Below are 57,401 nucleotides of genomic sequence, written 5' to 3'. Positions count from 1 at the left end.
CCTCACCGCGACCGCGCGGGGCGCGTGAGCGGCCGCCAGCGCCATTCGCTCAGCCGGATCGGAAGGTATCGGTCGAGTTCAGACGCGTCGAGCAGCGACGGAGACCCGATGGGTGAAGGGTGTTCGGCCTACCGTGGTCGGTATATACCGTCGCCGTACAGAAGGACAGATGATGACCACCTCGACAAGCCATCTCGGCGGTGTCATCGCCGCGACCTCGGAGGCGATCACTGCCGACCCCACGAACGCTCACGCGGTGTTCCGCGGCACAGCGACGTCGCACGACGCGGTCGCGAGCACCGTGCGACTCGGCAAGTACAGCGTGGGGGTCGACGAGCCCCCGGCCCTCGGTGGCGAGAACACCGCGCCGAATCCGGTCGAGTACTACCTGGCGTCCCTGCTGTCGTGCCAGGTGGTCACCTACCGGTTCTGGGCGGAGAAGCTGGGCATCACGGTCGAGGACATCTCCGCCACCGCCGAGGGTGATCTCGACGTCAACGGCTTCTTCGGTTTCGACGACGATGTCCGCGCAGGTTTCGGCGAGGTTCGTCTGGAGATCACCGTGACCGGCCCCGAGTCGCAGGAACGCTACGACGAACTCCAAGCCGCGGTGGACGCCCACTGCCCCGTTCTCGACCTCACCCGCAACGCCACGCCGGTGCACACGTCGCTGCGCGTCGGTTGAGTCGACTCGATCGCGTGACCGGCCCGCTGGTAGAACTCGCAGTGTGACCGATCACGAATTCGGGTTGCGTACCCGAGCGATTCACGCGGGTGCCCGCGTCGATCCGCACACCGGTGCCCGAGCCATCCCGATCTACCAGACCGCGAGCTACGTGTTCGCCGACGCCGACGATGCGGGCGACCTGTTCGCCCTGCAGAAGTACGGCAACATCTACAGCCGGATCGGCAACCCTACGGTCGCGGCATTCGAGGAGCGGATGGCCAGCCTCGAGGGCGGGATCGGCGCGGTCGCCACCGCCAGCGGCCTCTCGGCCGAGTTCGCGGTCTTCGCGACCCTCGCAGGCGCGGGCGACCACATCGTGGCCGCGGCCGGGCTCTACGGAGGCACCGTCACCCAGCTCGACGTGACGCTGCGCCGTTTCGGGATCGAGACGACCTTCGTCGGCGGGACCGACCCGGCCGACTACGCCGCGGCCATCACCGACCGCACGAAACTCCTCTACGCGGAGGTGATCGGCAACCCGTCGGGCGAGATCGCAGACCTCGAGGGCCTCGCCGCCGTCGCGCACGAACACGGACTGCCCCTCGTCGTCGACTCCACCATGGCCACGCCGTGGCTGTGCCGACCGATCGAACACGGGGCCGACGTGGTGGTCCACTCGGCGACGAAGTTCCTCGGTGGGCACGGCACCACCCTCGGTGGCGTGATCGTCGAATCAGGTCGATTCGACTGGGGCTCGGGTCGGTTCCCCGCCATGACCGAGCCCGTCGCCTCCTACGGTGGGCTCACCTGGTGGGGCAACTTCGGCGAGTACGGATTCCTCACCAAGGTTCGCAGCGAGCAGGTCCGCGACCTGGGTGCCAGCCTCGCCCCGACCTCGGCCTTCCAACTCATCCAGGGCATCGAGACGCTCCCGCAGCGGATGGAGGCGCACATGTCCAACGCGCACGCGGTCGCCCAGTGGCTCGACGCCGACCCCCGCGTGACCTACGTGCGCTGGGCGGGACTGCCCGACCATCCCCACGCCGAACGCGCCGCGAAGTACCTCCCGGCCGGGCCCGGTGCGGTGTTCGCCTTCGGCATCGCCGGCGGTCGCGACGCCGGGCGGGCCTTCGTCGAGAACGTGCGCCTGGCCAGTCACGTCGCGAACATCGGCGACGTGCGGACCCTCGTGATCCACCCCGGCAGCACCACGCACCGGCAGCTGACCGCCGAGCAACTCGAGGCCGCAGGCGTCCCCGACGATCTCATCCGCATCAGCGTCGGCATCGAGGACATCGAGGACATCCTCTGGGATCTCGATCAGGCGCTGGCCGCGGCCACCGCCACCGCAGAGGAGGCGAACACCGATGCCTGACACCGCCGACCACGCGACCCGTACCTGGGTGGGACCCACGGCCGCGCAACGCCGGACCATCCTCACCGAGACCCGGACGATCGCCATCGTGGGTGCCTCGAAGAACCCCGCTCGCGCGAGCTACTTCGTGAACAAGTACCTGTCGTCGACCTCGGACTACACCATCTGGTTGGTGAACCCCACGATCGACGACATCGAGGGCACCACCGTGTATCCGACTCTCGCCGATCTGCCCGCCGCCCCCGACCTCGTCGATGTGTTCCGCCGACACGATGACCTGCCCCAGGTGGCCGAGGAGGCCATCGCCGTCGGAGCGCAGACGCTGTGGCTGCAATTGGGTCTGTGGCACGAGGACGTCGCGCGCCGCGCCGAGGATGCCGGGCTGCGCGTGGTGATGGATCGCTGCATCAAGATCGAGCACGCGCGCTTCCACGGGGGTCTGCATCTCGCCGGTTTCGACACCGGCGTCATCGACTCGCGTCGTCGATCAGGTCTGTGACCGGCTGATCGGCGTCGTCCTGCCAGTATGGGGAGTGTGACCCGCAACGACGCCACCACGCCCACGACCGACGACTCGGTCGACGGTTACCTCCCCATCGCCGATCACGGTGTCATCGGCGACCTGCGCACCGCGGCTCTGGTGGGTATCGACGGCCGCATCGACTGGTTCTGCTGCCCGCGATTCGATTCCCCGAGTGTGTTCGGTGCACTTCTCGACTCGGCAAAGGGCGGGTCGTGGGATGTGTCGATGGTCGACGGACTGGTGTCGACCAAGCAGTTCTACCTGCCCGATTCGAATGTCCTCGTCACCCGCTTCATGAGCGAGGACGGTGTCGCGGAGGTACAGGACCTGATGCCCCTGGCGAAGCCGAGGGACCCCGACCACCGCACCCGGATCGTGCGTCGCATCGAATGCGTCCGCGGCCGCGTCACCATGGCCATGCGTCTCGATCCCGCATTCGATTACGGGCGAGCAGACCACACGGCATCGGCCGTCGACGACACCCACGTCACGCTCGCCGGCGGCGACCTGACGTTGCATCTCGCGTCCGACGTCCCGCTGGGGATCGACGACGGCGTCGTGACCGCTCGCGTGCAACTCGGCGTCGGTGAGGCCGCCACCTTCACTCTCGGTGTCGACGAGATCCCGGACGACGAGCGCGATTCGGAGGCCTCGGAACACATCATCCATGCGACGGTGCGGTTCTGGCAGTCATGGTTGGCGCAGTCGAACTACACGGGGCGCTGGCGCGAGATGGTGCACCGCTCGGCGCTGGCGCTCAAGTTGATGACCCACGAACCGACCGGCGCCATCGTCGCCTCGGTGACCACCGCGCTGCCCGAGGAGATCGGTGGCGAACGCAACTGGGACTACCGCTACGTCTGGATCCGCGACGCGGCGTTCTCCCTGTACGGTCTGCTGCGCCTGGGATTCAACGACGAGGCGGCGGCGTTCATGGGCTGGCTCACCCGGCGGTTCAGCGACGGTGGCGACGCCGACGGCCGTCCGCTGCGTCTGATGTACACGATCGACGGCGACACCCCACCCGACGAGAAGTCGCTCGAGCACTGGTCGGGGTACCGCGGATCGACACCGGTCAACGTCGGCAACGGCGCGACCAACCAGTTGCAGCTCGACATCTACGGCGAGCTCATCGACTCGGTGTACCTGTTCAACAAGTACGGCCCCGGCATCTCGTGGAACTCGTGGAACGAGTTGTGCGGGGTCATGTCCTGGCTCGTCGACAACTGGGATCAGTCCGACGAGAGCATCTGGGAGGTGCGCTCGGAGTCGCAGAACTTCGTGTACTCCCGCCTCATGTGCTGGGTCGCGTTCGAGCGCATGATCCGGATGAGTCGGCAGCGCGGCCTGCCCGGCGATGTCGCGACCTGGATGAAGACCCGCGACGAGATCTTCGACCAGATCATGACCAAGGGATGGAACGAGTCCCGTCAGTCGTTCACGCAGACCTTCGAATCGGATCGGCTCGACGCATCGCTGCTGCTGATCCCGGCCGTGAAGCTGCTCTCCCCCACCGACCCGCGGTTCCTGGCGACGCTCGAGGCCATCGAGGGGCAGCTCGTCAGCGATTCGCTGGTGTTCCGTTACGACGCAAGCGATCACGACGACGGGCTGAGCGGAACCGAGGGCACGTTCTCGTTGTGTTCGTTCTGGTACGTCGAGGCGTTGACCCGGGTCGGACGTCGCCCTGATGCCCGTCTGGCCATGGAGAAGATGTTCACCCACGCCAATCACCTCGGCCTCTACGCCGAGCAGGTCGGCCTCACCGGTGAGCAGCTCGGCAACTTCCCCCAGGCGTTCACCCATCTCGCGCTCATCAGTGCGGCCTACAACCTCGACCGTGAGCTCGGCGGCTGACGCGGAACTCGGCGGCTGAGACGGGGCTCGGCGGGTGACGCGCTGGCACACCGCTGTCCACGATCGGATGGGCGCCGTGCGCCTCGACCGCGAGCAGTTCAGACTGGGTGCATCATGACCGAGCAGCGATACGAGGTGCAGCAGCCTGGGTCGTCGTCGAGGCGGGCGACGTCACGTGTGCGATCCGGCGAGGTGACACCAGGTGGGGTGCCGGTGGTCGAGCGTGACTTCTTCATCGAGGAGTTCCGCGGGGTCACCATCGTGGTCGCGCTCACCGCGGTGACCGCCGCTGGTCTGACCGCGATCCGACGCACCGTCGGCGAGTTCGACTCAGGCGACACACGGTTCGTCTTCGTGGTCCCGGTCGACCGGGTGACGGCGGTCTCCGAGGCGGTCGACGGTCTGGCCGTGGATCGCTCGGAGGCATGGGACGACGAGACCATCGCGCGCCTGTGGCTCGCCATCGCGGACTCGCATCGCGTCGTGGTCGGCGCAGATGCATCCGCGGTCGCGCGCACCGCAGGATCGGTGTCCGCGAGTGTCCGGGCGTCGAAGATGGTGCTCACCGATCCCGGTGGCGGGTGGGGCACGCCGCCACGGAGCTTCGCCGACATCGACGCGCACCGGGACCGTCTCGTCGCGCACCTCGCCGGGCGTGGGCTCGACGACTTCGTACCCGCCGCACACGAGTCGCTCGCCGGCGGCGCCTACAGCGTGAACCTCTGCCGTGCGGAGGATCTCGAGTTCGAGCTGCTCACCTTCGACGGCCGTGGAACCGTGCTCACGCAAGGTCGGTACCTGCACCTGGCGTCCCTGCAGGTCGACGACTTCCCGGCGATCGAAGCCCTGGTGGAGCAGGGCGTCCGTGAGGGCGTGCTCAAGCCGCGGAGCCGAATGGACGTCGCCCGCCTGGCCGTCAGCGGGCTGGGTGCGCGGGTGCTGCGCACCGGCCACCTGGCGGGCGTCGTCGGACTCGAGGTGGACCGTTACGTAGGAACAGGATTCGGCGAGGTGTCGGGCCTGATCACCGTGGCCGAGTTCTCCGGCCTCGGCGCCGGCGGTCTGCTCGTCGACGGGTTGTCCGAGATGTGTCGCGACCGAGGTGTCACGACGCTGTTCGCGGTCACCGTCAGCACCGACGCCGCACAGTTCTTCCTCCGACGGGGTTTCGACGAGGTCGGGCGCGAGGGCGTGCCCGCAGCCAAGTGGGACGGCTACGACGCCGACCGTCTGGCACATGCGCGCTGCTTCGTGAAGGCGGTGTGAGGCGCGACCGCAACCCGGCCTGCGCCCCGCCACATGATCGGCGATGCTGTGATGGTGAACAGAAACGAGCTGACCGAACTGATCGCCACGAGCCGCATCGAGACCGGCGTGTCCTGGCAGGAACTCGCCGACGCCGTCGATCGCCCGGTCGTCTGGACGACGGCCGCCCTCCTGGGCCAGCACCCGATCCCGCGGCCCGAGGCCGAGGTGCTCCTCGAGAAGCTGGGTCTGCCGGGTGATCACGTCGCCCTGCTCGGGACGGTCCCGGTCCGCGGGACCGACCGCGACGTGGCCGTGAACGATCCCACGATCTACCGGCTGTACGAGGCGCTGGCCGTCTACGGCCCCGCGCTCAAAGAGCTCATCCACGAGAAGTTCGGCGACGGCATCATGAGCGCGATCAACTTCAGCCTCGACATCGACAAGGTGCCGCACGACTCCGGCGACCGTGTGGTGATCACCTTCGACGGCAAGTTCCTGCCCTACGACTGGGTCAGCGGCCGCTGACGAACCAGCCCACCGGCTCGGCCAACTCGTCGGCGGCGTGTGGGCCCATCGACCCGGGCGCGTACGACTGCACCGCGGGCGGGTTGTCGAGCAGTGGGGCCGCGACCTCCCACACGTGGGCGAGACCGTCGGGGCGGGTGAACAGCGAACGGTCGCCGTCGAGCACGTCGTAGAGCAACCGCGAATACGGCGACAGGCCACCGCCGTTGGTCTCGATGGAGCTCAACGGCAGCTCCATGTGCGCCACCGAGAGTTCCTCACCGGGGCCGGGCGTCTTCACGGTGAGGGTGATGTCGATCTCGCCGTCGCCGGACAGATCGAAGGTGAGCGCGGCGCCGTTCGCGGGCAGGTGGGTGACCGGTCCGTCCTCGGGTCGACGGAACACCAGCGTCACGCGCTGCGCCGAGACGCCGAGCATCTTGCCCGTCCGCAACACGAACGGGACGTCGCGCCAGCGGTCGGTGTCGACCCACATCCGGGCCGCCACGAAGGTGTCGGTGTCGGAGTCGTCGTCGATGCCCTCGACATCGTGATACCCCTCGAACTGTCCGAGCACGACCTCGTCGGTGTCGATCGGCCGGAAGGCGGCGATGACCGACTCACGGGCGCTCTGCAGGTCGTCGGCGCCGAGGCTCAGCGGCGGTTCCATCGCGACCTCGGCGGCCACCTGGAACAGGTGCGTCACCAACATGTCGAGCACCGCGCCTGTGGCGTCGTAGAACTCGGCACGATCGTCGATGTCGAGGGTCTCGGGGATGTCGATCTGGACCTGCTCGACGTGTTCCCGGTTCCACAGCCCGGCGAACATGCCGTTGGCGAACCGGATGATGTGCAGGTTCTGCGTGCTCTCCTTGCCGAGGAAGTGGTCGATCCGATAGACCTGCTTCTCGTCGAACACCTCGTGCACCGCGACGTCGAGTTCCTCGAACGACTTCTGCGACGTGCCGAACGGCTTCTCGTAGACCACCCGTGCACCCTCGTCGAGTCCGTGCTCGCCGAGCGCCTTGGTGTAGTCGGTGAACGTCGCCGGCGGCAACGCGATGTAGTGCACGAGCTGGACGTCGTCGCCACCGAAGTCGTCGTCGTTGCGGATCTCGTCGATCACGTCGGGGAGCTGTCCTGGATCGTCGACCGTGAATCCCCCACCGGCAAAACGGAGATTCTTCGCGAAAGCATCCCAGTGGTCGTCGGTCCCGTCGCCGAACTCGTTCAGGGCGTCGGCGACGTGCTGCCGGAACTCGTCGTCGGTGCGCTCGCCGCGGCCGTTGCCGATGAGCTTCCACCGCGTGGGGAGCAACTCGCGCTGGGCGAGTTCGTAGAAGGCGGGCAGCACCATCCGTTTGGCGAGATCGCCGGTGGCACCGAACAAGACGAAGACCGTGGGGGTGTCGGCCCCTGAGGTGGACTCGGGCATGGCTCCACTATGCCCCACGCGCGTCGGTGGGTGCCGAGCAGACGGAGCGAGCCGATTCAGCGACGGGTGAGGACGAACACCGGGATCACCCTGTCGGTGCGTCGTTCGTAGAGAGCGAAATTGGGCCACACGTCGAGGAGCTCGGCCCACAGCACGGGCCGGTCGTCGCCCGCCTCTCGCCACGACACCGTGATCGGGGTGCCGTCGACGACGATCTCGGCGGAATCGGCGGCGCGAAGATTGTGCACCCACGTCGGGGTCTTGGGGTTGCCGAAATACGAGCCGGCGATGAGCCATTCGTCGGCGCTGCGCGGTGCGCACAGCAGGGGGGTCGACCGCAGCACGCCACTCTTGCGGCCCGGTACCCGCAGTATGAGGTTGGGGAGCCCGGCGATGTCGAGCAGGCTGACCCGGCCGCCGGTGACCCGTTGCAGACGGCTGTCGGTCTTCTCGATCAGCGGCAGCGCCTTCGGCATCCAGGGGATCGCGCCGATGCGCACGGCGAGCGGAGTGAGCAGACCCATCTCTCTACGGTAGTCGGCCCGGACTCGCGGCCTCACCTGTTCCGGCTCACACCGTCCGGCGGGTGTGCGCGATCGGCCGGTGGGTCCGGGCGGGCTGTGCCTGGAACTCGAGGAGCAGACGCGCGACCGCGTCCGGATCCTCCACCTGGGGGAAGTGGCCGACGCCGGGGAGTATCTCGAGCCGGCTCGCCGGCATCGCCTCATGAGCGGCATGGGCGTGCGCGACAGGGATGACGGCGTCGTCGTCGCCCCAGATCAGCAGGGTGGGCATGCCCTCGTTGAGGTGCAGCTTGCCCATCGCGCTGACCGCCTGGCCGCGGTGGTCGACGACGGCGCGCAGGGTGCGCAGGAACGCCGCGCGCGTCTCCCGATCACCCAGCGACCGGTGTGCACGCCACATCTCGTTGGCACGCGGTGCGCGTAAACCGCGCTCCCCCAGCCACGAGGCCACCCGGTTGCCCGCGGAGATCACCGGCGGGGCGGCGATGACCGGCATCAGCAGTTCTGCGCCGGGGGCGGCGAGCAACCGCAGGGTCCAGCTGACGTCGGGTCCGAGGCCGCCGCTGCTGATCAACGCGAGGCGTTGGCAGTACTCGGGGTGTTGGTAGCTGAACTGCATCGCGACGCCACCGCCGAGAGACTGGCCGACGACGGTCACGCGATCGATGTCGAGTTGGTCGAGGAGGTCGCGCAGCCAGGCCGCGAAAGAGCCCAACGAGTAGTCGCCCCGGGGTTTCCCGGACGCACCGTGACCGGGCAGGTCGGGGGCCAGCACACGATGGTGTCGGGCCAACACCGGGATCACGTCACGCCAGGTGGCCGAGCTCCCGGCCATACCGTGGATGAGGAGGATGACCTCGCCCTGGCCGACGTCGCGGTACGCGGCGGGCTCACCGTTGATGGTGACGGTCGACAGGGCGGTCATGAGCTCAGGGCGGCGAGGTTGTCGACCGACCGCCGGACGTCGGATTCGATCACGCGGGCGACGAGCGACCCGACCGGGCCGCTGAGCAGGCCACCACGCAGGGTCGCGGTCAGGTCGAATCGCGAGCCGGAGTCGACCGAGTCGACGGTCATCGACAGGTCGATCTTCACCCCGCCGCGACCGGTCCCCTGCAGTCCGATGCGTTCGGGCTCGTCGTAGGTCGTGACCGTCCAGCTGATCACGTTGCGGAACCCCTTCACCTTGATGAGCGACTTGACCGACGTGCCCACCTCGATGCGCTCGGGCACCTCCGACCGCCACCCACCGAAGATCGTCAGCCACTCGTCGAAGCGCCCCAGGTCCGATGCGAGCGCCCAGGCGTCGGCCGGGGACAGGTCGGAATCGACCGTCACGGTCACACTTGCCACAGTGGGTGTCCTTCGCGTTCGGTGCGGCGACGGATCCCCGCCGCCTCGGGCTGACGCTACCGCTGAACCCGTGCCGCGGTCGCCCGACCGCCCCGACTGCCACGGCGGCGGTGTGATCTGGCGCACCGGTAAGGTGACCGGCGACGACGATCTGTGGACCGCGTCGGCCCAGCCCACGGCCGTCCGCCACAGGGCCACGATCCTCCGCATCGGTGGATCAGGGGGAACACCACGGAAGGAAGATGGCACCCATGACCGAACTGGATCCGTTCTACGAGGATGTGCAGGCGCACTACGACCTCTCCAACGACTTCTTCGACCTGTTCCTCGATCCCTCGCGGATGTACAGCTGTGCGTACTTCAAGGAGGACGACTACACCCTCGAGCAGGCGCAGTACGCCAAGATCGACCTCTCGCTGGGCAAGCTCGGCCTCGAACCGGGCATGACGCTCCTCGACGTCGGTTGCGGTTGGGGCACCACCATCAAGCGGGCCATGGAGACCTACGACGTCAACGTCATCGGTCTCACACTGAGCAAGAACCAGTACGAGCTGGTGAACGCGTCGCTGGCCGAGGCCACCCCCGAGGGACGCACCGCCGAGGTGCGCCTGCAGGGTTGGGAGGAGTTCGATCAGCCCGTCGACCGCATCGTGAGCATCGGGGCGTTCGAGCACTTCCGTGCCGAGCGTTACCCGCAGTTCTTCTCCAAGACCTACAACCTGCTGCCGTCTGACGGTCGGATGCTGCTGCACACCATCGTGGCGTTCAACCGCCACGTGATCCGCGAGAAGGGCCTGCCCATCACCCGCGAGGTGCTGCAGTTCGCCCGGTTCATCGCCAACGAGATCTTCCCGGGCGGACAGCTCCCCGAACCCCATGATGTCGAGCGTGAGTCGACCGCCGCGGGCTTCACCGTCGAGAAGATCCAGCCGCTGCAGCAGCACTACGCGCGGACCCTGGACATCTGGGCCGACGCCCTGCAGAAGCGACGCGAGGATGCGATCCGTATCGCCTCGGAGGACGTGTACAACACCTACATTCACTACCTGACCGGGTGCGCGGACTACTTCCGCAACGGCTACATCGACGTCATGCAGTTCACGCTGGCCAAGTAGCGCCTCGCCGACGATCCACCCCTCGACCCCCGGTCACGACCGGGGGTCGAGCACGTCGAGCATGCCCTGCACCGCCGACGGCCAGCCGAAGTCCTCGGCACGCCGACGCGCGCTGACCCGTCCGCCCGACGACAGCGCGAACACCGATCGCACGCCGTCGGCGAACTCCGCGGTGGTGTTGCCCGCGATGGCGCCGCAGCGGTCGGTCACCATCTCCGCGACCGCCGACGTGCGTGAGGCGACGACGGGTGTACCCGCGGCGAGCGACTCGAGCGCGGACAGACAGAACGTCTCGTGCGGCCCCGGGGCGAGGGCGACATCCGCGGCGGCGAGCAGCTCGGCGACCCGGGTCCGGTTGTCGAGGAACCCGGTGAACTCCACGGGGAGGCCGGCGGCGCGGCGGGTCAACGATGCCCGGCGCGGACCGTCACCCGCGATCACCAACCGCGCGTCGACCCCCGCGGCCACCAGCCCTGCGCAGGTGTCGATGCTGCGTTCGACGTGCTTCTCGATCGAGAGTCGTCCACAGTGCACGAGCAGACGCGAGGACCCGTCTCGCCAGGCGTCGACGGCGGGGGCGGTGCGACGCCGTGGATGGAACAGCTCCAGATCGACCCCGAGTGGGACGCGGTGGACGTTCGTCGCGCCGATCCGATCGAACTCGGCGCGGGCGAACGCTGTCGTGCACACCACCGCGTCGTATCCCGCCGCGGTGCGGGCGTTGGCGATGTCGGCCGCGGCGCGGGCCCACCGCGCGGGCATCACCTGTGCCAACAGACGGTCGAGGCGTTCGTGGCTGATCATCACCGACGCGATCCCGCGGCGGCGTGCCCACGGACCCAGCCCGCGCAGCGTCAACCGGTCGGACACCTCCAGCGCATCTGGGGCGAGCCCGACGAGCAGGTCGGTGACCCGCCGTGGATCGGCCACGCGATAACCGCCGGTGCCCGGGATACCGATGGCGGGCACCGTGATACGTGCCACACCCGACCCCAGGACCTCCTCCGATGCCGCCCGGCCAGGGACGATCACGGTCACGGAATGGCCGTGATCGGTGTAGCCGCGCCCGAGTTGATCGACGGCAGTGCGTAATCCGCCGGACCGCGGACCGTAGAAGTTCGCGACCTGCACGATGCGCATGGCCGCAGTGTCGCACCCGACACGACGACGTCGTGTTACGACGAGATGACCAGCCGCACAACATGTGCACAATTCGTCGCGCGTCTTTCGTGACGTCGCACAAACCTGGGTTGCGGTCACAGGAACGTCTCAGAGAACCTCGCTATCTTCCCGATATGGACACGATCACCGACAAGGAATCACGTTTGTCATGGGTGCTCGCGGGCCTGGCCGGCCTCGTGGGTGCCGCCGCCTTCACCCAAACCGGCGGCTACTTCGTCACATTCATGACCGGTAACGCCGAACGCGGCGCGCTCGGATACCTGCAGGGCCGTCCGTTCATGGCGACCGCCGCCATCCTGCTCACCCTGTCGTTCGTCGCCGGTGTGGTGGTGGCGTCGTTGTGCCGCAGGCATTTCTGGGTGAATCATCCGCACGGCGCGACCGTCCTCACCACCGGCGCGTTGGCGATCGCCACCGTCGTGGACCTGTACATGGCGGGATGGGATGCGCCTCAGCTGAATTTCGTCCCGATCATCTTCGTCGCCTTCGGTATCGGCGCACTCAACACCTCGTTCTGCAAGAACGGCGAGGTGTCGATCCCGCTCAGTTACGTGACCGGGACACTGGTGAAGATGGGGCAGGGTATCGAGCGCCACATCAGCGGCGGTCCGATCACCGCGTGGCTCGGGTACTTCCTGCTCTACGCCTCGTTCTTCGTCGGCGCAGTCGCCGGCGGGATCATCAGCCTCATCATCACCAACCCGCAGATGCTGCTCGTCGCCACGGTTATCAGCGCCGCGACGACCCTGTACACCTACTCCAGCGCCGACCGCAGCGGAGTCCTCGGCTGACAGTGGCGCCGAAACAGGTTGCCACTACTCGTATTTCGGGACCACCGCGTAGACGATGAGGTCGCGGGGCGCACCCTTGGCGCGAAAGCGCCGACGTCGCGTGATGTATTTGTCCGCGCGGGTCGCGTCGAGGGTGGAGCTGGTGGCGAGCACCTCTCCCCCGGCCGCGGCGTCGGCCACCCGGGCGGCGATGTTGACGTCGACGCCGAGATAGTCGTCGCCCTCTCTGCGCGGCTTGCCGGTGTGCAGCCCGGCCCGCAAGGCGGGTCGATAGCCGTCGACGGTGATCGCGCTGACCGCCACGCATGCCTCGTGGGCCGCCTCGATCGCCTCGGCGCCGTCGACGAAGACCGCCATCGTGCCGTCGCCGAGCGATTTGACCACCCGACCGTTGCGTCTCCGCACCACCTCGTCGGTCGCCGCGTTGACCTGGCGCAGCAGGGCGAGCACCTTGTCGTCGCCGGCGGCCAGCGCCCAGGTGGAGAATCCGACGAGATCGGTGAACAGGATGGTGACGAACTCGCTGGGCGCCTCGGTCGGGGCGCGCTTGGCGCCGATCGCCTGCCACAGCTGCACCGCGGTGAGGCCCAGTTCTCGCAGAGCGCTCGGCTGCTCGGCGGCAGCCTCTCCGATGAGCCGCGCTATGCGGTCACTGCGCCGCGTCGTGTTGCTCGACACCTCGAGGATCGGGAGCTCACCGGGTGCGACCTGTCGCGCGGTCCGTGCGGCCCGCACCACCGAATCGGTGCGGTTGACCCGCGATGCCCACCGTCGCGCGGCCTGAAATCCGTCCACGATCGCCCGTCCGGCGGTGCGCTTGTCTCCCGAATTCGCCATCGTTGAATGATCTTAATGCTGATCGGGTGACGCGCGGATCGACTGCGGTCGGTCGGGGTGTCGCGAGGTCACAGGTCGATGGTGCACTGGCCCGAGACGGTGCTGATGCAGGTCTGGATACGGTCGCCCTCGCGACTCTCGGTCCCGTTGCGCAGGTCGCGGGTGTAACCCCCGGTCAGCTGCACCACGCAGCTCTGACAGATCCCCATCCGGCATCCGAACGGCATCTGTACCCCCTGCCCCTCACCGGCCTCAAGCAGCGTGGTCGCACCGTCGATCTCCAGTGACTTGCCCGACCGGGTGAAGGTGACGGTGCCGCCCTCGCCGCCCTTGTCGGTGCGGGCGATGGCGAATCGCTCGACGTGCAGATTGTCGGCGAGTCCGGCTGCGCCCCAGGTGCGTTCGACGTCGTCGAGCATCGCGATCGGACCGCACGCCCACGTCACCCGCGTCTGCCAGTCGCCGACGCGATCGTTCAGCCGGTCGAGGTCGACCTTGCCCATCGTGCGTGTCAGTTGCAGGTCGAGGGTGTAGCCGACGCCGGCCGCCGCGAGATCTTCGAGCTCTCCGAGAAAGATGACGTCGTCGCGCGTCGGGGCCGAGTGCACGTGCACGATGTCGGGCGTCTCACCGCGCGACCGCAACCCGCGCAGCATCGAGATGACGGGGGTGATCCCGCTGCCCGCGGTGATGAAGAGGATCCTCGGCGGGGCCGGATACGGCAGCGTGAAGTCCCCTTTCGGGGCGGCGAGCCGGATGACCGTCCCAGGCTGGACACCGTCCACCAGGTGCGTCGACAGGAACCCGTCGGGGTTGGCCTTCACGGTGATGCTGATGCGCTTCTTGCGCGTCTCCCCGATGGAGGTCAGCGAGTACGACCGCCAATGCCACCGGCCCTCGATCTGCAGGCCTATGCCGACGTACTGGCCGGGTTGGTAGTTGTGCAAGAACCCCCACCCGGTCTCGATCTCGACGGTCGCGGTGTCGGTGGTCTCGCGTGTCACCGCCACGATCCGGCCGCGTAGCTCCCGGGCCGACCACAGTGGGTTGACCAGGTGCAGGTAGTCGTCGGGAAGCAACGGGGTCGTGGCCCGTGCGACGAGCCCGCGGAGCACGTTCACCCGTGGTGCCGCCGCCGAGACGTCGGCGGCGGGTCGTCGGCTCCACTTCAACAGATCCATGCTCATCCCTGTCCGTCTGTTCGCCCGATCACGACACGGTCCTCGTCGCCGAGACCCCGCAGGACCCTACCCGGCGTTGACGTCGACGCTCGGCCCCGTTGCGCAGGACGGCGAATCACTCGGTGGCGGTGGCCATCTGGCCGGTCGGCGAACCGGCTGCCGGCGGTGTCGTGTCGTCGTCGGCCTCGCGTCGGTTGGCGATGACGCTGCTGATGAAGGCCGCGCCGATGAACGCGACACCGACGAGGCCGGTGATGATCTCGTTGATGTGGTACTCGATCGAGATGAACAGGATCACCGACAGTGCGCCGATCGCCCAGTGCGCGCCGTGCTCCAGGTACCGGTATTCGGCGAGGGTGCCCTGGCGAACCAGGAACACGGTGATGGAGCGGACGAACATGGCGCCGATGAACCCGAGGCCCAGGGCGATGATGATCGGGTCGGCGGTGATCGCGAACGCTCCGATGACGCCGTCGAAGGAGAACGACGCGTCGAGCACCTCGAGGTAGAGGAACAGGAAGAACGCGGCCTTGCCGGTCGCCTTCACCAGTGTGGACGGCCCTCCGGCGGCCAACGACGCCTCGTTCGCCTCGTGGTCGGACTCGAGTTGCTCGGTGTGGAACAGCGAACCCAGGCCGTCGACGGCGATGTAGGTGATCATGCCCAGCACGCCGGCGATCATGATCGTCGCGCGGTGCTGATCGTCGGCGAGGAACTCCGCGACCAGTGTCAGGCTGCCGCCGGCGATGATCACCGCGAGCTGGTCGAGTTTGCCGATGGCCGCCAGCGGCCTCTCGAACCACGACAGCCACTTGGTGTCGCGCTCGGCGAGGATGAAGTTCAGGAACAGCATGAACAGGAACATCCCGCCGAACGCGGCGATCTGCGGATGAGCGTCGGTGAGGATCTTCTCGTAACTCGGGCTCCCGTCGGCGAAGTTCTCGGCACCGCCGGCAGGCGGGTTCATCGCCAGGTCGAACGCCCGGACGGGATCCAGTCCCGCCGTGACCCACACGATCACGAGCGGGAACAGGAGCCGCATACCGAAGACGGCGATGATGATGCCCACCGTGAGGAACATCTTCTGCCAGAACTCGCTCATCTTCTCGAGCACGGTCGCGTTGATGACCGCGTTGTCGAAGGAGAGCGAGACCTCGAGCACACCGAGGATGGCGCACAGCGCCACCGCTTCCCAGCTGCCGTAGATGAACGCCACCACCAGAGAGGCGATGGTCACCAGGATCGAGATCCCGAAGGTGCGGACAACCACGAGGAGAAGCCTTTCGGAGAGGACTAACGCGTCAGACGTTCACACCGTAGTCGCGTGCGATCCCGGCGAGACCCGAGGCATACCCCTGGCCGACCGCACGAAACTTCCACTCCGAGCCCGAGCGGTAGAGCTCACCGAAGACCATGGCCGTCTCGGTGGAGGCGTCCTCGGAGAGGTCGTAGCGGGCGAGCTCCTTGTTGTTGGCCTGATCGATGACGCGGATGAACGCGTTGCGGACCTGACCGAACGACTGCGAACGCGCGTCGGCGTCGTAGATCGACACGGGGAAGACGATGGCGTCGACCTCCGGCGGGACCGCCGACAGGTTGACCTTGATGACCTCGTCGTCACCCTCGCCCTCACCGGTGGTGTTGTCGCCGGTGTGCTCGATGGAACCGTCGGGCGAGGTGAGGTTGTTGAAGAAGATGAAGTGCTTGTCCGACAACACCTTCTTGTCGGTGCCGGCGGCGATCGCGCTGGCGTCGAGGTCGAAATCGGTACCGGTGGTGGAGCGGATGTCCCAGCCCAGACCCACCGACACCGCTGTGAGGTTCGGTGCCTCCTTGGTGAGAGAAACGTTGCCGCCCTTGCTCAAGCTGACGCCCATGTCAGTCCCTTTCTTTGGTGGTCACTGCTGTGGGTAACCGTACGTGAGATCCGACAAACCGTGCGAGGGATCCACGGGTGGAACGGACGGCGCGCGTGTGGCGTTCCCCGGCGGTGCTGCCGCACGGCGCGACGTGGCGAAACGGACGGCCCAGTACGATCGCGCTCGTGGTCAGTGGCTGGTTTCGACGCGCTCCGCGTGCGGGCGGCACCCCCACGCCGCGTTCGTCGGTGCCCGGAGCGCTCGACGGGCCCCGCGAGGCCATGGTCCGCGACTTCCTCGCACTCGACCAGCGGTTGTCCATCATCGCCGAAGGCGTCGACGCCGCGACCGCCCTCGCCACCGACCGCTCACTGTCCCGTGAGTTCGAGCCGGTACGTGCCTCGGTCTACGCGGCGATCGACTGGTACCTGAGGCTCAGCGGCCAGTCGACCGAACTCGCGTCCGCAGGGCCGGGCCTCGTCTCGGAGACCGAGTACCGACAGTGCTCCGAGGCCCTGCAGAGATCCATCACCGACCTCGACCGCTTCTATGACGCGCACTCCACCGCGATCGAGAACGCCCGCGCCGTGCGCGCCGCGGTGCCCGACGAGGCGGGGTCCACCGCACGGGCGTCGGATGCGGCGGTCGCCGCGGTCGAGGCCCTCGACCCGCGTCTGCAGGCGTACTCGTCGATCCGGGCGGCGCTGACAGAACACGCCCGCACCCGTGACGCCTTCGACCGCGCCCGCACAGCCGGTGATCCCTCGGCGATCCACACGGCCACGTCCGATCTGACCTCCGCGGTCGAGGAGTTGCGCGCGGCGGTGGCGGCCGCACCGGGCCGCGCCGAGGAGGTCCGGCGGGCCCTGGCGTCGGTGCGGACCCGCCGGTCGGCGGTCGCCACCCGCGCCCAGCGACTCCCCCAGGCATATTCGGCTCTTCTACGGGAGTTCTCGGCGGCCTGCTCGGAGGACCTCGTCGGTGACGACCGCCGCGGGGACGAGGCGCTCCGATCGGCCGACCACTTCGTCGACGCCGCCACCGAACTCCTCGCCACCGACCCCGACGCGGCCGCCGACCGCGTCGCCTCGGCGCGCAGCCGCCTCGCCGACGCCGAACAGTTCGTCGACGGCGTCACCGACCGCCTCGCGCTGCTGCGCGAGGTGCGGGCCGATCCACGCGCCCTCGAGGGTGAGGTCCGTTTCGCCATCCGCGACGCACAGTTGCTGGCGGTCGACCGCCGCCTCGTCCCGCGCTGGGGTTCGGTGCTCGATGCCGCCGCGGCGCGTGTCGAACGTGCGACCGCGGCGCTGGTCGGCACGCACCCCGACTACTGGGGATACGTGCAGGAGCTGACCTCGGTGGCCACGTTCGTCGCCGAGACGGTGGCGAAGATGAAGGGTGAGGCGCGCCGGTGACCGCCACCGGGCATCGCAGTGTCACCCACTTCCCGATGTTGTCGGCGTCGGAGTGCGGGCGCCTGTTCCACCGACCGCCCCGGGCGGTCGCGATCGACGGCGACGTCGACCTCGTGTCCACAGCGCTGGGTGCGACGCTGTACATCCCCGCCGTGCGCGACAACCTCGCCGACCTGATCGTGCGCGCCGGTGTCGCGGGTTCGGTGTCGATGGTGATCGATCTCGAGGACGCCGTCCGCGACGAGCAGGTGCAGTCGGGTGTCGCCGCGATCGTGTCGACGCTCGACGTGTTGTCGGCGCAACCGTCGGTGCCGATGGTCTTCGTGCGCGTGCGCCATCCCGGCCAGATCGACGAGGTGCTCGGTGCGATCGCCGCCGACACCGACACCCTCGCCGGTTTCGTCCTGCCGAAGTTCTCCGCCGATACCGGCCGGTCGTTCCTCGATCCGATCGTCTCGGCCAACGCGACCCGCCCGCACCGGTTGCGGGCCATGCCGATCATCGAGACCTCGCGGGTCCTGCACCTCGAGACCCGGTCGGCCGAACTGCACGCCATCGCCGAACTGCTCGCGGAGTACCGGCCGGTGATCCTCGCGGTCCGGATCGGTGCCACCGACCTCAGTGGCGCGTTCGGCATCCGTCGCGACCCCGACCTCACCATCTACGACGTCCATCCGGTCGCCTCGGTCATCGCGTCGATCGTCAACGTCCTCGGCCGTCGCGACGGCACGGGGTTCACCATCACCGGGCCGGTGTGGGAGTACTACAACGCGCACGAGCGGATGTTCCGACCGTTGTTGCGCAACACACCGTTCCGCGAGATCGACGCGGTGCGGTTCCGCAACCGCCTCGTCAGCAGGGACCTCGACGGCCTGCTGCGCGAACTGGTGCTCGACCGCGCCAACGGGCTGCAGGGAAAGACCGTCATCCACCCGACCCACGTCAACGTCGTGCACTCGGTCTGCGCGGTGTCGCACGAGGAGTTCGTCGACGCGCTCGCGGTGCTCAACATCGCCGAGTCCGACCTCGGCGATGTCGGTGTCGGTGGGTCGACGCGCTCGGTCACCGAGGCGGTCGACGCCGTGGGCGCCGCGGCGGCCGACGTGGGCGGGGTGTTGCCCTCGGAATACCGCAACAAGATGAATGAGCGCCGTCCGCACCGCAACTGGGCCATCCGGACCCTGACCCGCGCGACGGTGTTCGGGGTCACCCGACCCGAGGTCGGGGTCATCGAGCTGCTGACCGCGGTGGTGGACCGATGAGCGATCGGTGGGCCGAGACCCATCTCGGACTCCGCGCCCACCACGTCGACTCCTCGGCCGGTCACACCGTCGACGAACTCATCGTCCCGGGACTGCGCCGCAACCCGCGCCGTGCCCACCTGTGGGTGTCGACGGTGCTCGGCAAACACATCCCGGTCGCACCCTCGGTTGTCGTGCGCGCGGCCGAGGACCTCGCCGACCTCGCGGCGGCCGAGCTGTCGCGGCGCGAACTCGACACCGACATCACCGTGTTCGGGTTCGCCGAGACCGCGACGGGCCTCGGCCACTGTGTCGCGCACCGGTTGGCCGCGGCGGTCTACCTGCACTCCACCCGGCGGACACATCCGCAGACCCCGGTGTTCGCCACCTTCACCGAGGGCCACTCCCACGCCACCGACCACCGCATCATCCCGACCACCGATCACCTGCTGGAAGGCCCCGGCCCGCTGGCGCTCGTCGACGACGAGATCTCGACCGGTGCCACCGCTCTCGACGCGATCGCCTCCCTGCACGCACTTGTCCCGCGCCGGGTCTATGTCGTCGCGTCCCTGGTCGACATGCGCGGCGACGACGACCGGTCCCGATGCGCCGACGCCGCCCACGAACTCGGCGTCGACATCGTCTTCGTGAGCCTGGCGCGCGGGCGCGCGGAGATCCCCGCCGACCTCGTCGACCGCGTGCTGGCACTGCCCGCGCCGAGCTCTGTCCGTACGGCCGAGATGCCACCGGGTGCGGTCGACACCGTCGAGATCCCGTGGCCGCCGGCGGTGCCCGACGGAGGCAGGCATGGTTTCCTGGACGGCGACGAAACCGCGTTCGCCGATCAGGTGCGCCGCGCCACCAACGCCGTCGCCGAGCGCCTCGACGCGGACGTACCCGTGGTGATCATCGGGCACGAGGAGTTGATGTACCTGCCGTTGCGGATCGCCGCCGAGCTGGAACTGCGCGGGTGGGATGTCCGCTCGCAGACGACGACACGGTCACCGGCGCACGTGCTCGACGACCCCGGCTACCCCCTCCGCCACGGGATGGAGTTCCTGGCGCCCGAGGCGCGATGGTCGCCCGATGCGCCGCGACGCCACCTCTACAACGCCGCCGCCGACGAACCGGGGACACAGCGGGTGCTGGTGGTCGACACCCCGGCCGACACCGCGGAGCTGATGGCTCCCGACGGCCTCGTGGCGGCGCTCACCGCGACGGGCCGGGCGCTGCTCGTCGCCGTCGTCGGCGGCACCGACTTCACCGCACTCGCACAGAGCCGGAGCACCTCGTGACGACGACCCCGGACCCGTTGCGCGGACCGCACTTCGGCAGTTATGCCGCCGACGAGGTGGCGTGGTTGCTGACCGATCTGTCCGACCGCGATCTCGAGGCCGACATCATTCAGCGCGAGAAGGCCATCCAGGCCGGGACCGCGCACTACGCCGAATCCCTGCCCGTCGAGTTCCAGCCCGACGCCGCCTACCGGGACCTGTTCGCGACGGTGCTCGCCGACACCGCCGACACCCTCGCCACCGCGGTCGGGGTCGTCACCGAACTCGTCCTGTCCGAACGGGGAGAGGACATCGTGTTCGCATCGCTGGCGCGGGCGGGAACGCCGATCGGGATCCTGATGCGCCGATGGGCCCGCCACCGCCACGGCCTCGACCTGCCGCACTACGCCGTGTCGATCGTCCGCGACCGCGGGATCGATCCCGTTGCGCTGGAACACATCGCCGACCACCACGATCCGGCGTCGGTGGTCTTCGTCGACGGCTGGACGGGCAAGGGTGCGATCGCGAAGGAACTCGCCACGGCACTCGAGGTCGTCGCCGCGAGCGGCGGACCTCGCTTCGATCCCGACCTCGCGGTGCTCGCCGACCCGGGCCACTGCGTGCGGACCTTCGGTACCCGCGAGGACTTCCTCATCGCATCGGCGTGCCTGAACTCCACGGTGTCGGGACTCGTCTCGCGCACCGTGCTCAACGCCGACCTCATCGGGCCCCGGGACTATCACGGCGCCAAGTACTATGCCGACCTCGCCGAGGGTGACGTGTCGAACATGTTGCTGGACAAGGTGTCCGGACGATTCGATGCCGTCATCGCAGGAGTCGACGAGACCGTCGCAACGGTTCGCGGGGCGGATCGGACCCCGACGTGGACCGGGTGGCGGTCGGTCGCCGAGGTCGCGCAGCGCTACGGCATCAGTTCGGTCAACTTCGTCAAACCCGGTGTCGGGGAGACGACTCGAGTACTGCTGCGGCGCGTGCCCTGGCGCGTACTCGTCCGTGACCCCGACGCCCCCGAGCTACGCCACATCCTGGCCCTGGCACAGAGCAGGAGCGTCCCGGTGGAGGTCGTCGACGACCTCGCCTATGCGTGTATGGGCCTGATCAAGGAGATGCGATGACCGCCGTCGGAGCGACGGATCTGATCGCGACCGACCTCGATCGCACCCTGATCTACTCCGCGGCCGCGGCCGGTGTCGCGGCACCCGACGACCCGCTCGCGATGGCCGAGTTCCGCTGTGTTGAGCTCTATCGCGATGCGCCCCAGTCGTTCATGTCGCCGGCCGCGTGCGAACTGCTCACCGAACTCGACACCCTCGCCGTCGTGGTCCCCACCACGACCCGCAGCGTCGAACAGTTCCGCCGCGTCGAGCTACCCCTCGACCCCGCCCGTGGGCCGAGGTACGCCGTGGCGGCGAACGGTGGCGAGATCCTCCTCGACGGTGTCGCCGACCCTCGCTGGCGAGAAGAGGTGGAACGTCGGTTGCGCGCCGCGTGCGCGCCGGTGGAGGAGGTGTACCGGTACCTCGCCGCGGACTCCGACCCGGCGTGGCTGACGAACCTGCGCGTCGCCGACGGACTGTTCTGTTATGCCGTGGTGGACCTCCCGTCGATGCCTGCGGACGTGGTGTCGCGGTGGCGCGCGTGGGCCGAGCAGCGGGGGTGGAACGTCTCGCGTCAGGGACGCAAGATCTATGTGGTCCCCGACCCCCTCACCAAGGCGTCGGCCATCGAGGCCATCGGCGAGCGATACCTGGCCGAACCACCGCGACGGGTGTTCGCTACCGGTGACGGGGTGCTGGACATGTCGATGCTCGTCGCCGCCGACCGGTCGATACGGCCACGCCACGGCGAGCTGCAGGAACTCTCATGGCACCACCCGTCGTTGTCCGTTACGAGCAGTTCGGGCATTGCCGCCGCGTCGGAGATCCTCGAGACGCTGCTCGTGTGGACACGCACCGACCCGCCGTCGGCGCCGATGGTGACATCGGCCGCCCCGCACATCGACCTCGACGAACAGGACCGCAACTGATGGCAACCACGCTGAGCAAGGGACAGAACGGGCCCCTCGGGTCCACCGAGGTGGAGATCTCGGTCGATCTGGCCGCCGCGGGGGACCTGTCCGCGCTGCTCGTCACCGATGCGGGCAAGGTCCGCACCGACGCCGACTTCGTCTTCTTCAACCAGCCGTCCGGACCCGGGGTGACCCTCGTCGGTGGACCCGGGATCGGCACCCTCCGGCTCGACCTCACGGCCGTGCCCGCCGACATCAGCCAGATCCGCGCCGTGATCACCCTCGAGAACGGCACATTCGGTGCCGTCGCCGCACCCGTCGCCCACGTACGCGCCGGAGGTGCTGACGCGTTCGACTACCGGATCGACGGCCTGTCCTCGGAGTCGATCGTCATCGCACTGGAGGTGTACCGCCGCGGCGCCGACTGGAAGGTCCGCGCCGTCGGGCAGGGTTACGCGGGCGGCTTCGCCGCACTCGTCACCGACCACGGCGTGTCGGTCGACGACGCCCCGGCCGCCCCTGCAGCAGCGACACCGCCGCCGGCCGCGCCGACCCCGTCGGTGTCCTACAGCCGCCCGGCCCCCGCGACTCCCCCACCCGCGACCACTCCACCGCCCGCACCGGCTGCCGCGCCCACGGGCGCGCAGCCGTGGCCTTCCGCCTCCACCGGCGAGGTCAGCCTCAGCAAGGACCGACCGGTCAGCCTCACCAAGGGGCAGCGGGTGTCGCTGCAGAAGGACGGCGGGGTCGCCCTGACCCGGATCACCATGGGCCTGGGGTGGGATCCGATCCTCACCAAGAAGGGCCTCTTCGGCGGCGGACGATCGTCGAACATCGACCTCGACGCCTCGGCCATGATGTTCGCCGGCACGCAGCTCGCCGACCTCGCCTACTACGGGCAGCTGGTGAGCAAGGACGGCTCCGTGAAGCACCATGGCGACAACCTGACCGGCGAGGGTGACGGCGACGACGAGGTCATCGACGTCGACCTCACACGTATCCCGGCGCAGATCACCCAGATCCTGTTCATCGTGACCTCCTACCAGGGGCAGACCTTCGAGCAGGTCGACAACGCGTTCTGTCGCCTGGTGGATCAGTCGAACCGTGCCGAGCTCGCGCGCTACACCCTCGCGGGCGGGATGCCGTTCACCGGCATCGTGATGGCGAAGGTCTTCCGCGGCGACGGCGGATGGAAGCTGCAGGCGGTCGGCGAGGGCATGGCCGCGCGACACCCCGGCGAGGCCGCCAAGCAGATCGGGCGCTTCCTCTGACGAGTGCCGGTCAGCGCAGACGTTCGGCGTCGCCGGCCTGCGCCACCAGTCGACGGCACAGGTCGTCGAGTTCGGCGTGCGAGGCGCGTTCGGCGACCGCGGTCGCCACGTCCTCGGCCGCGCACCGCAGCTCGAACAGCCGGTCGACCAGTTCGGCGGCCTCGGTGCTCGACAGGATCACCGCATCGTCGGGCACCGAACTGCCGCCCACTGCGGCGCGCTGCTCGTAGGCCCGTTGGCGGCACGCGCGTTTGCAGTACTTGCGCCGACGGCCGGTCTCGGAATCGACCACCGGTCGGCCGCACCATGCACATGCATAGGGGCGCCGCCGACGCTCGGAGTCCATCAGCGCAGGGTACCGGTGGTGACACGGCAGGCCGTGCACCATTCGTCGGCGGTCGCGCGGTGTCGCGCCATGTGACCGGTATCGGAATGGCGGGTAGCATGGCGGTGTTCTGGCTCGTATCGACCGGTGCCGATCCGCGGCAGCACGGTCGGTCCCACGTCCCGGCGGCGCGCATCGACATCCGCATCCCCCGGTCGACGAGTCCACAGCAGAGAGGACGACACCATGGCAGATCGAGTACTCCGAGGTAGCCGACTGGGCGCGGTCAGTTACGAGACCGACCGCGACCACGACCTGGCCCCCCGCCGCATCGTGCAGTACCGCACCGACAACGGCGAACTGTTCGACGTCCCGTTCGCCGACGACGCCGAGATCCCGTCGAAGTGGCCGTGCAAGAACGGTATGGAGGGCACCATCCTCGAGGGCGCCGAGCCCGACGAGAAGAAGGTGAAGCCGCCGCGCACGCACTGGGACATGCTGCTGGAGCGTCGCAGCGAGGCCGAGCTCGAGGAGTTGTTGACCGAGCGGATGGACCTGCTCAAGCAGCGCCGTCGCGGCGTCACCACCTAGACCCCGGGTGGTCGCATCCGTCGGTCGGTCACGATCGGCGGATGCCGACCTTCTCGAGTCGGTGCTTCATACCCCACTCGAACACCTTGAAGAACGCCTCACCGATCACATCACCGCTCATCTTCGATTCGCCGATCTGGCGCTCGGTGAACGTGATCGGTACTTCGCTGACGGTGAAACCAGCCTGGATCGTGCGCCACGCCAGATCGATCTGGAAGCAGTAGCCGTGCGAGTCGACCGACGCGATGTCGATCTTCTCGAGCACCGCACGCCGATAGGCGCGGTACCCCGCGGTGATGTCACGCACGCGGACACCCAGCGCCAGCCGTGAATACGTGTTCGCGCCCTGCGACAGCAGCTTGCGGCGTTTCGGCCAGTTCACCAGTGCGCCGCCCGCGACATAACGCGACCCGATGACGAGGTCCGAGCCTGCGTTGATCCCGTCGAGCAGGCGATGCAGCTGCTCCGGTGCGTGGCTGCCGTCGGCGTCCATCTCGACCAGCACGGCGTAATCGGACTCGAGACCCCATCCGAACCCGGCTATGTACGCGCCGCCGAGGCCGCTCTTCTCGGCGCGGTGCATCACGTGGATCCGGTTGTCGGTGTCGGCCGACGCGAGCTCGTCGGCCAGGTCGCCGGTGCCGTCGGGACTCCCGTCGTCGACGACGAGCACATGGGCCGCCGGAAGCGACGCGTGGAGGCGGCCGATGATGAGCGGCAGGTTCTCGCGTTCGTTGTAGGTCGGGATGATGACGAGGGTTCCTGCGCCGTCGGGTCCGACGGGACGGGACATTTCCGGCACACCCGACGGATCGGGGGCTCCGGACGGGCCGTGGCCCTGCGGGGTCCGCGAATCCATGGGTCTCCTTCGACTCAGGTCTGCTCGCCGTTCGACCCCGTCGACGCCGCGCTCGTCAGCGGCTCGTCGCCCGAGGTCTCGGCGCGCACATGTTCGCCCAACTTAATACGCCGGACCAGCGCGACCAAAAACCCGATCAGTGCGAACACGACGAGCACGGCCTGTGGGATCTCCCCCGCGCGTGTCGCCAGGGTGCGGTTCACGTGCAACGGGATCGTCGAGACCAGCGTGCCCGGGGCGAAGAACTCGGTGCGTGAGGTCACATGGCCGTCGGGGGCGACGATGGCGCTGATGCCGCTGGTCGCCGCGACCGCCACCGCGCGGCCGTGCTCGACCGCCCGGATCTGCGACATCGCGAGCTGCTGATACGTCATCTGGGTGCGTCCGAACGTGGCGTTGTTGGTCGGGACGTAGAGGAACTGGGCCCCGGCGTCCACCGCCGACCGCGCAGACCGGTCGAAGGCGACCTCCCAACAGGTCGACACGCCCACCCGTACCGACCCCTCGGCACCCGTGACCGGGACGGTCAGCGCCGTGCTGCCGGTGCCGGCCCGGAAGTTGCCGGCCTTGTCGGCGTAGGAGGAGAAGTGACGGAAGAACGACCGCCACGGCAGGTACTCGCCGAACGGTTGCACGATGTGCTTGTCGTAGCGACCGATCGGGCCGTTCGCCCCGTCCCACACCAGGACGGTGTTGGTGGGCCGACCGTCGGCGTTGCCGATGAGCGTGCCCACGAGGATCGGCGCCCCGACCGCGCGGGAGGCGGCCGTGATCTCCTCGGCGGCGTCGGAGTTGTCGAGCGGATCGATGTCGGAGGCGTTCTCCGGCCACAGCACGACATCGGGTCGGGGCTGGGTCCCGGCGCGGATCGCCTCGGCCAATCGCAGTGTCTCGGCGACGTGGTTGTCGAGAACCGCGCGGCGCTGGGAGTTGAAATCGAGACCCAGCCGCGGCACGTTGCCCTGGATCGCGGCGATGGTGAGTGTCGAACCCGCCCGGTCGGCGGGGGTGTTCGCGGCGTGCACCGACGGCCACATCGCGGCGGCGGCGATCGGTCCCACCGCGAGCGCGGCGACCGCACCGACCACCCGCGTGCGGATGCGAGGTGGACGGGTGACCGCGACGATGGCCACGGCGGCGACACCGGCGCCGGTGAGCGCCACGACGAACGACAGCCCGGGCACCCCGCCCAGGGCCGCGATGGACGTCAACGGACTGTCGACCTGACCGAAGGCCGTTGCCCCCCAGGGGAAGCCGCCGAACGGGAACGACGATCGTGCCCACTCGATGGCCACCCAGCACAGGGCGAACCACAGTGGCGCGGCGCCCAATCGCATCGTGAGCGTGGCGATCGCGCCGAAGAGGGCGAGGTAGAGCGCGAGGACGATCGACAGTGCGACCCACGGCAAGGGCCCCACGTAGACGCCGATCCACGGGAGCAGCGGGAGCCAGAAGGCGGTGCCCCAGACGAATCCGCACCAGGTGCCCACCCGGATCCCCGGCCGAGCCACCGCGAGCGACGCGTACAGCAGACCCAGCGAGACGACGCCGAAGAACCAGAGGTTGCGCGGTGGGAACGACGCCCACATCGCGACCCCACCCGCTGCGGCTGTCCCAGTCCGGATCAGCAGGGCGCGGGTCATCAGCTCGGCCTGCGGTAGATGACCTCGCCCGCCCGCACCGTGCGCAGGCAGACAGGCAGATCGACGCCGGGGGTGACATCGGGCAGCGCCGGGACGCGCGACCGCGGATCGGTCGACCAGCGGGCGACGCTGTCCGAGGACCCGGCGGTGACCATCTCCCCCACCTCCCACACGGCGTAGTCGGCGGGTGCACCCGGCACGAGGGTGCCGCGATCGCGGTCGGTGTCCCCGGCGGCACGCCACCCGCCGCGGGTGCAGGCCGCGAACGCGGCGCGCGGCGAGACGGCGTTGTCGGGGTTGTGGTGGTGGACGGCGGCGCGGATCTGCTCCCAGGGGTGGATCGCGGTGACCGGCGCGTCGGAGCTGAAGGCCAGGGTGACCCCGGCGCGTGCGAGGGCGGCGAAATCGTTCAGGGTGGTGCCCCGCGGCAGTCCCAGCCGCTGTTCGTAGAGATCGCCGGGTCCGCCCCACAGGGCGTCGAAGATCGGTTGCATGCTCGCGGTGACCCCGGCGCGTGCCAGCACCTCGGCCGCGGCGGCGTCGACCATCTCGGCGTGCTCGATGCGGTGACCGCACCGCGCGACCGCCGCCGACCCCATCTCGTCGATCAGGGTGGTGAACGCGCGCACGACGCAGGCGGTGGCCCCGTCGCCGATGAGGTGGAAGCCCGCCTGCACACCGGCCTCGGTGCAGGCCCGCAGGTGGGCCAACACCGTGTCGTCGTCGAGATAGTCCACACCGTGGTTGTCGACGTCGTCGGAGTACGCGTGACACAGCCACGCCGTGTGCGATCCGATCGCGCCGTCGATGAACAGGTCGCCGGCCAGGCCGTCGGCACCGGTGGCGTGCATCAGCGCACGGGCGTCGTCGGCGGTCGCCACGGCCTGCCCCCAGAGCCGTCGTACCCCGACGGGGTGGTCGAGGTCGGCGATGGCGGCGAAGTCGTTGAGCCCGCTGATGTCGGGGCCACCGTTCTCGTGGACCATCACCACGCCGTGCGCCACCGCCTCGTCGAGCGCGCGCAGCTGGGCGCGGCGACGCTGGGTCGGCGTCAGCAGCTCGCGGGCGGCCCCGCGGACCAGGTGGTGCGCCTCGGCGGTGAGCGGTTGCTGTGGGTCGTACCCGTGGGCCTCGTCGACCCCGGCGGCGATCAGCCGCAGCGCCGAGGAGGCCACCGCGGAGTGCTCGTCGATGCGGGCGAGGTAGACGGGACGGTCACCGACGATGGCGTCGACCTCGTCGGTGGTGGGGCTGGCGTGATCGGTCCACTGCGAGTCGTCCCACCCCAGACCCCAGATCAGGTCGCCGTCGGGGGTGTCGGCCGCGTGGGCGCGGAGCATGTCGAGGCACTGCGCCCGGCTGGTGGCCTCAGAGAGATCCAGTCCGGCGAGCGACAGGCCCGTCGAGGTGAGGTGGACGTGGGAGTCCACGAACGCCGGGGCGACGAAAGCGCCCGCGAGATCGTCGATCTCGGCGTCGGGGTGCAGGGCGCGGCCGACGCGGTCGGATCCGATCCAGGAGATGACGCCGTCGGTGACGGCCATCGCGGTCGCGTCCGGAGAGAGCGGCGAATAGATGTGCCCGCCGACGAACAGTTCAGTTCCCACGGGGGACCAGTCTGCCCTGTGCGCGCGGGAGTCCCGGCGTCAGGCCGCTCAGCGGAGAGAACGCCACCCCGGGGTGGCACCGGGGGACGCGGGGTGTGTCGGGTCGACGACCTCGCCCTCGACGACGATCCCGCGGCCGGCGGCGGCGCCGTAGCGGTTCATCGCCGTGACCACGCGACGGGCGCCGAGCGCGGCCACCAGCGGTCGCGCCAGTGCGCGGACCGGTCCGAGGAGCAGCGCGATGCCGAGCACCGTGCTCACGATGCCGGGCAAGAACAGCAGGAACACCGAACCCGCCAGCAACGCGGTGTCGGCGAGCGGGCGCGCGGAGTCAGTGGAACCGTCTGCGGCGGAACGCAGTTCGGCGAACACCCGTGCGCCCTGACGACGCAGCAACGCAACGCCGACGACGACCGCGGCGAAGGTCGCGAGCAACGTCCACCAGAACCCGATCGCGTACACCAGACCGACGAACGCGCCGATCTCGACGAGCAGGTAGGTGGCGAACACGGCGAGCTTCATGGCGATCAGTCCTCGATTGATGTGGTGGAGTACCCGGTCAACGAACGAGCTGTCGATTTTTCTCCCGGATCCACATCACTGCTGGGAGTCGTCTACCCGTCGCCCTCGATGTCGCCCTCGGTCTCGAGGAAGACCTGCTGCAACTGAGCGAGCAGTTCCGGCGGCGGCTGCGACCACAGCTCCCGCCCGGCGGCCTCGAGGAGCCGTTCGGCGATCCCGTGCAGCGCCCACGGGTTCGACTCGGACATGAACTTCCGGTTGGTCTCGTCGAGGACATAGGTCTCGGTGAGTTTCTCGTACATCCAGTCCTGCACCACGCCGGTGGTCGCGTCGTAGCCGAACAGGTAGTCGACGGTGGCGGCCATCTCGAACGCGCCCTTGTAGCCGTGGCGCCGCATGGCGTCGAGCCATCGCGGGTTGATGACACGGGCCCGGAACACCCGCGCCGTCTCCTCCGCCAGTGTGCGTGTGCGCACCGACTCGGGTCGGGTGCTGTCGCCGATGTAGGCCTCGGGTGACTTCCCGGTCAGCGACCGCACGGTCGCGACCATGCCGCCGTGGTACTGGAAGTAGTCGTCGGAATCGGCGATGTCGTGTTCGCGGGTGTCGGTGTTCTTCGCCGCGACGGCGATCCGCCGGTACGCGGTGCGCATGTCGTCGGCGGCCGGGACGCCGTCGAGGCCGCGTCCGTAGGCGAAGCCGCCCCACGTCGTGTAGACCTCGGCGAGGTCGGTGTCGCTGCGCCAGTTCTTGCTGTCGACCAGCTGCAGCAGTCCGGCTCCGTACGAGCCGGGCTTGGAACCGAAGATGCGGGTGGTGGCGCGTCTCTCATCGCCGTGGTCGGCGAGATCGGCCTGCGCGTGGGCGCGGACATAGTTCGACTCGTGCGGTTCGTCGAGATCGGCCACGAGACGGACCGCATCGTCGAGCATGGCCAGCACGTGCGGGAACGCGTCACGGAAGAATCCGCTGATGCGCACGGTGACGTCGATACGGGGTCGCTTCAACTCCTCGAGGCCGATGGGTTCGAGCCGGACGACGCGTCGCGAGCCCTCGTCCCACACCGGCAGCACCCCGAGCAGGGCGAACACCTCGGCGATGTCGTCGCCGGAGGTCCGCATGGCGCTGGTCCCCCAGATCGACAGACCCACCGACTGCGGATACTCGCCGTGGTCGGTGAGGTACCGGTCGATCAGCGACTCGGCCATCAGCTGGCCGGTCTCCCACGCCAGGCGCGACGGGATCGCCTTGGGGTCGACCGAGTAGAAGTTCCGGCCGGTCGGCAGCACGTTGATGAGCCCGCGCAGCGGCGACCCGCTGGGACCCGACGGGATGAAGCCCCCGTTCAGTGCGTGCAGGACCCGGTCGACCTCGCCGTCGGTCTGGCGTAGCCGCGGGACGACCTCGGTGGCCGCGAACTCGAGGATGCGGGCCACGGTCTCCCGCTGCGCCGCGTCGTCCAGCGACGCCACCACGGAGTCCACGGCGTCCACCGACCAGTCCGTGTCGGCCATCGCCACGATGAGGTCGCGGGCACGGACCTCGATCTCGTCGACCCGTACACGCGCCTCGTCGCCGTCCTCGGACAGTCCGAGTGCCTCACGCAGTCCGGGAACGCTCCGCTCGCCACCCCACATCTGGCGTGCGCGCAGCATCGCGAGCACCATGTCGATCTCGGATTCGCCGCGGGGCGCCTCGCCGAGCACGTGCAGACCGTCGCGGATCTGGACGTCCTTGATCTCGCAGAGCCAGCCGTCGACGTGCAGCAGCATGTCGTCGAACACCTCCTCGGCCGGCCGCTCCTCGAGGCCGAGATCGGTGTGCATCTGCGCCGCGGTCATCAGCGTCCAGATCTGCTGACGGATGGCGGGCAGTTTCACCGGGTCGAGGGTGGTGATGTTGGAGTGTTCGTCGAGGAGCTGCTCGAGACGGGTGATGTCGCCGTAGCTCTCGGCGCGCGCCATCGGCGGGATGAGGTGATCGACGAGCGTCGCGTGCGCGCGGCGCTTGGCCTGGGTGCCCTCGCCGGGGTCGTTGACCAGGAACGGGTAGATCAGCGGCAGGTCGCCGAGTGCGGCGTCGGTGCCGCACGACGCCGACATGGCGAGGGTCTTGCCGGGTAGCCACTCGAGGTTGCCGTGCTTGCCGATGTGGACGATCGCGTCGGCTCCGAAACCGCCGCGATCGGCCGGCGCGGCCACCCACCGATAGGCCGCGAGGTAGTGGTGGCTCGGCGGCAGGTCGGGGTCGTGATAGATCGCGATCGGGTTCTCGCCGAACCCGCGCGGCGGCTGCACCATCAGCAGGACGTTCGCGAACCGCAGTGCGGCGATGACGATCTCACCCTCGGGATCCGAGGACCGGTCGACGTAGAGCTCGCCTGGCGGCGGTCCCCAGTGGTCGACGACCCGCGCCCGGAAGTCCTCGGGGAGGGTCGTGAACCACTCGCGGTACAGCGCCGCCGAGATGCGGACGGGATTGCGCTCCATCTTCTCGGCGGAGAGCCAGTCGGGGTCCTGTCCCCCGGCCGCGATGAGGGCGTGGATCAGCGCGTCGCCGTCGCCGGCGGCCAGGCCGGGCACCGCGTCGTCGCCATATTCGGGCCCCATGTCGTACCCGGCGGCCCGCATCGCGCGCAGCACCCCGATGGTGCTGGCCGGGGTGTCGAGGCCGACGGCGTTGCCGATGCGTGCGTGCTTGGTCGGATAGGCCGAGAGCATCAGGGCGACGCGCTTGTCGGCGGGGGCGATGTGGCGCAACCGCGCGTAGCGGGTCGCGATGCCGGCGACGCGCGCGCACCGCTCCGGGTCGGGCACGTAGGTGCTCAGTCCCTCGGCGTCGATCTCCTTGAACGAGAACGGGACGGTGATGATCCGTCCGTCGAACTCGGGCACCGCGACCTGTGTGGCGACATCGAGCGGGGTCATGCCGTCGTCGCCGTCGGCCCAGGTGGCACGACTGCTGGTCAGGCACAGGCCCTGCAGGATCGGCACGTCGAGGGCGGCGAGTTCGGCGACGTCCCAGGCCTCGTCGTCGCCGCCGGCGGTCACGCCCGCCGGTCGGGTCCCGCCTGCGGCGAGCACCGTCACGACCATGGCGTCGGCGGCGCGCAGCGTGTCGAGCAGTTCCGGTGGGGCGGCACGCAACGACGCGCAGAAGATCGGGAGCGGTCGTGCGCCGTGGGCGACGATCGCGTCGCAGAGGGCGTGGATGTAGCCGGTGTTCCCCGACAGGTGCTGCGCTCGGTAGAACAGCACCGCGACCGTCGGGCCGGTCACATCGGTGTGATGGCGTTCCAGGATCCCCCAGGTCGGGGTGGACTTCGGTGGCTCGAACCCGTGACCGGTCAACAGCACCGTGTCGGACAGGAACCAGCTCAGCTGCAGCAGGTTCTCGGGTCCGCCCTCGGCGAAGTACTGGTGGGCCTGCGAGGCCACGTTGGCGGGAACGGTCGACAGCTCCATCAGCGCTGCGTCGGGGGCCATCTCGCCGCCGAGCATCACCAGGGGTACGCCCGAGGCCAGCACCGTGGCCACCCCCGACTCCCACATCTGCCGCCCGCCGAGGATCCGCACGATGACGAGGTCGGCGGCGTCGAGCATGGCCGGGAGGTCGTCGGTGACGCTGATGCGGTTGCAGTTCGCCCAGGTGTACTCGCCGCCGGAGGATCGCGCACTGGACAGATCGGTGTCCGAGGTGGACAACAGCAGGATCACGGGTCGTGCCTCCCTTGGGGTTTCGCGCCCCGGTGGTGGTGTGGAACTCCAGGTGAGCGGATCGGGTCTGACTTCCTGCGTCGCCGCAGGTCACAGTGGCGCGACCGCACCGGTTTCCCACCGGTTTCCGCACCGCTCTGCCGGAGACGATACGGGCCCCGGCCCCTGCGGTCGTACCGTGGACGCCGTGACCACCCCGCCCGATCCCGCAGCTCGGACCCGCGCCGACGACGCCTGCCCGGGTGCACTGACGCTGCATCAGGCCGCCGACGGTCCGCTGGCGCGGGTCCGATTGCCCGGCGGTGTGCTCACCCCGGCGCAGCTCGCGGTGCTCGCCGCCGCGGCCGACGAGCTGTCGAATGGAGAACTCGAACTCACCAGCCGGGGAAACGTGCAGCTCCGGGCGGTGCGGGACCCCGACGCGCTCGCTCAGCGACTCGCCGACGCCGGGCTGCTGCCGTCGGAGACCCACGAACGGGTGCGCAACATCCTCGCTTCGCCGCTGGCCGGACGGGTCGGGTCGGGACCCGGCGTCGCGGGTATCGTCGCCGGCCTCGACGAGGGGCTGCGCGCCGACCCTGACCTCGCCGATCTCCCCGGTCGGATCCTGTTCACCGTGGACGACGGATCCGGCGACGTCACCGGGCTCGGCCCCGACATCGGTGTCCACGCTGTCGGCGACGAGTTCGCGCTCGTCCTCGCGGGCGCCGACACCGGCGTGCGGGTCGCGGCCGAGTCAACGGTCGAGACCATGTTGGCCGCGGCGCGCGCCTTCCTCCGCGAACGCGATCGTCAGTGGCGGCTCGCCGAACTGCCGAACGGTGTCACCGCCGTGCTCGAGCACACCGGTCTGACCGCCGGCACCGACCCCGTCGAACTCGCGGCTCCGGGCTCGGCGCCCGCGGGCTGGTTCGACCAGGCCGACGCCCGCGTCGCGCTGGGTGCGGTCCTGGCGCACGGGATCCTCCCCGCGCGGGTGGCCACCGTGATCGCGGCCGTGGACAAGCCCGTCATCGTCACGCCCTGGAGGTCGCTCCTGCTGGTCGACCTCACCGAGGACGAGGCCGAGGCGGTGGTGCGGGTGCTGGCGCCGATGGGACTGATCTTCGACGCCAACTCGCCGTGGGCCCAGGTCAGCTCCTGTGTGGGGGCACCCGGGTGCGCCAAGTCACACGCCGACGTCCGTACCGATCTCGAGTTCGCCGTCGACGCGGGTACGGCCGGGCGTAGCGGGCGCGAACACTGGGTCGGATGTGACCGCGCGTGCGGCAGTCCCCCGTCGGAGCACCTCCGGGTCACGGCGACGGGCGAGGGATACGACGGTCAGAGGGTCGACGGCTCGCGGCTATCGTGAGATCCGACATGTACTCCTACATCCACGACGGCGCCGAGATCTACCGGCAGTCGTTCGCGACCATCCGTGCCGAATCCGACCTCTCCGCGTTCGACGACGACACCGAGACCGTCGTCGTCCGGATGATCCATGCGTGCGGGCAGACCGACCTCACCACCGACGTCGTCGCGACCCCCGGTGTGGTCGCCGCGGCACGGACCGCGCTGCGCAGCGGTGCGCCGATCCTGTGCGACGCCACCATGGTCGCCTCGGGTGTCACCCGCCGACGCCTGCCGGTCGACAACGACGTCGTGTGCCTGCTCGGTGATCCACGGACACCGCCGCTCGCCGAAGCGCTGCACACCACCCGGACCGCGGCCGCGGTCCACCTCTGGGAGCCGATTCTCGAGGGCGCGGTGGTCGGTATCGGCAACGCCCCCACCGCGCTGTTCGCGCTGCTCGAGCAGATCGACGCGGGCGGTCCTCGTCCTGCCGCGATCGTCGGCGCCCCGGTCGGGTTCATCGGTGCCGCGGAATCCTGTGCGGCGCTGGCCGAGCGGACCGATCTCGAGTTCATCACCGTCCTCGGACGCCGCGGCGGTTCGGCGATCACCGCCGCCGCGCTCAACGCGTTGGCGAGCCCGGTCGAGTGACCCCCGAGGGGATCGACGCCGCGCCCGGCGCCGGGAAGCTGTGGGGGGTCGGCCTCGGACCCGGCGACAGCGAGCTGGTGACGGTGAAGGCCGCGCGCATCATCGCCGACGCCGACGTGGTCGCCTATCACTCTGCGCGTCATGGACGTTCGATCGCCCTGGGGGTCGCGACCCCGTACCTGCGCGAGGGGCAACTCCACGAGAAACTCGTGTACCCGGTCACCACGGGCACCACCGATCACCCCGGCGGCTACCGCGGAGCACTCGAGGAGTTCTACACCGAATCCGCGGAGCGGCTGGCCGTCCATCTGCGCGCCGGACGAACGGTTGCCCTTCTCGCCGAGGGTGATCCGCTGTTCTACAGCAGCTACATGCACATGCACAAGCGCCTCGTCGACGAGTTCGACGCCGAGATCGTCCCCGGGGTCACCTCGGTGAGTGCCAGCACCGCCGCCGTCGGGATCCCCTGGGTGGAGGCCGACGAGACCACCACCGTGCTGCCCGGGACCATGGAGCGCGACGAACTGGTGCGTCGACTGCGTGACAGCGACGCCGTCGCGATCATGAAGCTGGGCCGCACCTTCCCCACCGTCCTCGAGGCACTGGAGACCGCCGGCCTCGCCGACCGCGCCTGGTACATCGAGCGGGCCTCGACCGCCACGCAGCGCGTGGTGCCGGTGCGCGACGTCGACCCGACCTCGGTCCCGTACTTCTCGATGATCGTGGTACCCGGAGTCATCAACGGCGTCGTCAACCACCCCGGGGCCTCCCCCGCGGCCGCCGCCGACCCTGTGGGCGGCGAGGTGGTGGTGGTCGGTCTGGGCCCCGGCGCGCAACGCTGGACCACCCCCGAGGTGCTCGACGAACTCGCCTGCGCCACCGACATCGTCGGCTACAAGACCTACCTCGCCCGGATCTCACCGCGCCCCGGACAGCGGATGCACGCCAGCGACAACAAGGTGGAATCCGAACGCGCCTGCATGGCACTCGATCTCGCTGCCCGCGGCGCGCGCGTGGTGGTGGTGTCCTCGGGTGACCCCGGGGTGTTCGCGATGGCGTCGGCGGTGGTCGAGATGTCGGCGGAATCGCCGTGGACCGGTGTCCCCGTCCGCGTGGTGCCCGGGGTGACCGCGGCCAACGCGGTCGCCGCGGCGGTCGGCGCGCCCCTGGGCCACGACTACGCCGTCATCTCCCTGTCGGACCGCCTCAAGCCCTGGGACACCATCGAACGTCGCATCCGCGCCGCGGTGGCCGCCGATCTCGTGATCGCGATCTACAACCCGGGCTCGGCCAGCCGCACCTGGCAGGTCGAGGCGTTGCGCGAGATCCTGCTCGCCGAGGTCGGCGCCGAGCGGCCGGTGATCGCCGGTCGTGACGTCGGCGGACCCGAACAGGCGGTGTCGATGACCACCGTGGGAGCACTCGACCCCGCGAGTGTCGACATGCGCACCCTGCTCATCATCGGCTCGTCGACCACGCAGATCGTCGACCGGCCGGCCGGCGCTGCGGTGTTCACCTCACGCCGCTACGGCGACACCTGAGCTGCGGTCACCGCAGGGCGAGTGCCTGTCGGACCACGACGACGGCATCGCCCACCGATGCGACCCGCGTCCCGCCGACGGGCAGCGGCGGGCGGGCGATCATCACCACCTCGATCCCGAGCTCGGCTGCCGCACGCAGCTTCGCGGCGGTCAGCACGCCGCCGCTGTTCTTGGTGACGAGGGTGTCGATGCGGTTGTCGCGCATGATCTCTCGTTCGCCTACCACCAGGTAGGGGCCGCGACTGCGTATCACTTGACGTCGGGGTGGAAGCGGCCCGGTCGGCGGGTCGACCACACGGATCAGGAACCACGAGTCGTCGATGCCGGCGAAGGCGCCCACATCCTGACGGCCGGTGGTGAGGAACACGCGCCCCGCGCGTGTACTCAGATGCCGGGCCGCCGCCTCGATGTCGGCCACCGTGGTCCAGGTCTCGTCGGGGCCCGGGGTCCACGCCGGGCGTCGTAGCGAGATCAGTTTCGCGCCGGTGGCCGCCGTGGCGTCGGCCGCGTTACGCGAGATCTGCTGGGCGAAAGGATGAGTCGCGTCGACCACCGTGGTGCAATGGTGTTCGGCCAACCAACGCGTGAGACCCTGCACACCTCCGAAACCCCCGATGCGGACCTCGCCGACCGGTAGCGCCGGGTCGGTGACCCTACCGGCCAGCGAGGACACGCAGCCGATCCCCTCGGCGACCAACGCTGCCGCGAGTGCGCGCGCCTCGCCGGTCCCGCCGAGGATCAGGACCGGTGATGTCGGTGCAGGCGGATCAGTGGCCGGCATCGGCCACCTTGGTCATCCGTGTCTGCGAGTAGAGGTAGCTGTCGGGGAAGCCCGAGGCGGCGAGCACCCGTCCGACGAACACCACCGCGGTGCGCACGATCCCGGCTTCGGTGGTGCGTGCCGCGAGGTCGGCCAGCGTGCACCGGATGATCTGTTCGTCGTCGCGACTCGCGAATGCGACGACCGCACAGGGACAGTCGGAGCCGTAGTGGGCCGTGAGGTCGGCCTGGACCTGCTCGATCTGACGCGCGGCGAGGTGCAGGGCGAGGGTGACCCCCGTCGACGCCAGCTCGGCGAGCGTCTCACCGTCGGGCATGTCGGTCGACAGGGTGGAGACGCGGGTGATGAGCAGCGACTGTCCCACCCCGGGCACGGTGAGTTCGCGCCCGAGGGAAGCGGCGGCGGCAGCGAACGCCGGGACGCCGGGGACGATCACGTGATCGATGCCGACAGCGTCGAGTGCGCGGATCTGTTCGGCCACCGCCGAATACAGTGACGGGTCGCCGGAGTGCAGACGTGCGACGTCGTGGCCGGCACGGTGTGCAGTCGTGATGTGGTCGACGATGTCGGCCAACGGCATCCGCGCGGTGTCGATCAATACGGCGTCGGGTGGGCAGTGCTCGAGCATCTCGGCGGGGACCAGTGATCCGGCGTGGAGACACGTCTGACAGCGGGAGAGCACGTCGGCCCCGCGCAGGGTGATGAGATCGGCCGCGCCGGGGCCCGCGCCGATGAAGTAGACGGTCACGGTGCCTCCCGTGGTTTGACGACCGACCACTGGGTGACCGGCAGGATGGGTCGCCACGTCGTCATGGTGCCCAGTGTGGCGGCGTGGTCGATGTGCACTCGGCGCAGGTCGCCGCCGAGGCGCCGCCGCCGGTCGATCACCACTGTCTCGGATTCGAGGGTGACCGCGTTGGCGACCAGGCGTGCCCCGGGGACCATGGCGTCCCAACAGGTCTCGACCATCGCCTCGATCGTCAGGCCTCCTCCGACGAACACGGCGTCGGGCCGCGGGGCGTCGTGCAGGGCGGCCGGCGCCTCGCCCGCGATCTCCAGACGCGCGGTGACCCCGAGCCGGGCCGCGTTGTGCGCGATGCGATCTCGACGCACCGGATCGGCCTCGAACACCGTGGCCCGGCTGGTGGGTTCGGCCAGCAACCATTCGATGGACACCGATCCGGCGCCACCACCGATGTCCCACAGCATCTCGCCGACAGCGGGTCGCAGCAGCGCCAGGGTGAGCGAGCGGACGGCCGATTTCGTCAACTGCCCGTCGGAGTCGAAGTCGGCGTCGGGGCGACCGGGTGCGTTGCTGACCTTCGGGCCACGGCAGGCGACGGCCACCACGTTGAGATCGTGGCCCGGGGTCAGCTGCCAGTCGGCGGCCTCGGCGGACGCGGCGGCCTCCTCGTCGCCGCCGAGGCATTCGAGCACCGTGACGGTCGACGCGCCGAAACCGTGGTCGCGCAGCGTGGCGGCGATCGCCGCGGGGGTGTCCGCGTCGCGGCTCAACAACAGCAGTCGCACGCCGTCGCTGACGTGGGCGAGGATGGTCTCGACCGGGTCGGTGACGAGGCTGACGACGGTGGTGCGGGCGAGATCCCATCCCAGGCGCGCCGCAGCGAGCGATGCACTCGACACCGCAGGGATGACTCGGACCCGTTCGGCGCCCACGATTCCGATGATCGTGGCGCCGACTCCGTGGAACATCGGGTCACCGCTGGCAAGTACGTGCAACGGCCGCGACGGTGGGTCGGCGAGCAGGGCGCGCAGGTCGGCGAGCATGGGCGTCGACCACGCGTGGGCGCGCGCCGACAGGTCGGGCAGCAGATCGAGTTGGCGTCGCGAACCGGCGATCGTGGTGGCCCTGGTCAGTTCGTCGTGTGCGATCGGCGACAGGCCGCGCCAACCGTCGGCGCCGATCCCCACCACGATGACATCGGGTGCGGTCATCGCGGCATGCGTCGCCAGATCGGCTGCGGCAGCAGCTTCATCACGAAGAACGCCGGACGGATGGCCCACGGGATCCACACCGTTGCCCGCCCGCGGTGCAGTGCGCGAACCACGGCGTCGGCGACCTGGTCGGGTGTGCTCGACATCGGTGCGGGTTGCACACCCGAGGCCATCAAGTCCTTCGTCATCGCGCCGACGACGAACCCGGGCCGGGCCAGCAGCAGGTGTACGCCGGTGTCGTGGAGCGCGTCGGACAGCCCGGAGGCGAACCCGTCGAGCCCGGCCTTGGTGGAGCCGTAGACGTAGTTCGCGCGACGTACCCGAACGCCTGCGACCGAGGAGAAGACGATGATCGCGCCGGCATCTCGCGCGCGCATCGTCGCGGCGAGAGGGGTGAGCACACTGATCTGAGCCAGGTAATCGGTGTGGGCGATCTGTAGCGCGTGGGCGACGTCGGTCTCGGCGCGGGCCTGATCGCCCAGGATCCCGAACGCGACGATGGCCACGCCGATCGGACCGTGTCGTGCGATCACCGACTCGATGACCTCGGTGTGTGATGCGGTGTCGTCGGCGTCGAACGCGACGGTGTGCACCTCACGAGCTCCGGCTGCCAGCACCGCCGCACGCTCGGTGACGAGGTCGTCGGGGCGCCGTGCTGCGAGCACCACCACGGCACCGGTGGCGATGCGTGTCGCGACCGCGAGGCCGATCTCACTGCGGCCACCGAACAGCAGCACGACACCATCGGTGTCGGGTCGTCGACGTAGCAGGGCCATGGCGGTCATTGTCCCATCCGCCTGTCGTCGCCCGCGAACGCCGCCGACTGTGCCGAAACGTCTTACCGACCGAGCTGAGAAATGCCGCCCAGCGTGTCGTTGAGGGTTTCCGAGCTGTGAGTCACTCTGGGCGGGGTTGACGGAGGTGCTGTACGACGTCCCGGTAGAACTCCGAGACAAGAACATCAGTCGCGTGGACCACGTTTCCCCGGGCAGCTCCGCCTCGACCGCCTAGAGCGCCCGAAAGGGTGATGACGAACTTTCGCGGTGGACGTTCGTCGTCTCGTGTGAGGGCTGCGGCGTCGTCTCGCAGGCTGCTGAGTTCTACCGAACGTGGGGTCGTGGCCTGCCGCCCGGAGACATGACTTTGCACCACCGTCTTGCCTGCCGCGTCGGGAATTTGACGTAACAGGGCCTTGACTCGAGTTGCAGCTCGGGCGTTGGGCGCGGCATCGACTGTGGTCGAACAGCTGACGCGTTCCAACCGCAGGTCCATGGACACCGTGAGGGGTCCCGTCGCGCCGGGGATCCGGAGCGAACCGAAAAGAACCCCCGAATCGGTGAGCTGTTGCACTCGAGAGGTGCTGTCCACCCGGTTGCGGGGAAAGTTCGGCGTGACATCGACGCCGAGCAGACATGACAGGTCGTGACCGATGTGTCGGACGAGCTGATCGAATTGATGACAGACGTCGATTGCTGCCTTGTCTTTCGGATGGATCGTCTTGTTCTTGACACCGTCCCGAACCTGCACCCATAGCTGACCCATGTCGGTGAAACCATGCAATCCCGAACGATCGTGCTGCAGATACCGAACAAATTCCCGCAGTACCCAGCCCTGAGTGGAGTCCTCCACCCGGTGATGCATCGAGAGTTGGATTGCGACTGAACGGATCTCGTCCCAGGAGAGGTGCTGTAGCGCGATCTTTCTCAGTTTCCGCCGGTCGACAGGGACGGGAAAGTCGTCGTGGCCGCCGAGCAACTGATTGCTGATCGTGATGACCGCGTCGAAGGAGTTCGTCTTCGCCACTGCGATGTATTGCTCGACTTGTTCGACAGAGAGCGAATTGCTGGACGTCTTAGCCTCCACGAGCGCCGTCCACTCCCGCTGCCCACGGCGCACGCGAATGAGTCCGTCCGGGCGGAACTTCTCGCCACCCACGACGAACTCGGGCTCGATGTATGTGGTGACCGTCCCCGGTGGCCCGCCTGCTCGGCGGGTCAGTTCGCGACCGAATTCTTTGACGCCTCCGATTACTGCGAGCAACGCTGAAACTGCTCGCCGCTCGCGCTCAGTTCCTGAACCTATTCCCGAGACCGAGAACAGGCGCGCTTCGTCCCAATCGCCCTCGCCGGAGAGCGAGTTGCTGACCGACCAGTCCGGGAGGGTTGGAGGACGTTGAAGTCGTTTGACGCTGACGCGCGTGGGGTTCTCGTTCGCAGGTGTCTCAGGGCCCGAGGTGGGGTGAGTTACTTTCACTGCATCGTCGGGGCTTGTGATCTCGCCGACCGGTTCCGATGACGTCCCGTCGATGCCGACGCCGTATTCAGCAGCGAGCCCGGCGAGGCCGCGGGCGTAACCCTGTCCGACGGTTCGGAACTTCCACTCGTCTCCGCGCCGATAGAACTCGGCAAAAATAATCGCCCGCTCGCCGCCGTCGGGTACGACATCGAAGGTCGCGAGTCGGGAGTCGTCGTTAGCGTCTGTCAGTTCCACGCGGAGTGCGGAAGCGTCTCGAAAAGTCGCACTGATCGATTCGTCCAAGCTCGAAGCGATCACCAGACGTTCCACGTCCTCGGCCAGCCTGCTGAAATCCACGACGATCGAATCGACCCGATTTTCGGCCTCGTCCACGCGATCCAACACCTGGATCGCGCCATCCGAAGATATCGACTGGTTGTAGAAGATGAAGTCGGCATCGGAGCGAACGCGGTGATCTGGCCCTAGAGCGAGAGCGCTGACATCGGGCCCGTCGAGTTCGAGATCCCCGAATGCAGAGTGCATACGAACAATGAGGGTGCGTTGTTCCTCGGCGATCTTTGCCAAAGATATATTCTGCCCTTTGGCCATCACACGGGGTGACGAAACGGTCATGTACCGACTATTTCACGCGAACTGGTGTGCTCGACGAAACTCACCATTTTGCAGCAATCCGTGCCGCCTGCAGGGTGGTCTCAGCGGCACGGTGGGCGGCGGAGAGTATCGGCACGGTCGGCGGAGGATATTGGCACGGTGGGCGGAGAGTATTGGCACAGTCGGCGGACGGTTCGGGCGTCGGCGTCGAGGTCGCGGATAGGCTCGGTTGGTGCCCCGTACCGCAGCTGACCTCTCCCCCGCCGCCCTGGAGTTCCTCACCGATCGCCACCTGGCCAGTCTCACCACGCTGCGTGCCGACAACACCCCGCACTCGGTCGCCGTCGGCGTCACCTTCGAGCCGGAGCGTTCACTGGCTCGGGTCATCACCTTCGAGGGCAGCCAGAAGGTCCGCAACGTCGATCGGGGCGGATACGCCGCGGTGACCCATGTCGACGGGCCGCGGTGGCTCACGCTGGAGGGACCCGCGCGCATCAGCCGCGACGCCGACGACATCGCCGAGGCGGTCCGTCGTTACGCGTTGCGCTACCGGCAACCGAAGGTGAACCCGCGCCGTGTCGTCATCGAGATCGAGGTGACCCGGGTGCTCGGATCGCAGTCGCTGTTCACCGAGGAACCCACCGCGTGACGAGGAGACGCGAACTCCTCCACTCGAGCGCCGGTGTCGTCGTCGGGGTCGCGTTCGTCTACCTCGCCGCCTGCTACGTGTTCGACGCGATCGACCGGCCGTCGATCTATCGGGTGATCCTCGCCGTCGTCGCCGTGGCTCTGGCCGCCGGGACGATCCTGAACGGCTATCGGCGACTCACCGGTCGCAGTCGGCCCGCAGTCGCTCTCTCACGGGTGAATCCCGCCACGGTCCCGTTCGACGACGTGGTCGCGGCTACCGCGTCACACGACGATCGGATCGACGCGATCCGTCACCTGCGCGAGGCACATCCCGGTCTGGGTCTCAAGGATGCGAAAGACCTTGTCGACGAGGTACTGGCCCGCCCCGATCTGTGACCCGATCAGACGCGGGTCAGCCCGTGCGGTCGGGTGTTCATCGGTTCGCACCCGTCGGCGGTGACCACCACGATGTCCTCGATCCGCGCGCCCCATTCGCCGGTGAAATAGATGCCCGGCTCCACGCTGAACGCCATCCCCTGAAGCAGGGGTTCGTCGCTCCCGGCGACGATGTAGGGCTCCTCGTGCACCGACAGTCCGATGCCGTGGCCCGTGCGGTGGATGAAGTTGTCACCGAAGCCGGCCGCGACGAGGACGTCGCGTGCGGCGGCGTCGATCTCGTGCGCCGTGACGCCGGGTGCGACGGCGTCGACGGCGGCCTGCTGTGCCCGTTCGAGAACGGCGATGCGTTCGGAGACCGATGCATCGGGCTCACCGACGCAATAGGTCCGGGTCGAGTCGGAGTTGTATCCCGGCGCCACCGGACCGCCGATGTCGACCACGACGACGTCACCGTCGGCGATCACCCGGTCGGAGACCTCGTGATGGGGATCGGCGCCGTTGGGTCCCGACCCGACGATCACGAACGCCGCCTCGGTGTGACCCTCCTCGATGATCGCGGCGGTGATGTCCGCTGCGACATCGCGTTCGGTGCGACCGGCGACGAGCCACTGCGACACCCGCGCGTGCACCCGGTCGATCGCCGCGCCTGCCCGCCGTAGCGCCTCGATCTCCGCGTCGTCCTTGACCATCCGCAGCGTCCGCAGGATCGGCGTCGCGAGTCGAGGGAACGCCCGCAGTCGATCGGCGAGCGGGATGAGGTGCAGCGCGGGCACCGAGTCGGAGACCGCCACCGTCGCGTCGTCGGCGAGCCCCTGCAGGGCGAGTGCGTACGCGTCCTGCCCGTCCACCCAGTCGCGGGTCTCGATCCCCAACTCCCCCACCGCCGAGGCGCGCAACGCCGCGAGTTCGAGGCGCGGCACCACCACCCATGCCGCCCCGACAGCGGGTATCACCAGTGCGGTCAAGCGCTCGAACGTGCTGGCGCGTGAACCGGTAAGGTACTCCAGATCCGGTCCGGGGCCCACGATCACGGCGTCGACACCGACCCTTCCGGCATGTGCTGCGACACCGGCCAACCGCTCTGCATAGACGTCTGCGGGGAAACGTTCATCGGTCATGGGTTCACCGTAGGTCACCGCCCGTCGCGTCGCGGATCGCTGCACCGCGCACCCGCCGTGATCTGGCACAGTGTCGTCCATGGCTGCCCCGGTGATGCTCCTCGACGGTGCGAGTCTGTGGTTCCGCGCGTTCCACGGGCTCCCCGAGAAACTGACCGCGCCCGATGGGCGACCGGTCAACGCGGTGCGGGGATTCCTCGACATGATCGCCGTGCTCGCCACGCGCGAGTCACCGCGCCGGCTCATCGTCTGTCTCGACTACGACTGGCGTCCGCAGTTCCGGGTCGACCTCATCCCCTCGTACAAGGCGCACCGCGTCGCCGAGACGGTGCCCGCCGCGGAGGGCGAGGAGTTCGTGGAGGAGGTGCCGGACACCCTCACCCCTCAGGTCGACATGATCATGTCCGTCCTCGCCGCGGCCGGGATCGCGTCGTCGGGCGCACCGGGATGCGAGGCCGACGACGTGATCGGCACCCTGGCCGACGCCGAGACCGACGATCCCGTCGTGGTGGTCAGCGGCGACCGCGATCTGCTGCAGGTCGTCACCGACGACCCGGTCGAGGTTCGGGTCCTCTACGTCGGCCGCGGCGTCAACCGCGCCGAGAAGTTCGGTCCCGCCGAGGTGGCCGAGGTCTACTCGGTGCCACCGCGGCGTCCCGGCACGGCATACGCCGAGCTGGCGATCCTGCGCGGCGACCCGTCCGACGGGCTGCCCGGTGTGGCGGGTGTCGGTGAGAAGACGGCTGCGAAGTTGTTGGCGCAGTTCGAGACCCTCGACGGTATCGAGGAGGCGGCGCGCGCCGGCGACAAGGCGATCTCGCCGCGCATCCGCGCCTCGATCGTCGACGCGGCCGATTATCTGGTCGCGGCGCGCACGGTGGTGTTCGTCCGGACCGATGCGACCGTCGACGGCGACACCGAGGGACTTGTCCCGTCTGCGCCGGCCGACGGCGAGGCGCTCGGGGCCCTGGTCGAGGAACTGGGCATCGGATCGTCGGTCAACCGCATGGCCGAGGCCTTCGGGTGGGACGAACGCTTCTGAGGCGACGTCGCAATCCCGCCCGATCGCAGGTCAGTTCGCGCTGGGACGTCCGACCTCGTAGGTGCCGTCGTCGTCGAGGAACGTGACCGTCACCTTCTGCTGCGCACCGGCGACGGTCGCCGTGCAGGTGAAGGTGTCACCCTTTTTCACGTCGGTACCCGACGGGCAGCTGACCGCGGAGACGTCGGTAGCGCTGTAGTCCTTCTCGAGGATCGATTTCACGCCTGACTCGGCCGCCGACTGCGACAGCTGTTTGGTGAGCGCGAACCCGGGTGCGACGAACGCGGTGATCGCGAGCACCACGACGACCACGGCCACGACACCGCCGACGACGGCGATCTGGATCGGCCTGCGGTTGCGCGGCGCACGGTTCATCGAGGTGAACTGGTCGCCGTCCTGACCACCCGGGGCGGTCTGCTGGGGTGCACCGTACGGCTGCTGACCGTACTGGGGATTCCACGGCGCGGACGGGTTCTGCTGCTGGGCCTGGTTCGGGTCCGGGTAGCCCTGCGAGCCGTAACCCTGGGAGCCGTAGCCCTGACCTCCCTGGCCCTGGGCGCCGTACCCCGGACCGCCGGAAGGCGGTGCACCGTAGGGGGCGCCGGGTGGTGGACCGTAGGGACCCGCGCCGTACCCCTGCGCAGGCCCCTCATAGGGGTTCGGGGCGTACTGATTGCCGTCGGGGGCGTTCTGGCCGTAGGGGTTCGGGTTCGACGGGTAGGGCTGACCGTAGGCGGGTGGTCCCCAGGGTTGTCCGCCGGGCGCGTCGTCACCCGGTCGCTGCCCGCCGGGGTTCTGACTGCCGGGATTCTGGGGGTCGCTCATCGGTGCCCTCCGCAAGTCGATACGTGTGCGCGACGATGCTCCACCGTCGGTGCTCGGTCCGAAGATACCGCACACCCCGGTCGTCTCCGGGACCTGCGCACCCGTGCCTCGCGGGGGTCTGATCAGCCGAGTTCGACCGCTACGACACCGCGTTTGATGCAGCCGACGGCCGACTTCGCCGACCGGGCCAGGCGCCCCTCGGCACCGGCGCTCATACGGATCTGCTCGAGGAGATCGATGACCTGCCGCGACCACCGGACGAAGTCACCGGCCGGTAGTGGCCGACCACGCTCCCCCGCGACGGCCAACGCCTCGCCGAGCGATCGGCCCGACGCCCACGTGTACATCGCGGTGGCGAACCCCGCATCGGGCTCGCGGGTCACCCCGACCCCGTGGCGGTTCTCCAGGGCCGACAACGTGCGCCACTGCTTGTGGGTCGCCGAGAGCGTCTCGCGCAGTGTCGGGTTACCGGTGACCAGGTCGGGTCCGGAGTAGGTGTCGCGCCGCGACTCATAGACGACCGACGACACGACCGCGGCGAGTTCCGGTGGCGTCAACGCGTCCCACACCCCGGCGCGGATGCACTCACAGATCAGCAGGTCGCTCTCGCTGTAGACCCGGCTCAGGGTGGATCCGGACTCGGTGACCACCGTCCGCGGCGCACCCTCGGGGTCGGTGTCGGCGAGGAGGTAGCCGAGTTCGGTCAACACGGCCACGATGCGGTCGAAGGTGACGCTCAGCGTCGAGGTCCGGGTGTCGACCGACGACGTCAGATTCGAGATCTCGCGGAGCGAACGGTTACGCCGCTCGGCCAGCCGGAACAGTTCGTCGTGGCTGGACAGTTCGTGGGCCGGGTGCGCACGGAGTCGGGCGCGCAGATCGGCCAGTTCACCGTCGTCGGCGGCCGGGGACCGCTTGGTGTTGCGCCCCTTGGGCACCGACAGGCCCGTGTTGCGCAGCGACGAGGCCAGATCGCGCCGCCCACGACCCGTGCGATGGTCGACCTGCCGCGGAAGGCGCATGTTGCCGACCACCTCGGGTGGGTTGAGGAAGTCCGAGACGCCGACCCGGCCGGCCCAACCGTCCTCGCACAGGACAAGCGGCTTGGGGTCGCGGCGGTCGTTGGCCGGCTCGAGGACCACGGCCAGACCACGGTGACGGCCGCCGTGCAGGCCGATGACGTGCCCGCGCTTGAGACCGAAGAGCTCGTCGACGGTGTTGGCCTGCAGGGTCATCCGCTTGTGGAACTTCAGGTCGCGTTCGCGGGTGCGGATGTCCTCCCGCAGGGTCATGTATCCGAGGAAACCCTCGTATGCCGACGCGTCACCGACCGATTCGTCGGGTGCGAGACGGCCCGGGTCGATGCCGAGACCGCTTGCGCGGCCGACGAGTTCGGTGTCGATCTTGCGCAGGATGCCGCGTGCCTTGTCGATCTGTCGGTGCTGGCCGACCACCGAGCGATCGGTCTGGAACTGCGCGAACGATCGTTCGAGGAGATTCTTGGCGCCGTCGAGCCCGAGGCGGCCGATGAGGTTGATCGCCATGTTGTATTCGGGCGCAAAGGAACTGCGGAGCGGGAAGGTGCGCGCGCCGGCGAGACCGGCGACCCGTGTCGGGTCGAGGCCGGGCATCCACACCACCACCGCATGGCCCTCGACGTCGATGCCGCGCCGCCCGGCGCGACCGGTCAACTGGGTGAACTCGCCGGGGGTCAAATCGACATGGGACTCACCGTTGAACTTGACGAGTCGCTCGAGAACCACCGACCGGGCCGGCATGTTGATGCCCAGTGCGAGCGTCTCGGTCGCGAACACCGCTCGGACGAGTCCGCGGACGAACAGTTCCTCCACGGCGTGCCGGAACGCGGGCAGCATCCCCGCGTGATGTGCGGCCAGGCCGCGCCGCAGGCCGCTCTCCCAGCTGTCGACGCGCAGGATCTCGCGGTCCGACGGCGAGAACTCGCCGGTGTAGCGTGCGACGACCTCGGCGACCTGTTCGGCTTGCGCGGGCTCGAGCAGGTTCAGCCCGGACCGCACGCATTGTTCGAGCGCTGCCTCGCATCCCGCGCGGGAGAAGATGAACCCGATCGCCGGCAGCAGGCCGTCGCGGTCGAGGCGGGCGATGAGGTCGGGTCGGGAGATGGTGCCGGTCGGTCGCCCACGTTGCGGTCGTCCGCGCGATCCGCGACCACTGTGCGCGCGCTGGTGGTCCTCCACCATCTCGCGCTGCTTGATGTAGCGGGTCAGTTCGCCGTTGACCTGGGGGCGTTCGCCGGGGCGGATGCGTTGGTCGAACAGATCGAAGATGCGGTTGCCGACCATCATGTGCTGCCACAACGGGATCGGCCGGTGGTCGTCGACGACGACGGTGGTGTCGCCGCGCACGGTCTTGATCCAGTCGCCGAACTCCTCGGCGTTGCTCACCGTGGCCGACAGGCTCACCAGCTTCACGTCGGGGTCGAGGTGCAGGATCACCTCCTCCCACACCGCGCCGCGGAAGCGGTCGGCGAGGAAGTGCACCTCGTCCATCACGACGTGTGACAGACCGTCGAGGGCGGGTGAGTTCGCGTAGATCATGTTGCGGACGACCTCGGTGGTCATCACCACGATCGGCGCGTAGGGGTTGATCGAGCTGTCGCCGGTAAGCAGGCCGATCGAGTCGGCGCCGTGGACGGCGACGAGGTCGGCGTACTTCTGGTTGCTCAGCGCCTTGATGGGGGTGGTGTAGAAGCATTTGGTACCGGCCTGCAGCGCCAGGTGGACGGCGAACTCACCGACGATGGTCTTGCCCGCGCCGGTGGGCGCACACACAAGCACGCCGTGACCGTCCTCGAGCGCGGCACACGACTCGCGCTGGAACGGGTCGAGGGAGAACGACAGTCGGTCGGTGAACTCGCGCAGCCGGGGGCGTTCGACCACGTCGGTGATAGCACCTGTCTCGGGGCCCCAGGGGGTGTCGGCCTCAGAGGATGTCATCGAACTCACCCGCACGCACCGGCGCCGGGGTGTGGGCGACCGTCGACGCACCGACCTTCTCCGGGCGGTGGTCCAGCGGCGAGGCCTCGTCGTCGTCGAGGTCTGCCCAGTCCTCGCCGATGCGGCGGGCCTTGCGGCGGTCGTGGATGCGGGCGAACTGCACCGCGAACTCGAAGAGCACGGTGAGCGCGAGTGCGAGCGCCAACATGGTGAACGGGTCCGAACCAGGGGTGACCACCGCGGCGAAGACGAACAGACCGAAGGTGAGACCGCGCCGCCATGCCTTGAGGCGCTCGTAGGTGAGGATCCCGATGAGGTTGAGGGCGACCACCAGCAGCGGGAGTTCGAAGCTCACGCCGAAGATGACGAGGAGATGGAGGATGAAGTTGAAGTACTGGTCGCCGGCGAGTGCGGTGATCTGGACGTTGTCGCCGACGGTGAGCAGGAAGTGGAACGCCTTGGCCACCACGATGTAGGCGAGGATGGCGCCGGTGACGAACAGGGTCGCGGCGACGGTCACGAACGCGATCCCGTAGCGGCGCTCGTTCTGGTGCAGGCCCGGGGTGATGAACTGCCAGATCTGGAAGAACCAGATGGGGCACGCAAGCACCACTCCGGCGGTGAGGCCGACCTTCAGGCGCAACATGAACTGGTCGAACGGGCCGGTGGCGAGGAGGCGGCACTCGTCGCCCTGTGTCAGGGTCGCGCGGGCGCTCTCCGGCAGCTCACAGTACGGACCACGCAGCAGTTCACCGAGGGATTCGACGTGGAGGAAACTGTAGGAGTACCAGACGAACCCGATGATGGTGGTCAGGCCGATGGCGAGGACCGAGATGAGCAGCCGACGACGCAGTTCGTAGAGGTGCTCGACGAGCGACATGGTGCCGTCGGGGTTCACCTTCACACGACGACGGCGTGGATCTAGTGGGATGCGCACGGTGCGGGTCTCGGTTCCTCACATGACGATCGGTGGCGGCTGCGACGGAGGCGAGGCAGCCGGCAGTACACCGGTTCGCCGGGTGACCCCGGCGCGGTCGAGTCGACCCGGACGGGTCAGCCGGCCGTCGTCACACTCAGGCGCTGCGACGCTGCGTGTCGGTCTCGTGGGTCGCGTCGGTGGGCGACGGCGGCGTGATCTGACGCGGGGTGACGTCGGCGTCGGGGTCGGCGGCCTTGGTCTCGGCGGTGGAGTCCTTGCCGTCGTTCTGCATCTCCTTCACCTCGCTCTTGAAGATGCGCATCGAGCGGCCCAGACCGCGAGCGGCATCAGGGAGCTTCTTCGATCCGAACAGGATCAGGAACACGATCACCACGATGATGATGTGCCACGGCTGGATTGCACCCATGTCGAGACCTCCGGTGTTGGTTGCTGCCGATGCTACCGGACATCACCCTCGTGACCGCGGGACGATGGCCGAGCTGCGACGTCATGTGGTGGGACCGTCGTAGGCGGCCAGTGCGTCGGCGGCCCGGCGGGTGACCTCGGCGGCGGCACCGGGTGCGTTCACCAGGCGGATGCGACCACCGAACCCCAGTACGAACCGGGTGAGCCAGTCCTCCGAGCCGTAGGTCATCTGCGCCCGGATCGGGGTGTCGGGGGCGGCGTCGACCACCTCGTCGAGTGGCTCGATGAGGTAGTAGTCCATGACCCACACCACCGACGGATCGATGGTGATCAGCGCCGTGGGGAGCTGCGGGTCGGCGTTGAACAGGGCGAGGGTCGCCTCGGGATCGGGTTCGTCGGGAACGGCCGCAGGCTCGTCGAGCACGCGCGCCTCGTCGACACGGTCGAGACGGAACAGGCGGATGCCCGAACTCTGTCGGCACCACCCCTCGAGGTAGCTGTTGCCGTCGACGGCCACGATCCGCACCGGGTCGACGACGCGTTCGGACACCGCGTCCCTCGACGCCGAGTAGTACCGGATCCACACCGCCCGCGATCGCACCACCGCGTCGCGGATGGCGGTCACCGGGGCCGACACATCGGCATGCGCGGCCCCCGTCGACGTGCCCGACTCCCCGGCGTCGGCCGCCTCCGCGGCACCGGGATCACGGGCGCTGCCTACGGCGCGTTCGACCTTCGCGATGGCCCGCCGCGCGGCCTCGGGGTCGAGGACGCCACGCATGTCGATGAGGGCACGCAGTGCGACCAGCAGCACCGACGCCTCGGTCGGGGTGAGTCGGAGGGGGCGGTCGATGCCGGCGGAGAAGGTGACCTGGATGCTCTCCTCGCTGAAGTCGAGGTCGATGAGATCGCCCGGGGTGTAGCCGGGCAGGCCACACATCCACAGCTGGTTCAGGTCGGCCATCACCTCTTTCGGGGTCACGCCGAGGTCGGCCGCGGCCTCGTCGGCGCTCGTCCCCGGATGTGCGAGGAAGTACGGGACCATCGCCAGCAGGCGGCTCAGACGCGACGGTGCCGCGGCGGTCATGCCGTCACCTCGACGGCCAGCACGCGCAGGTCCGCGACCACCCGGTCACGCAGCTCGGCCGGTTCGAGCACCACCGCGTCGGCGCCGACCCCGAGGACCTGTCGGGCCAACGAGTCGATCGACCACCCCTCGATCCGCAAGGCGGACCCGGCGCGACCGCCGCGGTCCTGCGGTTCCGACGACACCGCAGACCGTCGCAGCCCCTCCGCCCGGCCGTCGGCCACCCAGACCGTCGCCGATCCGGTGTGGGCGCCGTCGCCGAAGCCCACGGCCGCGGCCACGACCTCGCGCAGATCGAGGCCCTCGGGACGATGCACCTCCCGATCGGTCTCGACCACCGGCTCGGAGATTCGCGACAGCCGGAAGGTGCGGGTCTCGCCGCGCTCGAGATCGTGGCCCACCACATACCAGCGACCGCGGTGGGTCACGACACCCCACGGCTCGAGGTGGCGTGTCGTCGCCGGGCGGGTCCGGGTCGGGCGGTGTTCGAAGGTGACGCCGCGGCCGTGGTCGATGGCGGCGAGCAGGGCGGCGAGCACCGCCTCGGACCCCATGGACCGGGGCGCGGCACTGTGGACGCCGACGTCGAGGGCGGAGTCGGAGCGGAGTTCGACACCGCCAGCACGGAGTTTGAGCAGGGCGCCCCGTGCGGCCGCGGCCATCGCCGGTGTGTCCCAGAGCGCGGCGGCCATGGTGACCGCGGCGGCCTCGTCGCGATCGAGGGCGATGGCGGGCAGCTCGTAGGCGTCGCGGTTGATGCGGTAACCGTCGGTGTCGCTGAACGCCGAGTCGCGACCGGTCTCCAGCGGTATGCCGAGGTCGCGCAGTTCGGTCTTGTCGCGTTCGAACATGCGGTTGAACGCCTCGTCGGTCTTCGGCTCGCCGTAGCCGGTGACGCTGCTGCGGATCTGCTCGGCCGTCACGAACCTGGGGCTCGCCAGCAGACAGATCACCAGGTTCATCAGACGTTCGACTTTGGTGGTGGCCATCATCGAAAGCCTAGGACACCGGGGGCCTACATCGACGCAATCAGGCGGTCGACTCGCTCGTCGACGTTGCGGAACGGGTCCTTGCACAGCACGGTGCGCTGGGCCTGGTCGTTGAGCTTGAGGTGGACCCAGTCGACGGTGAAATCGCGACCGGCCTTCTGCGCCGCCGAGATGAAGTCGCCGCGCAGTTTCGCGCGAGTGGTCTGTGGGGGTTCGTCGACGGCGGCGGCGATCGCCTCGTCGGTGGTGACCCGCTTGACCAGACCCTTGCGGGAGAGCAGATCGAACACGCCACGCCCGCGCTTGATGTCGTGGAACGCGAGGTCGAGCTGGGCGATCTTCGGATCCGACATGTCCATGTCGTAGCGGTCGATGTAGCGCTGGAAGAGCTTGCGCTTGATGACCCAGTCGATCTCGGTGTCGACCGAGGAGAAGTCCTGGCTCTCGACCGCGTCGAGCGTGCGGCCCCAGAGGTCGACGACGAGGTCCATCTCGGGATCGGGGTGCCGGTTGCGCAGGTGCTCCACCGCCCGCGCGTGGTATTCGCGCTGGATGTCGAGCGCGCTGGCCTGACGCCCCCCGGCCAGACGCACCGGACGTCGCCCCGTGGTGTCGTGGCTGACCTCGCGGATCGCACGGATCGGGTTGTCGAGGGCGAAATCGCGGAAGGCCACGCCGGCCTCGATCATCTCGAGCACGAGTGCCGCGGTGCCGACCTTGAGCATGGTGGTGGTCTCGGCCATGTTCGAGTCACCGACGATGACGTGCAGGCGGCGGTACTTCTCGGCGTCGGCATGCGGCTCGTCGCGGGTGTTGATGATGGGGCGCGACCGGGTGGTGGCCGAGGAGACGCCCTCCCAGATGTGCTCGGCGCGCTGCGACAGGCAGTAGGCGGCCGCCTTCGGGGTCTGCAGCACCTTGCCGGCGCCGCAGATGAGCTGACGGGTCACCAGGAACGGCAGCAGGACATCAGAGATGCGGGAGAACTCCCCCGCGCGCACCACCAGGTAGTTCTCGTGGCATCCGTAGGAGTTGCCCGCCGAGTCGGTGTTGTTCTTGAACAGGTAGATGTCGCCACCGATGCCCTCGTCGGCGAGCCGACGTTCTGCGTCGATGAGCAGTTCCTCGAGGACCAGCTCCCCCGCGCGATCGTGGTTGATCAGCTGGATGAGACTGTCGCACTCGGCGGTGGCGTACTCGGGGTGCGAGCCGACATCGAGGTAGAGACGCGCACCGTTCTGCAGGAACACGTTCGACGATCGGCCCCACGACACCACCCGCCGGAACAGATACCGCGCGACCTCGTCCGGGCTCAGGCGCCGATGACCATGAAAAGTGCAGGTCACACCGAACTCGGTCTCGATGCCCATGATTCGTCGTTCCACTCGCTCAACCCTACCGGTGCAGGGGTGAGCGGGTCGGTTCCCGCCGACCGGGCCCGCCGTGTGGCGCACGCCGAGGCCCGCGATCGCTTGCTCCGGGAACGACTACTCCGGTGTCGATCCGCCGTCGGGGGTGTCGTCGGAATCGGTGGCCGGTGCCGGTGTCGGCAGCAGGGCCGCCACGGCCTCGGCCGACAGGCGTCGGAACGCGCGGCGCGGTCGATTGCGGTCGAGCGTCGCGACCTCGAGATCGCCCGCGGCGAGCACCCGCGGTTCGGGGGCCGGCGCCGACGACCCGTTCGCCGGTGCGGCCGGTGTCCCCAACGCCGACACCGCGGTCGCGAGAGCGGTCGCCAGATCGGAGTCGGCGACGTAGCCGTCCTTCATGGCCGTGGAGATGGCCTCGTTCGCGCCACCCATCACCAGGAACCGGGTCTCGTCGTTGATCGACCCGTCGTAGGTGATGCGGTACAGCTGAGCGGGTTTCGTGCTGCCGAACGGGCCGATCTCGGCGACACACAGCTCGACCTCGAACGGCTTGGCCTGCTCGGTGAACACCGAGCCCAGGGTGTTGGCGTAGGCGTTGGCGAGCGACAGCCCGCTCACGTCGGCGCGGTCATAGCTGTAGCCGCGCATGTCGGCGTGCTGGATCCCGGCCTTGCGCAGGCTCTCGAACTCGTTGTACTTGCCCACCGCGGCGAACCCGATGCGGTCGTAGATCTCGGAGACCTTCCGCAGCGCATTCGACGGGTTCTCGGCCACGAACAGCACACCGTCGGCGTAGGTGAGCACGATGACACTGCGGCCGCGGGCGATTCCCTTGCGGGCCAACTCCGAGCGATCACGCATGATCTGCTCGGCGCTCGCGTAGTACGGGAACGTCATGATGCACCTCCCCAGGGCGACGCGTCGTTCGCGGCGGTCCGTTCGGCGATGACCGCGCGGGCCGCGTCGGTGATCCGGGCCGTCTCCACCTCGAGGGCGCCGTCGGCACCCACGATGACCGCGGTGGGCACGATGCGACGCACCAGATCCGGTCCGCCCGTTGCGGAGTCGTCGTCGGCGGCGTCGAACAGCGACTCGACGGCGATCGACAGGGCCGAGTCGGCGTCGAGATCGGGTCGGTAGAGCTTCTTCAGCGCCGACTTCGCGAACACCGAGCCGGAGCCGATGGCCTGGAAGCCGCCGAACTCCTCGTGGCGGTCGCCCGCGATGTCGAACGAGAAGATGCGCCCTCGCCGGTTCGGGTCGACACCGTCGGCGTCGTAGCCCACCAGCATCGGGATCGCGGCCAGACCCTGCATGGCCGCACCGAGATTCGACCGCACCATGGCGGCCAGTCGATTGACCTTGCCGTCGAGGGTGAGCCCGATGCCCTCGATCTTCTCGTAGTGCTCGAGTTCCACCGCGAACAACCGCACCATCTCGACCGCGATGCCCGCGGTGCCGGCGATACCCGCCGCGGAGTACTCGTCGGTGACGAACACCTTGCGGATGTCTCGGCTGGCGATCATGTTGCCCGCGGTCGCACGGCGGTCCCCGGCGATCAACACCCCGCCGGGGAAGTCGACCGCGACGATGGTGGTGCCGTGCGGGATCATCTCGGCGCCGGTGGCGGCGAAGCGATTGTCGGGCAACAGTTCCGGAGCGTGCTGTCGGAGATGGTCACAGAACGAGGACATGTCCCGGAACGACGAGAGACCTCGACCGAGAGGAATGGCCGGATCGCTCACTGGCCACCTTTCTGGACATATGCGCGCACGAAGTCCTCGGCGTTCTCCTCGAGCACGTCGTCGATCTCGTCGAGCAGGTCGTCGGTGTCGTCGGCGAGCTTCTCGCGACGTTCCTGGCCGGCGCTCGTGTCGGGCCCGGTACCGGAGTCGTCGTCCCCGCCACCGCTACGCCTCGTCTGTTCCTGCGCCATTGCTGCCTCCTTGAGCCTGCGATCTCACCCGGCGAAACGTCGGGAAGGTCCGTAGGGACACCCTACCGGGGCGGAAGTCGGAAAGGGGCGCCCGCGTGGCCGACCGGGAACACACCCACCTCGCCGAACCGGCGGGTGCGCTCAGTTGGTCAGCTGGTCGACGAGCTCGGCCGCGGAATCGACCGAGTCGAGCAGCGCCCCCACATGGGCCTTGCTGCCCCGCAGCGGTTCGAGCGTCGGGATACGCACCAGCGAGTCGCCACCGAGGTCGAAGATCACCGAATCCCAGCTCGCGGCCGCGATGTCGGCGCCGAAACGCCGAAGGCATTCGCCGCGGAAGTAGGCGCGGGTGTTCTCCGGCGGCGACGACACGGCGTCCATCACCTGCGCCTCGCTGACCAGTCGCTTCATCGAACCGCGCGCGACGAGCCGGTTGTAGAGCCCCTTGTCGAGACGCACGTCGGAGTACTGCAGGTCGACGAGCTGCAGGCGCGGCGCCGACCACGCGAGACCCTCGCGGTTGCGGAACCCCTCCAACAGCCGCAGCTTGGCCGGCCAGTCGAGGATGTCCGAACACTCCATCGGGTCGCGTTCGAGGCGGTCGAGGACGTCGGTCCAGGTGTCGAGGACGTGCTGCGCACGGGGGTCGTCGCCACCGCGCGTGCGGAAGAACTCGGCGCAGCGCTCGTGGTAGATCCGCTGCACCGCAAGGGCGGTCATCTCCCGTCCGTCGGCCAGCGCGACGGTCTGCGTCAGGGTCGGGTCATGGCTGATCTTGTGCACCGCCGTCACCGGACGCGCCAGCTCGAGGTCACGCAGGTCCACGCCGCCCTCGATGACGTCGAGCACCAGCGACGCGGTGCCCACCTTGAGGTAGGTGGCGGTCTCGGCGAGGTTGGCGTCGCCGATGATCACGTGCAGTCGTCGGTATCGATCGGGGTCGGCGTGGGGCTCGTCGCGGGTGTTGATGATGCCGCGCTTGAGGGTGGTCTCGAGTCCGACCTCGACCTCGATGTAGTCGGCACGCTGCGAGAGCTGGAAACCGGGTTCGTCGCCGGACTGGCCGATACCCACCCGGCCCGAGCCGGTGAACACCTGGCGCGTGGCGAAGAACGGTGTGAGACCGGTGATCACCGAGGTGAACGGGGTGTCGCGCGCCATCAGGTAGTTCTCGTGGGTGCCGTAGGAGGCACCCTTGCCGTCGATGTTGTTCTTGTACAGCTGCAGCCTCGGCGCACCGGGCACGCTGGCGACGTGGCGCGCCGCGGCCTCCATCACCCTTTCGCCGGCCTTGTCCCAGATCACCGCGTCCATCGGATCGGTGACCTCGGGCGCGGAGTATTCGGGGTGCGCGTGGTCGACGTAGAGCCGTGCACCGTTGGTGAGGATCATGTTCGCCGCGCCCACCTCGTCGGCGTCGATGATCGGCGCGGGGCCCGAACCCCGGCCGAGATCGAAACCGCGCGCGTCGCGCAGGGGCGACTCGACCTCGTAGTCCCACCGTGTGCGCTTGGCCCGGGGCACGCCCGCCGCCGCGGCGTACGCGAGAACCGCCTGCGTCGAGGTCATGATGGGATTGGCGCCCGCCTCGTTGGGTGCGGAGATGCCGTATTCGACCTCGGTGCCG

General features: G+C 69.0%; 53 protein-coding genes (1 of these 53 cut by a window edge). 21 read left to right on the top strand and 32 right to left on the bottom strand.

Going from position 1 to position 57,401, the window contains the following annotated elements; genetic code table 11:
• Positions 1-169 precede the first annotated feature (169 nt).
• The 6 genes from ACLBW1_RS19600 to cynS all read left to right on the top strand — a co-directional run bounded on the left by ACLBW1_RS19600 (position 170) and on the right by cynS (position 6,195).
• Positions 170-685, top strand: a complete 516-nt coding sequence (locus tag ACLBW1_RS19600; protein ID WP_447813450.1) for an OsmC family protein — start codon at positions 170-172, stop codon at positions 683-685.
• A 43-nt stretch (positions 686-728) separates the two neighbouring features.
• Complete coding sequence (locus tag ACLBW1_RS19595) at positions 729-2,042, top strand: O-acetylhomoserine aminocarboxypropyltransferase/cysteine synthase family protein (RefSeq protein WP_447813449.1); 1,314 nt, start codon at positions 729-731, stop codon at positions 2,040-2,042.
• Complete coding sequence (locus ACLBW1_RS19590) at positions 2,035-2,541, top strand: CoA-binding protein (protein WP_447813447.1); 507 nt, start codon at positions 2,035-2,037, stop codon at positions 2,539-2,541. Before ACLBW1_RS19595 ends, ACLBW1_RS19590 begins: the two co-directional genes overlap by 8 nt.
• A 36-nt stretch (positions 2,542-2,577) precedes the next feature.
• Positions 2,578-4,422, top strand: coding sequence for a glycoside hydrolase family 15 protein (locus ACLBW1_RS19585; protein WP_447813446.1), 1,845 nt, complete (start codon positions 2,578-2,580; stop codon positions 4,420-4,422).
• A 114-nt stretch (positions 4,423-4,536) separates the two neighbouring features.
• Complete coding sequence (locus ACLBW1_RS19580) at positions 4,537-5,688, top strand: GNAT family N-acetyltransferase (RefSeq protein WP_447813445.1); 1,152 nt, start codon at positions 4,537-4,539, stop codon at positions 5,686-5,688.
• 54 nt (positions 5,689-5,742) lie between these two features.
• Positions 5,743-6,195 carry a cyanase gene (gene cynS, locus ACLBW1_RS19575; RefSeq protein WP_447813637.1) on the top strand — a complete coding sequence of 151 codons (453 nt, stop codon included), beginning with the start codon at positions 5,743-5,745 and terminating at the stop codon, positions 6,193-6,195.
• Here the strand turns inward: cynS and ACLBW1_RS19570 are convergent.
• Genes ACLBW1_RS19570 through ACLBW1_RS19555 form a run of 4 tightly spaced genes read right to left on the bottom strand, consistent with a single transcriptional unit; the run spans position 6,182 to position 9,486 of the window.
• Positions 6,182-7,609: a glucose-6-phosphate dehydrogenase gene (locus tag ACLBW1_RS19570; RefSeq protein WP_447813444.1), complete on the bottom strand. Its 1,428-nt coding sequence runs from the start codon at positions 7,607-7,609 to the stop codon at positions 6,182-6,184. The genes cynS and ACLBW1_RS19570 overlap by 14 nt on opposite strands.
• Positions 7,610-7,665: 56 nt before the next feature.
• A complete protein-coding gene (locus ACLBW1_RS19565) occupies positions 7,666-8,133 on the bottom strand; it encodes a nitroreductase/quinone reductase family protein (RefSeq protein WP_447813443.1) in 468 nt (155 codons plus the stop codon).
• A gap of 46 nt (positions 8,134-8,179) precedes the next feature.
• Entirely contained in the window at positions 8,180-9,058 is an 879-nt protein-coding gene (locus tag ACLBW1_RS19560) for an alpha/beta fold hydrolase (RefSeq protein WP_447813442.1), read from the bottom strand.
• Complete coding sequence (locus tag ACLBW1_RS19555; protein ID WP_447813441.1) at positions 9,055-9,486, bottom strand: type II toxin-antitoxin system Rv0910 family toxin; 432 nt, start codon at positions 9,484-9,486, stop codon at positions 9,055-9,057. Before ACLBW1_RS19555 ends, ACLBW1_RS19560 begins: the two co-directional genes overlap by 4 nt.
• 251 nt (positions 9,487-9,737) lie before the next feature.
• On the opposite strand from ACLBW1_RS19555, the gene ACLBW1_RS19550 reads away from it, so the two are divergent.
• Positions 9,738-10,601: a cyclopropane mycolic acid synthase family methyltransferase gene (locus tag ACLBW1_RS19550; RefSeq protein WP_447813440.1), complete on the top strand. Its 864-nt coding sequence runs from the start codon at positions 9,738-9,740 to the stop codon at positions 10,599-10,601.
• A gap of 33 nt (positions 10,602-10,634) precedes the next feature.
• Here the strand turns inward: ACLBW1_RS19550 and ACLBW1_RS19545 are convergent, their stop codons facing one another.
• A complete protein-coding gene (locus ACLBW1_RS19545; RefSeq protein ID WP_447813439.1) occupies positions 10,635-11,741 on the bottom strand; it encodes a glycosyltransferase in 1,107 nt (368 codons plus the stop codon).
• 155 nt (positions 11,742-11,896) lie between these two features.
• On the opposite strand from ACLBW1_RS19545, the gene ACLBW1_RS19540 reads away from it, so the two are divergent.
• A complete protein-coding gene (locus tag ACLBW1_RS19540) occupies positions 11,897-12,574 on the top strand; it encodes a YoaK family protein (RefSeq protein ID WP_447813438.1) in 678 nt (225 codons plus the stop codon).
• A gap of 24 nt (positions 12,575-12,598) precedes the next feature.
• Here ACLBW1_RS19540 and ACLBW1_RS19535 read toward each other — a convergent pair whose 3' ends face one another.
• The 4 genes from ACLBW1_RS19535 to ACLBW1_RS19520 all read right to left on the bottom strand — a co-directional run bounded on the left by ACLBW1_RS19535 (position 12,599) and on the right by ACLBW1_RS19520 (position 16,469).
• On the bottom strand, positions 12,599-13,411 hold the full coding sequence (locus ACLBW1_RS19535) for an adenylate/guanylate cyclase domain-containing protein (RefSeq protein WP_447813437.1): 813 nt from the start codon (positions 13,409-13,411) through the stop codon (positions 12,599-12,601).
• A gap of 68 nt (positions 13,412-13,479) precedes the next feature.
• Positions 13,480-14,592: a ferredoxin reductase gene (locus ACLBW1_RS19530; protein ID WP_447813636.1), complete on the bottom strand. Its 1,113-nt coding sequence runs from the start codon at positions 14,590-14,592 to the stop codon at positions 13,480-13,482.
• Positions 14,593-14,707: 115 nt separating this feature from the next.
• Positions 14,708-15,862, bottom strand: coding sequence for a DUF475 domain-containing protein (locus ACLBW1_RS19525; RefSeq protein WP_447813436.1), 1,155 nt, complete (start codon positions 15,860-15,862; stop codon positions 14,708-14,710).
• A gap of 31 nt (positions 15,863-15,893) precedes the next feature.
• Positions 15,894-16,469: a TerD family protein gene (locus tag ACLBW1_RS19520; protein WP_447813435.1), complete on the bottom strand. Its 576-nt coding sequence runs from the start codon at positions 16,467-16,469 to the stop codon at positions 15,894-15,896.
• Between the two features lie 167 nt (positions 16,470-16,636).
• Between ACLBW1_RS19520 and ACLBW1_RS19515 the strand changes: the two genes are divergently transcribed.
• From ACLBW1_RS19515 to ACLBW1_RS19490, 6 genes are read left to right on the top strand one after another with little or no spacing between them, the layout of a single operon-like run.
• Entirely contained in the window at positions 16,637-17,869 is a 1,233-nt protein-coding gene (locus ACLBW1_RS19515) for a hypothetical protein (protein WP_447813434.1), read from the top strand.
• 35 nt (positions 17,870-17,904) lie between these two features.
• The gene (locus tag ACLBW1_RS19510) at positions 17,905-19,131 is read left to right on the top strand and encodes an HpcH/HpaI aldolase/citrate lyase family protein (RefSeq protein WP_447813635.1); all 1,227 of its coding nucleotides are present in this window, start codon (positions 17,905-17,907) and stop codon (positions 19,129-19,131) included.
• Positions 19,128-20,405, top strand: a complete 1,278-nt coding sequence (locus ACLBW1_RS19505; RefSeq protein WP_447813433.1) for a phosphoribosyltransferase family protein — start codon at positions 19,128-19,130, stop codon at positions 20,403-20,405. The genes ACLBW1_RS19510 and ACLBW1_RS19505 overlap by 4 nt, the downstream gene beginning before the upstream one ends.
• A complete protein-coding gene (locus ACLBW1_RS19500; protein ID WP_447813432.1) occupies positions 20,402-21,520 on the top strand; it encodes a cysteine protease StiP family protein in 1,119 nt (372 codons plus the stop codon). Before ACLBW1_RS19505 ends, ACLBW1_RS19500 begins: the two co-directional genes overlap by 4 nt.
• Positions 21,517-22,431 (top strand): HAD family hydrolase, encoded by a 915-nt coding sequence (locus tag ACLBW1_RS19495; protein WP_447813431.1) that lies wholly within the window; start codon positions 21,517-21,519, stop codon positions 22,429-22,431. The genes ACLBW1_RS19500 and ACLBW1_RS19495 overlap by 4 nt, the downstream gene beginning before the upstream one ends.
• Entirely contained in the window at positions 22,431-23,684 is a 1,254-nt protein-coding gene (locus tag ACLBW1_RS19490; RefSeq protein WP_447813430.1) for a TerD family protein, read from the top strand. The genes ACLBW1_RS19495 and ACLBW1_RS19490 overlap by 1 nt, the downstream gene beginning before the upstream one ends.
• A gap of 10 nt (positions 23,685-23,694) precedes the next feature.
• Here ACLBW1_RS19490 and ACLBW1_RS19485 read toward each other — a convergent pair whose 3' ends face one another.
• Positions 23,695-24,030, bottom strand: coding sequence for a hypothetical protein (locus ACLBW1_RS19485; protein WP_447813429.1), 336 nt, complete (start codon positions 24,028-24,030; stop codon positions 23,695-23,697).
• A gap of 225 nt (positions 24,031-24,255) precedes the next feature.
• Here ACLBW1_RS19485 and ACLBW1_RS19480 point away from each other — a divergent pair, with 225 nt between their 5' ends.
• Positions 24,256-24,600, top strand: coding sequence for an RNA polymerase-binding protein RbpA (locus ACLBW1_RS19480; protein WP_045822805.1), 345 nt, complete (start codon positions 24,256-24,258; stop codon positions 24,598-24,600).
• A 28-nt stretch (positions 24,601-24,628) separates the two neighbouring features.
• On the opposite strand, the gene ACLBW1_RS19475 is transcribed toward ACLBW1_RS19480, so the two are convergent.
• The 5 genes from ACLBW1_RS19475 to cobN form a co-directional block, all read right to left on the bottom strand.
• The gene (locus ACLBW1_RS19475; protein WP_447813634.1) at positions 24,629-25,393 is read right to left on the bottom strand and encodes a polyprenol monophosphomannose synthase; all 765 of its coding nucleotides are present in this window, start codon (positions 25,391-25,393) and stop codon (positions 24,629-24,631) included.
• A gap of 80 nt (positions 25,394-25,473) precedes the next feature.
• Positions 25,474-27,102 (bottom strand): apolipoprotein N-acyltransferase, encoded by a 1,629-nt coding sequence (gene lnt / locus ACLBW1_RS19470; RefSeq protein ID WP_447813428.1) that lies wholly within the window; start codon positions 27,100-27,102, stop codon positions 25,474-25,476.
• The gene (locus tag ACLBW1_RS19465) at positions 27,102-28,709 is read right to left on the bottom strand and encodes an amidohydrolase (protein WP_447813427.1); all 1,608 of its coding nucleotides are present in this window, start codon (positions 28,707-28,709) and stop codon (positions 27,102-27,104) included. The genes lnt and ACLBW1_RS19465 overlap by 1 nt, the downstream gene beginning before the upstream one ends.
• Before the next feature lie 48 nt (positions 28,710-28,757).
• Positions 28,758-29,231, bottom strand: a complete 474-nt coding sequence (locus tag ACLBW1_RS19460) for an FxsA family protein (protein ID WP_447813426.1) — start codon at positions 29,229-29,231, stop codon at positions 28,758-28,760.
• A 92-nt stretch (positions 29,232-29,323) separates the two neighbouring features.
• Positions 29,324-32,947 (bottom strand): cobaltochelatase subunit CobN, encoded by a 3,624-nt coding sequence (gene cobN, locus ACLBW1_RS19455; RefSeq protein ID WP_447813425.1) that lies wholly within the window; start codon positions 32,945-32,947, stop codon positions 29,324-29,326.
• A gap of 187 nt (positions 32,948-33,134) precedes the next feature.
• Between cobN and cobG the strand changes: the two genes are divergently transcribed.
• From cobG to ACLBW1_RS19440, 3 genes are read left to right on the top strand one after another with little or no spacing between them, the layout of a single operon-like run.
• On the top strand, positions 33,135-34,301 hold the full coding sequence (cobG, locus tag ACLBW1_RS19450) for a precorrin-3B synthase (protein ID WP_447813424.1): 1,167 nt from the start codon (positions 33,135-33,137) through the stop codon (positions 34,299-34,301).
• Between the two features lie 8 nt (positions 34,302-34,309).
• Positions 34,310-34,933, top strand: a complete 624-nt coding sequence (locus ACLBW1_RS19445; protein ID WP_447813423.1) for a precorrin-8X methylmutase — start codon at positions 34,310-34,312, stop codon at positions 34,931-34,933.
• Entirely contained in the window at positions 34,930-36,474 is a 1,545-nt protein-coding gene (locus ACLBW1_RS19440) for a precorrin-2 C(20)-methyltransferase (protein WP_447813422.1), read from the top strand. The genes ACLBW1_RS19445 and ACLBW1_RS19440 overlap by 4 nt, the downstream gene beginning before the upstream one ends.
• Before the next feature lie 7 nt (positions 36,475-36,481).
• On the opposite strand, the gene ACLBW1_RS19435 is transcribed toward ACLBW1_RS19440, so the two are convergent.
• The 5 genes from ACLBW1_RS19435 to ACLBW1_RS19415 all read right to left on the bottom strand — a co-directional run bounded on the left by ACLBW1_RS19435 (position 36,482) and on the right by ACLBW1_RS19415 (position 42,079).
• Positions 36,482-37,255 carry a cobalt-precorrin-6A reductase gene (locus tag ACLBW1_RS19435; RefSeq protein WP_447813421.1) on the bottom strand — a complete coding sequence of 258 codons (774 nt, stop codon included), beginning with the start codon at positions 37,253-37,255 and terminating at the stop codon, positions 36,482-36,484.
• A complete protein-coding gene (gene cobM, locus ACLBW1_RS19430) occupies positions 37,242-38,003 on the bottom strand; it encodes a precorrin-4 C(11)-methyltransferase (protein WP_447813420.1) in 762 nt (253 codons plus the stop codon). Before cobM ends, ACLBW1_RS19435 begins: the two co-directional genes overlap by 14 nt.
• Positions 38,000-39,211 carry a precorrin-6y C5,15-methyltransferase (decarboxylating) subunit CbiE gene (gene cbiE, locus ACLBW1_RS19425; RefSeq protein WP_447813419.1) on the bottom strand — a complete coding sequence of 404 codons (1,212 nt, stop codon included), beginning with the start codon at positions 39,209-39,211 and terminating at the stop codon, positions 38,000-38,002. The genes cobM and cbiE overlap by 4 nt, the downstream gene beginning before the upstream one ends.
• Positions 39,208-39,996 (bottom strand): SDR family NAD(P)-dependent oxidoreductase, encoded by a 789-nt coding sequence (locus ACLBW1_RS19420; protein WP_447813418.1) that lies wholly within the window; start codon positions 39,994-39,996, stop codon positions 39,208-39,210. Before ACLBW1_RS19420 ends, cbiE begins: the two co-directional genes overlap by 4 nt.
• Positions 39,997-40,108: 112 nt before the next feature.
• Complete coding sequence (locus tag ACLBW1_RS19415; protein ID WP_447813417.1) at positions 40,109-42,079, bottom strand: TerD family protein; 1,971 nt, start codon at positions 42,077-42,079, stop codon at positions 40,109-40,111.
• A gap of 211 nt (positions 42,080-42,290) precedes the next feature.
• On the opposite strand from ACLBW1_RS19415, the gene ACLBW1_RS19410 reads away from it, so the two are divergent.
• Complete coding sequence (locus ACLBW1_RS19410; RefSeq protein WP_447813416.1) at positions 42,291-42,707, top strand: pyridoxamine 5'-phosphate oxidase family protein; 417 nt, start codon at positions 42,291-42,293, stop codon at positions 42,705-42,707.
• A complete protein-coding gene (locus tag ACLBW1_RS19405; RefSeq protein WP_447813415.1) occupies positions 42,704-43,084 on the top strand; it encodes a ribosomal protein L7/L12 in 381 nt (126 codons plus the stop codon). The genes ACLBW1_RS19410 and ACLBW1_RS19405 overlap by 4 nt, the downstream gene beginning before the upstream one ends.
• A 5-nt stretch (positions 43,085-43,089) precedes the next feature.
• Here the strand turns inward: ACLBW1_RS19405 and ACLBW1_RS19400 are convergent, their stop codons facing one another.
• Positions 43,090-44,205, bottom strand: a complete 1,116-nt coding sequence (locus ACLBW1_RS19400; protein WP_447813414.1) for a M24 family metallopeptidase — start codon at positions 44,203-44,205, stop codon at positions 43,090-43,092.
• A gap of 94 nt (positions 44,206-44,299) precedes the next feature.
• On the opposite strand from ACLBW1_RS19400, the gene ACLBW1_RS19395 reads away from it, so the two are divergent.
• Positions 44,300-45,247 carry a 5'-3' exonuclease gene (locus ACLBW1_RS19395; protein WP_447813633.1) on the top strand — a complete coding sequence of 316 codons (948 nt, stop codon included), beginning with the start codon at positions 44,300-44,302 and terminating at the stop codon, positions 45,245-45,247.
• A 30-nt stretch (positions 45,248-45,277) separates the two neighbouring features.
• Here the strand turns inward: ACLBW1_RS19395 and ACLBW1_RS19390 are convergent, their stop codons facing one another.
• From ACLBW1_RS19390 to dop, 11 genes are all read right to left on the bottom strand, one after another.
• On the bottom strand, positions 45,278-46,072 hold the full coding sequence (locus ACLBW1_RS19390; protein WP_447813413.1) for a DUF4333 domain-containing protein: 795 nt from the start codon (positions 46,070-46,072) through the stop codon (positions 45,278-45,280).
• Positions 46,073-46,194: 122 nt separating this feature from the next.
• Positions 46,195-49,047, bottom strand: coding sequence for a DEAD/DEAH box helicase (locus tag ACLBW1_RS19385; protein ID WP_447813412.1), 2,853 nt, complete (start codon positions 49,045-49,047; stop codon positions 46,195-46,197).
• Positions 49,034-49,984, bottom strand: coding sequence for a twin-arginine translocase subunit TatC (gene tatC, locus ACLBW1_RS19380; protein ID WP_447813411.1), 951 nt, complete (start codon positions 49,982-49,984; stop codon positions 49,034-49,036). The genes ACLBW1_RS19385 and tatC overlap by 14 nt, the downstream gene beginning before the upstream one ends.
• A gap of 136 nt (positions 49,985-50,120) precedes the next feature.
• On the bottom strand, positions 50,121-50,393 hold the full coding sequence (gene tatA, locus ACLBW1_RS19375) for a Sec-independent protein translocase subunit TatA (protein WP_447813410.1): 273 nt from the start codon (positions 50,391-50,393) through the stop codon (positions 50,121-50,123).
• An 81-nt stretch (positions 50,394-50,474) separates the two neighbouring features.
• On the bottom strand, positions 50,475-51,479 hold the full coding sequence (locus ACLBW1_RS19370; protein WP_447813409.1) for a helix-turn-helix transcriptional regulator: 1,005 nt from the start codon (positions 51,477-51,479) through the stop codon (positions 50,475-50,477).
• Positions 51,476-52,468, bottom strand: coding sequence for a helix-turn-helix transcriptional regulator (locus ACLBW1_RS19365; RefSeq protein WP_447813408.1), 993 nt, complete (start codon positions 52,466-52,468; stop codon positions 51,476-51,478). Before ACLBW1_RS19365 ends, ACLBW1_RS19370 begins: the two co-directional genes overlap by 4 nt.
• 26 nt (positions 52,469-52,494) lie before the next feature.
• On the bottom strand, positions 52,495-53,853 hold the full coding sequence (pafA, locus tag ACLBW1_RS19360) for a Pup--protein ligase (protein ID WP_447813407.1): 1,359 nt from the start codon (positions 53,851-53,853) through the stop codon (positions 52,495-52,497).
• 102 nt (positions 53,854-53,955) lie between these two features.
• Entirely contained in the window at positions 53,956-54,735 is a 780-nt protein-coding gene (gene prcA / locus ACLBW1_RS19355) for a proteasome subunit alpha (protein ID WP_447813406.1), read from the bottom strand.
• Positions 54,732-55,532: a proteasome subunit beta gene (prcB, locus tag ACLBW1_RS19350; protein WP_447813405.1), complete on the bottom strand. Its 801-nt coding sequence runs from the start codon at positions 55,530-55,532 to the stop codon at positions 54,732-54,734. Before prcB ends, prcA begins: the two co-directional genes overlap by 4 nt.
• 47 nt (positions 55,533-55,579) lie before the next feature.
• Positions 55,580-55,774 carry a ubiquitin-like protein Pup gene (locus ACLBW1_RS19345; RefSeq protein ID WP_045822788.1) on the bottom strand — a complete coding sequence of 65 codons (195 nt, stop codon included), beginning with the start codon at positions 55,772-55,774 and terminating at the stop codon, positions 55,580-55,582.
• Positions 55,775-55,915: 141 nt separating this feature from the next.
• Positions 55,916-57,401 carry the 3' portion of a depupylase/deamidase Dop gene (gene dop, locus ACLBW1_RS19340; protein WP_447813404.1) on the bottom strand. 14 nt of this gene lie beyond the right edge of the window, so 1,486 of the gene's 1,500 nt are visible here — the last part of the coding sequence; its start codon lies beyond the right edge, outside the window; the stop codon is at positions 55,916-55,918.

Source organism: Williamsia sp. M5A3_1d, from assembly GCF_053345315.1.
This window is presented reverse-complemented; position numbering and strand designations above follow the sequence as displayed.

Bases quoted from the DNA above. Each gene is read 5' to 3' on its own strand.
- ACLBW1_RS19600 (WP_447813450.1), top strand. From the start codon at position 170: ATGATGACCACCTCGACAAGCCATCTCGGCGGTGTCATCGCCGCGACC.
- ACLBW1_RS19590 (WP_447813447.1), top strand. From the start codon at position 2,035: ATGCCTGACACCGCCGACCACGCGACCCGTACCTGGGTGGGACCCACG.
- ACLBW1_RS19580 (WP_447813445.1), top strand. From the start codon at position 4,537: ATGACCGAGCAGCGATACGAGGTGCAGCAGCCTGGGTCGTCGTCGAGG.
- ACLBW1_RS19570 (WP_447813444.1), bottom strand. From the start codon at position 7,609: ATGCCCGAGTCCACCTCAGGGGCCGACACCCCCACGGTCTTCGTCTTG.
- ACLBW1_RS19565 (WP_447813443.1), bottom strand. From the start codon at position 8,133: ATGGGTCTGCTCACTCCGCTCGCCGTGCGCATCGGCGCGATCCCCTGG.
- ACLBW1_RS19560 (WP_447813442.1), bottom strand. From the start codon at position 9,058: ATGACCGCCCTGTCGACCGTCACCATCAACGGTGAGCCCGCCGCGTAC.
- ACLBW1_RS19550 (WP_447813440.1), top strand. From the start codon at position 9,738: ATGACCGAACTGGATCCGTTCTACGAGGATGTGCAGGCGCACTACGAC.
- ACLBW1_RS19545 (WP_447813439.1), bottom strand. From the start codon at position 11,741: ATGCGCATCGTGCAGGTCGCGAACTTCTACGGTCCGCGGTCCGGCGGA.
- ACLBW1_RS19540 (WP_447813438.1), top strand. From the start codon at position 11,897: ATGGACACGATCACCGACAAGGAATCACGTTTGTCATGGGTGCTCGCG.
- ACLBW1_RS19535 (WP_447813437.1), bottom strand. From the start codon at position 13,411: ATGGCGAATTCGGGAGACAAGCGCACCGCCGGACGGGCGATCGTGGAC.
- ACLBW1_RS19530 (WP_447813636.1), bottom strand. From the start codon at position 14,592: ATGGATCTGTTGAAGTGGAGCCGACGACCCGCCGCCGACGTCTCGGCG.
- ACLBW1_RS19520 (WP_447813435.1), bottom strand. From the start codon at position 16,469: ATGGGCGTCAGCTTGAGCAAGGGCGGCAACGTTTCTCTCACCAAGGAG.
- ACLBW1_RS19510 (WP_447813635.1), top strand. From the start codon at position 17,905: ATGTTGTCGGCGTCGGAGTGCGGGCGCCTGTTCCACCGACCGCCCCGG.
- ACLBW1_RS19505 (WP_447813433.1), top strand. From the start codon at position 19,128: ATGAGCGATCGGTGGGCCGAGACCCATCTCGGACTCCGCGCCCACCAC.
- ACLBW1_RS19495 (WP_447813431.1), top strand. From the start codon at position 21,517: ATGACCGCCGTCGGAGCGACGGATCTGATCGCGACCGACCTCGATCGC.
- ACLBW1_RS19490 (WP_447813430.1), top strand. From the start codon at position 22,431: ATGGCAACCACGCTGAGCAAGGGACAGAACGGGCCCCTCGGGTCCACC.
- ACLBW1_RS19485 (WP_447813429.1), bottom strand. From the start codon at position 24,030: ATGGACTCCGAGCGTCGGCGGCGCCCCTATGCATGTGCATGGTGCGGC.
- ACLBW1_RS19480 (WP_045822805.1), top strand. From the start codon at position 24,256: ATGGCAGATCGAGTACTCCGAGGTAGCCGACTGGGCGCGGTCAGTTAC.
- ACLBW1_RS19475 (WP_447813634.1), bottom strand. From the start codon at position 25,393: ATGTCCCGTCCCGTCGGACCCGACGGCGCAGGAACCCTCGTCATCATC.
- lnt (WP_447813428.1), bottom strand. From the start codon at position 27,102: ATGACCCGCGCCCTGCTGATCCGGACTGGGACAGCCGCAGCGGGTGGG.
- ACLBW1_RS19460 (WP_447813426.1), bottom strand. From the start codon at position 29,231: ATGAAGCTCGCCGTGTTCGCCACCTACCTGCTCGTCGAGATCGGCGCG.
- ACLBW1_RS19445 (WP_447813423.1), top strand. From the start codon at position 34,310: ATGTACTCCTACATCCACGACGGCGCCGAGATCTACCGGCAGTCGTTC.
- ACLBW1_RS19435 (WP_447813421.1), bottom strand. From the start codon at position 37,255: ATGCCGGCCACTGATCCGCCTGCACCGACATCACCGGTCCTGATCCTC.
- cbiE (WP_447813419.1), bottom strand. From the start codon at position 39,211: ATGACCGCACCCGATGTCATCGTGGTGGGGATCGGCGCCGACGGTTGG.
- ACLBW1_RS19420 (WP_447813418.1), bottom strand. From the start codon at position 39,996: ATGACCGCCATGGCCCTGCTACGTCGACGACCCGACACCGATGGTGTC.
- ACLBW1_RS19415 (WP_447813417.1), bottom strand. From the start codon at position 42,079: ATGACCGTTTCGTCACCCCGTGTGATGGCCAAAGGGCAGAATATATCT.
- ACLBW1_RS19400 (WP_447813414.1), bottom strand. From the start codon at position 44,205: ATGACCGATGAACGTTTCCCCGCAGACGTCTATGCAGAGCGGTTGGCC.
- ACLBW1_RS19395 (WP_447813633.1), top strand. From the start codon at position 44,300: ATGCTCCTCGACGGTGCGAGTCTGTGGTTCCGCGCGTTCCACGGGCTC.
- ACLBW1_RS19390 (WP_447813413.1), bottom strand. From the start codon at position 46,072: ATGAGCGACCCCCAGAATCCCGGCAGTCAGAACCCCGGCGGGCAGCGA.
- ACLBW1_RS19385 (WP_447813412.1), bottom strand. From the start codon at position 49,047: ATGACATCCTCTGAGGCCGACACCCCCTGGGGCCCCGAGACAGGTGCT.
- tatA (WP_447813410.1), bottom strand. From the start codon at position 50,393: ATGGGTGCAATCCAGCCGTGGCACATCATCATCGTGGTGATCGTGTTC.
- ACLBW1_RS19370 (WP_447813409.1), bottom strand. From the start codon at position 51,479: ATGACCGCCGCGGCACCGTCGCGTCTGAGCCGCCTGCTGGCGATGGTC.
- ACLBW1_RS19365 (WP_447813408.1), bottom strand. From the start codon at position 52,468: ATGGCCACCACCAAAGTCGAACGTCTGATGAACCTGGTGATCTGTCTG.
- prcA (WP_447813406.1), bottom strand. From the start codon at position 54,735: ATGACGTTCCCGTACTACGCGAGCGCCGAGCAGATCATGCGTGATCGC.
- prcB (WP_447813405.1), bottom strand. From the start codon at position 55,532: ATGTCCTCGTTCTGTGACCATCTCCGACAGCACGCTCCGGAACTGTTG.
- ACLBW1_RS19345 (WP_045822788.1), bottom strand. From the start codon at position 55,774: ATGGCGCAGGAACAGACGAGGCGTAGCGGTGGCGGGGACGACGACTCC.